This is a genomic window from Pseudomonas sp. (assembly GCF_035554175.1).
Taxonomy (GTDB): domain Bacteria; phylum Pseudomonadota; class Gammaproteobacteria; order Pseudomonadales; family Pseudomonadaceae; genus Aquipseudomonas.
The window spans coordinates 1-57,671 of the sequence record NZ_DATMIV010000019.1 but is presented as its reverse complement, the minus strand read 5'-3'; the positions used below and the strand labels follow the sequence as shown (position 1 = coordinate 57,671).

Sequence of the window (57,671 nt, the reverse complement as noted above, 5' to 3'; positions counted from 1 at the left end):
TCGGCGACGTCGAGGGAGTTCAGTGCAGCCTTGGCGCGGGCCACGGCGGCCGAGTCGTCGGCGGTCACGGCGCGGGCTTCGAGCGCTGCGGCGCCGCCGGCGTTGTCGAGGCGGTCCATGTTGGCTTCGCTTGCGTGGCCGGCGTTGGCGCCTTTCACGGTTGCGACTTCACTGTCTTCTTTATCGAATTCGTCCCAGCTCAGCATGACGTGTCGTCTCCTGCGTGAGGGCTTGTGCCCGTGTGAAACCTGATGGGTTGGTTTTTCACACGGCCAAACAAGCCGCGTTGGATGTCGTTTTTTGCAGCGCTGCACGCAGGCAAATAAACAGAAATTTTGACGGGTTCCGAGAGCCTCTGATGGGCGCAATCAGCGTCTGACGCTGTTGCGGGGCTTCAGAATGGCTTTTGCTCCCTGTAAGGGAATATTGCTGACCCGTATGGGGCGGCATTATAGGGAAATTTTTACCGGCGTGGTGCGGCGAATCGGCTCATGGCGAGGCCGAGGAGGGGGTGGATTTCGATCCGACCGAGGGATTACAGGGCTTTGCGCGGATTCGGCCGCTGCAGATTTTTTTTCGTTAATTTTTTGGCGGGTGATTTTTTGTTTAAAAAATAGCCAGAAAAGCGCTTTTTTCACTATATCTAGTGTTTTGCAAGCCTTTTTCGCGCCTCCAGACACAACTGAGCCCGACCGAAGCCGGGCTGGAATCGAGCCTCAATGTCGCGCTGAGGGAGCCGATTCGGTGCAGTCTGATTCAGTTCGTGCAGCCGTTGCCCATGATGCTGTAGCGCAGGATGTGGCGTTGGCCTTTGGAGTCGTCATATTCCATCTTTGCCGGTACTACTTCACAGACATTCGGAACTTCGCTCATCGATACAACTTTGGCGATGTCCAGGTGAGTCGAGTAAGTGTATTCCTCGATGACCGGTTGTTGCTGTGTGGCATCAGCCGGACCCTCGTTCGCCATGGCGGTTGCGCACAGACTGCTGAGGGCCAGAACCAATAAAGCTTTCATTTCTAATTCACCTTTTTGAGGTCGAGTGGGGTCACGCAACCTTTTTAGGGTTGCGTGTGGAGCTTGGGTATTTGATGCGTTACCTGGAGAGCTGGATTAACGGCCTTCGTGGGGGCTGTAACGTTGTTAATCGCGTTTGCCTTGTTGGCGAGGTGAATTTTAGGGCGCTGGGGTGAGGGTAAACAGAGGCGGTTTTGATAAACACTTTTGATGGTTTTGGTAACAATCCCCCAAGCACCCCCATTCCGTGTAGGAGCTGCCGAAGGCTGCGATCTTTTGACTTTGATTTTAAAAACAGATCAAAAGATCGCAGCCTTCGGCAGCTCCTACAGGGGCGCGCGAGCAGGGGAGGGGTTGTTACTACCATCGTCGAATGGTTCTATGAAGCCCGCCCGGCTACAACGGGGTCATACAAAAACAACTATTACACCGAGGTAGGAAAGATGAGTGCGGCTTCTCTGTATCCCGTTCGTCCCGAGGTACTGGCTAACACGCTGACTGACGAGGCGACCTACAAGGCCATGTACCAGCAGTCGGTCGTCAACCCTGACGGCTTCTGGCGCGAGCAAGCCAAACGTCTGGACTGGATCAAGCCTTTCACCACGGTGAAACAGACCTCGTTCGACGATCACCATGTCGATATCAAGTGGTTTGCCGACGGCACCCTGAACGTTTCCTACAACTGCCTCGACCGTCATCTGGCCGAGCGCGGCGATCAAGTCGCGATCATTTGGGAAGGCGACGATCCTTCCGAAAGCCGCAACATCACCTACCGCGAACTGCACGAGCAAGTGTGCAAGCTGGCCAACGCCCTGCGCGGTCAGGACGTGCACCGTGGCGACGTGGTGACCATTTACATGCCGATGATCCCCGAAGCCGTGGTCGCCATGCTGGCCTGCACCCGGATCGGTGCGATTCACTCGGTGGTGTTCGGCGGCTTCTCGCCGGAAGCCCTGGCCGGTCGCATCATCGACTGCCGTTCGAAAGTAGTGATCACCGCTGACGAAGGCATTCGTGCCGGCAAGAAGATTTCCCTCAAGGCCAACGTCGACGACGCCCTGACCAACCCGGAAACCAGCAGCATCCAGAAGGTCATCGTGTGCAAGCGCACCGGTGGCGACATCAAGTGGAATCAGCACCGCGACATCTGGTACGAAGACCTGATGAAAGTCGCGGGCACCGTGTGCGCGCCGAAAGAGATGGGCGCTGAGGAAGCGCTGTTCATCCTTTATACCTCCGGCTCCACCGGCAAGCCGAAGGGCGTTCAGCACACCACCGGCGGTTATCTGCTCTATGCAGCGATGACCCACGAGCGCGTGTTCGACTACCGCCCCGGCGAAATCTACTGGTGCACCGCCGACGTCGGCTGGGTCACCGGCCACAGTTACATCGTTTACGGGCCGCTGGCCAACGGCGCGACCACCGTACTTTTCGAAGGCGTGCCGAACTACCCGGACATCACCCGGGTGGCGAAGATCATCGACAAGCACAAGGTCAACATCCTCTACACCGCGCCGACCGCGATCCGCGCGATGATGGCTTCGGGTCAGGCCGCCGTCGAGGGTGCCGATGGCAGCAGCCTGCGCCTGCTCGGTTCGGTCGGCGAGCCGATCAACCCGGAAGCCTGGGACTGGTACTACAAGAATGTCGGCAAATCACGCTGCCCGATCGTCGATACCTGGTGGCAGACCGAAACCGGCGGCAACATGATGAGCCCGCTGCCGGGTGCACATGCGCTGAAGCCGGGTTCGGCGGCACGTCCGTTCTTCGGCGTGGTGCCGGCGCTGGTCGACAACCTCGGCAACATCATCGAGGGCGAGGCCGAAGGCAATCTGGTGATTCTCGATTCGTGGCCGGGTCAGGCGCGCACGCTGTATGGCGATCACGACCGCTTCGTCGATACCTACTTCAAGACCTTCCGCGGCATGTACTTCACCGGTGACGGCGCGCGCCGTGACGCCGATGGTTACTACTGGATCACTGGTCGCGTGGACGACGTGCTCAACGTTTCCGGGCACCGCATGGGCACAGCCGAGATCGAGAGTGCGATGGTCGCACATCCGAAGGTTGCCGAGGCTGCTGTGGTAGGCGTGCCGCATGACATCAAGGGGCAGGGCATTTATGTCTATGTCACGTTGAAGAATGGCGAGGAACCGACCGAGCAATTGCGTCTGGAACTGAAGAACTGGGTGCGCAAGGAGATCGGCCCGATCGCTTCGCCGGACGTGATCCAGTGGGCGCCGGGGTTGCCGAAGACCCGTTCGGGCAAGATCATGCGGCGGATTCTGCGCAAGATTGCCACGGCGGAATATGACGGCCTGGGCGATATCTCGACCCTGGCGGATCCGGGCGTGGTGCAGCATTTGATTGATACGCACAAGACGATGAATGTGGCGTAAGCCTAAGCCATAGTTGTAGCGAAGCCCTGTCCGGCGATGCTGGATGGGGCTTTTTTATGTCTGAGGATTTCGTGGGGCGCGCGCCTGCCTCTTCGCGAGCAGGCTCGCTCCCACAGTTGACTGCATTCCAACTGAAGGAACCCGATCCCCTGTGGGAGCGAGCCTGCTCGCGAAAGCGATCTGTCAGGCGCTGCTGTAGCCACCTGTAGGAAACCGCAACAACCCAGCCAATAATTATCGATCTGCGCCGCGAGACCTTTCCTTCTGTTACCCGGTACAAGCCAATGTGTAACCGCGCGCTCCAAACCGGGGTGAAGGGAAACGCCATGCCCCGTTTTAGAGCCGCAAAATCCTCGGTGAAGAATAAGACACAACGCTGCGCTTGCCGGATTAGAAGGGTTTGCGAATAATGGGCCCGCAACTTGCAATATGTATCGGTTCACTGTCTTTCGCTCTTGCATGAAATTGCGAGGCTGTCAATGAGCTCAAACCGCTTTCTCGGTGCATCTGTAATTAGTTGTCGCATTGAAGAAATATCGGCTTCGGGCCTGTCGTTAGAATGCCGATCACTCGCTCATCGTGGCTGACGTTGAAATCGCCAGCGGTTTCATTGGGAAATTTCCCCGCCGATGCGCAACCGATTTCCGATTCACCCATTCGCATATTGGGCTGTCGCTCACTCTGCCGTTTTTGCCCTTTACCGATGGAGTCCCAAGATGAAGAAACTTGTGCTGCTTGGCGCCCTGGCACTGTCCGTGCTGTCGCTGAATGCCGTCGCTGACGAAAAACCTGTGAAGATCGGCATCGAAGCGGCTTACCCTCCATTCGCCTCGAAAGCGCCGGACGGCAGCATCGTTGGTTTCGACTACGACATCGGCAACGCGCTGTGCGAAGAAATGAAGGTCAAGTGCGTGTGGGTCGAGCAAGAGTTCGACGGGCTGATCCCGGCACTGAAAGTGCGCAAGATCGACGCGATCCTGTCGTCGATGTCGATCACCGAAGATCGCAAGAAGTCGGTCGACTTCACCAACAAGTACTACAACACCCCGGCACGTCTGGTCATGAAGGCCGGCACTCAGGTCAGCGAAAATCTGGCTGAGCTCAAAGGCAAGAACATCGGCGTGCAGCGCGGTTCGATCCATGAGCGTTTTGCCCGTGAAGTTCTGGCTCCACTGGGCGCCGAGATCAAACCGTACGGCTCGCAGAACGAAATCTACCTCGACGTGGCTGCCGGTCGCCTCGACGGCACCGTGGCTGATGCGACCCTGCTCGATGACGGCTTCCTGAAAACCGACGCCGGCAAAGGTTTCGCGTTCGTCGGCCCGGCGTTCACCGACGTCAAATACTTCGGCGACGGCGTAGGTATCGCAGTACGCAAGGGCGATGCCCTGAAAGACAAGATCAACACGGCCATCGCGGCCCTGCGCGAGAACGGCAAATACAAAGCAATCCAGGACAAGTACTTCGCCTTCGATATCTACGGCAAGTAACACGTCTCTGCGACAAGTCCGAAATGGCGCAAGCAACAGAATCTCTGCGGTTTGCGCCATTTTTTCATCCCAACTTTCGAGGACCTGAATCATGTTGAAAGGCTACGGGGCTGTCATCCTCGATGGCGCATGGCTGACGCTTCAGCTCGCCTTGTCGTCCATGGCTCTGGCCATCGTTCTCGGGCTGATCGGTGTCGCGTTGCGCCTGTCGCCGGTGCGCTGGCTGGCTTGGCTGGGCGACCTGTATTCGACGGTGATCCGCGGGATTCCCGACCTGGTGCTGATCCTGCTGATCTTCTACGGCGGTCAGGACTTGCTCAACCGCGTTGCGCCGATGCTCGGCTATGACGAGTACATCGATCTCAATCCATTGGCCGCCGGTATCGGCACCCTCGGTTTCATTTTCGGTGCGTACCTGTCGGAGACCTTCCGTGGCGCGTTCATGGCGATTCCCAAGGGCCAGGCCGAAGCGGGCATGGCGTACGGCATGAACAGTTTTCAGGTGTTCTTCCGGGTGATGGTGCCGCAGATGATTCGTCTGGCCATCCCGGGCTTTACCAACAACTGGCTGGTACTGACCAAGGCCACCGCGCTGATTTCCGTGGTCGGTCTGCAAGACATGATGTTCAAGGCCAAGCAGGCGGCGGATGCCACGCGTGAGCCTTTCACCTTCTTCCTCGCAGTGGCGGCGATGTACCTGGTGATCACCAGTGTTTCGTTGCTGGCATTGCGTCACCTTGAGAAGCGCTACTCGGTAGGCGTAAGGGCGGCTGATCTATGATCTTCGACTACAACGTCATTTGGGAGGCGCTGCCACTGTACTTCGGCGGCCTGCTGACCACCCTCAAACTGCTCGCGCTGTCGCTGTTCTTCGGCTTGCTCGCGGCGTTGCCGCTGGGGCTGATGCGCGTCTCGAAAAACCCGATCGTCAACGGCGCGGCGTGGCTGTACACCTACGTGATTCGCGGTACGCCGATGCTGGTTCAGCTGTTCCTGATCTATTACGGTCTGGCCCAGTTCGAAGCGGTGCGCGACAGCTTCCTGTGGCCGTGGCTGTCGAGCGCGACGTTCTGTGCGTGCCTGGCGTTTGCGATCAACACCAGCGCCTACACCGCCGAAATCATCGCCGGCAGCCTGAAGGCGACGCCGAACGGTGAGATCGAAGCGGCCAAGGCCATGGGCATGTCACGCTTCAAACTGTACAAGCGCATCCTGCTGCCGTCGGCTCTGCGCCGGGCACTGCCGCAGTACAGCAACGAAGTGATCATGATGCTGCAGACCACCAGTCTGGCGTCCATCGTGACCCTGATCGACATTACTGGCGCGGCGCGTACCGTCAATGCGCAGTTCTATCTGCCGTTCGAGGCGTACATCACCGCCGGCGTGTTCTACCTGTGCCTGACCTTCATTCTGGTCAAGCTGTTCAAGCTGGCCGAGCGCCGCTGGTTGAGCTACCTCGCGCCGCGGAAGCACTGATATGGAACGCATCGACCACGTGTTGCCGTGGAGTCACCTGGGCAGCGAGCGCAAGGTTTCGGTATTTCGCTTCGGCCAGGGCGAGCGCAAGGCCTACATTCAGGCCAGCCTGCACGCCGATGAACTGCCGGGCATGCGCACCGCCTGGGAGCTGAAAAAGCGCCTCGGCGAACTGGAAAGCCAAGGTCTGCTCAACGGTGTGATCGAGCTGGTGCCGGTGGCCAATCCGATTGGCCTGGGACAGTTGCTGCAAGGCAATTTCCAGGGCCGTTTCGAGGCGGGCAGCGGGAAGAATTTCAACCGTGATTTCGTCGAGCTCAGCGCCCCGGTCGCGGCGGCGCTGGCCGAACGGCTCGGTGACGATCCGCATGCCAACGTGCGGCTGATCCGTCAGGCCATGGCCGATCATCTGGCCGCATTGCCGGAGGCGAGCAGCCAGTTACAGGGCATGCAGCGCGTGTTGCTCAGCCATGCCTGCACCGCCGATGTCGTGCTCGATCTGCACTGCGATACCGACGCCGCGCTGCACATGTACACGTTGCCGCAACACTGGCCGCAGTGGCGCTCGCTGTCGGCGCATCTGAACGTGAAGGTCGGCTTGCTGGCCGAAGATTCCGGCGGCAGCTCGTTCGATGAAGCGTGCTCGTTGCCGTGGCTGCGGCTGTCGCGGTTGTTCCCGGATGCGCAGATTCCGCTGGCGTGTCTGGCGACCACGATCGAGCTGGGCGGGCAGGCCGACACCGGTCGCGTCGAAGCCGAGGCCTATGCTGAAGGCATTCTGGCGTTCCTTGCCGAGCAAGGCCTGATCACCGGCGAGTGGCCGGCCCCGGCACACGACGCGTGTGAAGGCATGCCCTTCGAAGGCACCGAATTGTTGTTTGCACCGCACCCCGGTGTGGTGAGTTTTTCCCGCAGGCCCGGTGAATGGGTCGAGGCGGGCGACGAGATTTTTCAAGTGATCGACCCTGTGTCCGATCGGGTCAGCACGGTGTGTGCTGGTACGTCCGGGGTGCTGTTTGCCATTGAACGGCTGCGCTATGCCCAACCCGGTTTCTGGCTGGCCAAGGTGGCGGGGCGCGAAGCGCTGCGTCACGGGCGCTTGCTCAACGACTGACTGACTGTTTTTGTGAGAACCGACCGCATGTACAAACTTGAAGTCCAAGACCTGCATAAACGCTATGGCAGTCACGAAGTGCTCAAGGGCGTGTCCCTGAAAGCGGCCGCCGGCGATGTGATCAGCATCATCGGCTCCAGTGGCTCCGGCAAAAGTACTTTCCTGCGCTGCATCAACCTGCTTGAGCAGCCGCACGCCGGCAGGATTCTGCTCAACAACGAAGAGCTGAAACTGGTAGCGAACAAGGACGGCGCACTGAAAGCCGCTGACCCGAAGCAGCTGCAACGCATGCGTTCGCGCCTGTCGATGGTGTTCCAGCATTTCAACCTGTGGTCGCACATGACTGCGCTGGAAAACATCATGGAAGCGCCGGTTCACGTACTCGGTGTGTCCAAGGCCGAAGCCCGCGAGAAAGCCGAGCACTACTTGAACAAGGTAGGCGTGGCGCACCGCAAGGACGCCTTCCCGGGGCACATGTCCGGTGGCGAGCAGCAGCGGGTGGCGATTGCCCGTGCGCTGGCGATGGAGCCTGAGGTGATGCTGTTCGACGAACCGACCTCGGCGCTCGACCCGGAATTGGTCGGCGACGTGCTGAAAGTCATGCAGGCGCTGGCCCAGGAAGGTCGCACCATGGTCGTCGTGACCCACGAAATGGGCTTCGCCCGTGAGGTGTCGAACCAGTTGGTGTTCCTGCACAAAGGCGTCGTCGAAGAAAGCGGCAACCCGCGCGAAGTGCTGGTCAACCCGCAGTCGGAGCGCTTGCAGCAGTTTCTGTCGGGTAGCCTGAAGTAATCAGGGCTGCCGTTGTGCACCCAATCAGGTCATGCTTCGCGACTGCAGGAGCTGACGAGTGCAACGAGGCTGCGATCTTTTGATCTTGTTCTGGAAGATCAAAAGATCGCAGCCTTCGGCAGCTCCTACAGGGATCTGCATCGGACTCAGGATTTGTGTTCATTTCCGGGCTAGCATTGGCCCATGCCTTCATCACCGTTGTTCGTTTCGGATTGCCCGCCCATGACTGCCCATCGAATAGGTTTCCTGATTTGGCCCAGCACTAAAGCGTTGACGCTGGCGCTGGCGGAGGAGGCCTTGCGAGTTGCGCAGCGGGTGCACCCGGACGTGGTGTACGAATTGTCGTTCCTGCAGGCCGAGCCTCCAGCCGAGGGTGCCTGGCAATTGCCCGGCGAGCCGTGGGCCGGCAAGCTGGAGAACTTCCAGAAGCTGTTTCTGCTCGCCGACGAGCCGCCGACCACACTGGCCCCGGCGCTGAGCAGTGCGCTCAAGCAAGTGGTACGGGCCGGTTGTGTGATCGGTGGTCTGTCAGCCGGTGTTTATCCGTTGGCGCAACTCGGTTTGCTCGATGGTTATCGTGCGGCGGTGCACTGGCGCTGGCAGGACGATTTCGCTGAGCGTTTCCCCAAGGTCATCGCCACCAGCCACCTGTTTGATTGGGATCGCGATCGCCTGACCGCGTGCGGCGGCCTGTCGGTACTTGACCTGTTGCTGGCGGTGCTGGCCCGTGATCACGGCGCGGAACTGGCCGGTGCCGTTTCCGAAGAACTGGTGGTCGAGCGCATCCGTGAGGGCGGTGAGCGTCAGCGCATTCCGTTGCAGAACCGCCTCGGCTCCAGCCATCCGAAGCTGACTCAAGCGGTGTTGCTGATGGAAGCCAACATCGAAGAACCGCTGACCACCGACGAAATCGCCCAGCACGTGTGCGTCTCCCGCCGGCAACTGGAGCGGATCTTCAAGCAGTATCTCAACCGCGTGCCGAGCCAGTACTACCTGGAATTGCGCCTGAACAAGGCCCGGCAGATGTTGATGCAGACCAGCAAGTCGATCATCCAGATCGGCCTGTCCTGTGGCTTCTCTTCGGGGCCGCATTTCTCCAGCGCCTATCGCAACTTCTTCGGTGCCACGCCGCGGGAAGATCGCAACCAGCGGCGCAGCAGCAGTCCGTTCGAGTTGTCGTCAGTGCCGCCGGAGCGCGGCTAGTCGCCCGTCAGCGATCGCTGTCGGGCCGCGGTTCGCCATCGGAAAAATCCGAGTCTTCGAAATCATCCAAAGCCTGGTGAAGATTGACCGTTCTGACTCGCTCTTGCATCAGGCGAATCTCGTTGGCAGCCTGGTAGGCCTGCAGGCGCTGCTGGCTCTCGGGGTTCAGCAGATTGCCACTGAAGTCCAACGACGCATTCCTGCCGATCGGCTCAAGGTGCAACTGCGGTGGCAGCTCGGTAATTGCGTTGTTCGACAGGTCGGCATACCCCAGATGGGGGAGGTCGAGTAATCCTGGCGGTACTTCACGCAATCCGGTATTGCGCAAGTGCAGTGAGCGGCATTCACGCAAGTTCCTCAGATCCGGCATCATCCTCAACGGGTTGTTGCTCAGATCAAGCAAGTTCAGCTTGCTCATCGCGCCCAGGTCATGGGCGGTTTGCCGAGTCAGCGCGATGCGGCAGGCAGGCAGTTCGAGTGTCTCCAGGCCGTTCAAAGCAAAAACCGCAGCGGGTATCTCGTTCAAGTGGTAGTCGCGGATGGTCAGGTTCTGCAGCTTCGGGAATATCTGCAGCAGCCTGTCAACTTTCGGGGGCACCGTCGCCGTGCTCGTCAGTTGCAATGCCTTAACGTAGTCGAAACGTCCGTTCAAAACCGGCAACTCCCCAGAGAAGGACAGATCGCAGTCCAGTTCGCTGCGCATGAGCTCTGTGGGCATTTCGCGCAGCCTTTGCAACAGGTGCTCTTTGAAAGCGTTTCTGTTGGTGATTTCGTGTTCCAGTGCATCGTCTGTCCGGCCATCCTGCGCAGCCCCGCTTACCCAGTTGTCGAGCTCGTTCTTCAGCGTGGTGAACTCTGTGTGTCGACGCAGCAGTTCGCTTCGCCCTTCGGCGAATGTACCGGGCAGACGGTAGAGCAGGTCATTGGCCTGGAAGGCAGTCAACTGCGGATATAGCGTCTGGACGATCTCGATGTCAGCTGGTTCTGCCGAGACATTGAAATGGTCCGCCTTCAACTGAAAGCACGCCTTGACGCGTTCTCTGGAAACGTCTGATAACGGATTGGCGCTCATATCCACGCCACGACCGGCATACAGCGTCAGGTCGTCGGGCAATTCGCGAATATTGTTGTCGCTCAGCAAGGCGGTTTTCAGCTGAGGCAGTTGTTCCAGCCCCGGGGGCAGGCTGTCGATCTGCGTGCCGGTAAAGTCCAGGAACGTCAGTTCCTTCAGCGCCGAGACATCGGGTGCGGTGCGCAACGGGTTGTTGAAGAGATCCAGCGCATGCAATCGGGTCAGCCCGGACAAGGTGGTCTGTCCCGCTGCATCGAGTGTGATCTGGCAACCGCTCATCATCAGTGTTTTTAGCGAACGCATGCCGTTCAGCGGTCGGGGGATCCGGCCGAGGGTGAATCCTTCCAGTTCCAGTCCCTGCAATCCGCTGAAACTGCTTAAAAAGCTGTCGGGCACACTCAGCCCCGAGTTGCCCTGGAGATTGAGGTGCGTGATGTGGCTGAAGTCGGCGCTCAGTTCCGGTAATTCACCGGCAAAAGTCGCATCGGCTTCGAACGTGTTGAGGCGTAACGCCGAGTCCTTGGCGCTTCTGCTGCGCCAGAGCTTTTCGAGTTGCTCACCGAAGTGCTCTCGGGTGACGAGTTGTGCGGCTCTTTGCTCGCCAGTCCAGAGTTGGCCGGTCGCAGGATTGTTGACAGGGATCTGTTCGCGCCATGTGCTGAGGTCGCTGAGCATTTGGCTGATTTCCGCGTCCCATCGCAGCAGTTGTACTTTGCCGTCGTGCAACGTACCGGGGAGGCGATAAATCATGTTGGTGGCCGAATAGTCATTCAGGCGCGGAAACAGGCTGCGGGCCTTGGCGATATCAGCCGGGTCGGGCATGACCTGAAAGTGATGACCGTGGGCGGCATAGTATGTCTTGATACGCTCGCGGACCTTCGGCGACAGCGGATTGCCGGTCAGCTGTACACCTTTGGCGCGCTGTGGATCGAGGCTGAAAAAGTCGTCCGGCAGATCGTTGATGGCGTTGTTGTTGAGGTAGATGCTTTCGAGCGGGGGGTGTTCGGCAAGCCCCTCGGGCAGGGCGGTGAGCCCGGTATTGATGAGGAAAACATCGCGGATCGCCGGCAGGGTCCGAAGATCGGGTGCCACTTGCAATGGGTTGGCGCTCAGATCGAGAAGCGTGAGCGCGGGCAACGAGTTGAGTACATCCTGTCCGGCGGGCGTGAGGGTCACGGCGCAATGACTGAGCTGAAGTTCGTTGAGTTGTTGCAGACGGCCGACGAAGGCTGGAACTTCATTCAGCGCGAAGGCTTTCAGTTTCAGGGCTTGCAGGTTGGAGAATCGTTCCACGAACGGTCCCGGATCACTGATCGCGGCGTTACCGGTCAGCTTCAGGGTAGCAACATGGCTGAAGTCCGCGGTCAACCGGGGCATCTCGCCGAAGAACCTCAGGTCAGTTGCAAAAAAAACGCCGCGCGTGGCGGTCTCTCTCGTGCGCAGTCGCCACAGCGCCTCCAGAGCGCGCTTGAACTCGGTTCGCGCCCGGGTTTGTGCCTGCAATTCATCGGCAGACAGCACTTGCCCGGTTACCGGGTGCGTGGTCGGGGTTTCCCCTGCCCACCGGGTGAGATCACGCAGCATTTTCTCCAGATCCTCACGCCACCTGACAAGGTGCCTGCGACCCTCCGCCAGGTTGCCGGGCAGGCTGTAGATCAAGTCGCTGGCTTCTTGCTGGTCCAGTGCGGGAAACAACTGTCGGGCCAGGGCAATGTCCTGATTGTCGGCCCTCACCTCGAAATCATTTCCATGGGTGCGGAAGTAGTCTTTGATCTTGTTGCGGGAAGTGGGTGATAGCGGATTGTCGGAAAGGTAAATGCCGTCACTGCGTTCAGCAGGAAGGTCGAACAGGGCGTCGGGCAGGTTTTCGATGCGGTTGCCCGTCAGCACCGCAGTGCGCAGCTTCGGGTGGCTGATCAAGCCTTCGGGGGCGACCGTCAGCCCGTTGTTGGACAGATCGATGTACGTCAGTTCGGGCAACAGGTTGAGGTCGGGAAACGTACCCAACTGGTTGTCGCTCAGATCCAGTGTGCGCAGGTTGTTCAGGGAAAGCAGCGCAGCCTGGTTTTCCGGAGTGAGGGTCACGCCGCAATTTTTCAGTTCCAGCTCGTTCAGCGCTGGCAGCGTCGTCTCGGCCAGCGCAAGCGGTTCCAGATCAAAGTTGCGCAATCGCAATGTCGTCAGATTGGGGAAGCTCTGGACGAAGGCCAGGGTCCCCGAAATGTTCGGATTGCCACTCACGTTGATCCGCGAAACGTGCTCGAAGTTGGCGCTGAGTACGGGCATGTCACCGCTGAACCCGGCCGTCGCATTGAATCCTTCAGCGCGGTTGACCCCGGTCCGGAGACTCCAGAAGTCGCGCATTTGTTGCGCGAAGGATCGCCTGGCCTCCAGCTCGCGTTCTTGTGCCTTGAGCGACAGGGCTTCTCCTGTTGCAGGATCGGTGGACAAAGCCTGATTGGTCCATTGATTCAGTTCCAGGTCCAGGCGATCGAGCTCGGTTTCCCAGCGTGACAGCTGGCCGCGACCTTCTGCCAATGTTCCGGGCAACCGGTACAGCACCTGGGTGGCTTGCTCGTCATCGAGGGCTGGAAACAGCCGGGTGGTGCGTTGCAGGTCCTGCGGATCGGGCCGGACGCCGTAGTGTGTGCCGGTACTCTGGAAAAAGCTTTTGACGCGCTCGCGAGAGGTGGCGGACAACGGGTTGTCGGCAAAGGTGTAACCATCGCTGAGGGAGGCGGCCAGGTTGAAAAAACTGTCGGGAATATGGGTGATGTTGTTGCCGTTGAATTGCCCCGAGATCAGGCTCGGATGTTCAAGTACGCCGTCCGGCACTGTGTGGATGCCGGTTTTGGACAGATTGACATAACGCAGCGAAGGCAGCGTATGCAGGTCCGGCGGCAGGCCCAACGCGTTGCCTTGCAGATCGAGCAGTGTGAGCTGCGGCATTGACGCCAGAACCGACTCGCTGGCTGGCGTCATGCCCACCGCGCAGTTGCGCATTCTCAGTTCGCGAAGCGCCGGCATGGAGGTCAGTGCCTGGGGCAGGTTCGGGACGTTGAGGTTGCGCGCGTCGAGGTTTTTCAATTGCCGGAAAGACTGCAGAAAACCGTCCAGAGAATCGCTCGTGGTAATGCCGTCAATGGTCAGTTCGGTGATGTGGCCGAAGTCGGCCGACAGCACCGGCAAGTCGCCCATGATGCGCTGCGTCAGGCACAAGGCGTGGCCTGAGGCAACGCCTCGGTGATCCAATGCCCTGGCGTTCTCCCGTCGCCAGCCGCTGAGCAGCTCTTGGCGCAGCAGTCTTCGGTTTTGAATCTCTGCGCGTTTCTCTATCGATGTCAGTGGCAGGCCGGTTTCGGGGTGCACTGCGGGCGGGTTGTTGGCCCACACATGCAGTTCGTTTTGCAACTGCAGGTGATCGTTTTGCAAGCGGACCATCTCTGCGCGCCAGCCAGAAGGGCTGGCGAGCATGTTGTGTGCGAGGCTTTGAACGTTCGGGTCCGACATCCTTGGGTACAGGATCCGTATTTCTTCAGTGGCGCGCATGAGTGCATCGTCCGGGGGCGGCGTACCAAGGCGAGGATAACCGTCGGCTCCCAGCAGCCGTAGTGTGTCGACGGCCGGTGGTTGAATGGGGGGCTCGGCAATTACGGTGCGCACTTCGTGGCGCTCCGGTGTGCGTTCGCGGATGGCCGTTTTCAGCGCCTGGTCCTGGCCGATCTGCAGGTTGAGGCTCTGGCGCTCACTGTCGGGCAAGGCCTGTAACAGGCTGGAATAGAAATCACCAAGTGAATGCAGCTCCTGGCCACGGTCATCGTAGGGTTGATAACGACCGTCATCATGGCGGACCAGCACTTTTTGTGCGGGCGCCTCTTCGCTTCCGACGCTGGCAAGTACCGGGCCTTCATAGCGCCCATCGCGGATTTCGATCCGTACGTCACCGCTCCAGCCCGGCAACAATTTCAGGCTGTGCAGCGCCAGGACGTCGGAGTCGGGGTTGTTTATTGAGTCGAGATGCAGTCCTTCGTAGGCGCGGGTCACGCGTACTTCCTGACTGGCCAGTTGCAACAGCTCCTGCTGGCGCGGCGGCAGCCGGCCTTCGTTGATCTGCAGCAGTTCGCTGCCGGTGGCGGTGTCGAGCAGTTCGCGGGTCAGGGTGGCGGGTAGCGCGGGGGCCTGTGCCTGGAGCTGCGCGGCGAGCGGATCGTCGTTGTGCTGAAGGGCCTGATAGCGTGATTCGAAGAGCGTGCTTCTGTGCGCTTTTGCCAGACCGGCCACTTGCTGGCGCAAGGTCTGGCTACGGGCGTCCAGCGACGGTGTCACCGCGAAGGGCTCATCGAGCAACAGCTTGATCTGCGCTTCGTCAAGGGAATTGAGCAGGGTTTTGAGCAGGTCGCCATTGATCAGGCTGTCCTGCCGCAGCTGCGTGACGGGCAGGCTTTCGTCGGCGGAAGATTGCCAGAGCAGTTTGCCCTGGCGATCGAGCAGGCGCAGGCGTTGAGTGCTCGGCCAGCGACCGTGTTCGCTGAGCAATTGCAGTTGTGTCACCGGATCGGCGCGTAAAAACCTGTCGGCGACGTCGCTGTCGAGCTGATCGATAAAGCGCTGCAGCTGTTGATCGATCTTGAAGCGCTGGATGCTGTCGGCGAGCAGCGGCGGAATTTTTTCCTGGTTGACATGCATTTTGCGCAGCGCGTCTTCGCTGCTGCCGCTGATCTGCAGGATGGTTTCACGCACGGCCGGGGAGAAGGTCTCGACCGCAGGGCCGAGGCGGCGAAGTGCAGTTTCGCCATCCCATTGCAGCGGTTGTTCCAGTTCGGTGTGCCAGGCACCTTCGCCGTTGTGGCGCACCACCGGCTGATAAGCGTCGGGGCGGCTCGGATGTTCGATGCGGTACTGGCCCGGCGTTGTGCTTTGCTTGACCGAGTAATGGGCGTCTTCCAGGGGCAGCAGTCGTTTGTCCTGATGGCTGTGCAAACCGAGTGCATCGGGTTGCGACTCGGCATCCGGGCGCAACGGGTGTTGGTAGCGTTGGAGATCGGGCTCCCAGTAGCGAGTCTCGCCGGTGGGCATTTTCACTGGTTTGAAACGGTCGATGAACGCCACGACTTCCTTGGGCAGCACCTTGCGAAACTCTGCCGCGCCAATCGCACCGCCCACCGCGAACATACCCAGCTGAATCATTGACTCCACGGTTCCCATCAGGTGTTCCATGGCTTCGGTGGTACGGCCCTGTGCCCATTCGACGATGCCTTCGAAGGTTTCGTCGAGCATTTGATAGGCCATGTACGCCATCATCGCTTCGCCCAGCACCGGCACGAACGGTGCGACGATCAGCGCGGCAGTCTGCGCGATGGTGGAAAGAATATTGACCACCGAATCCCAGAACGCCCAACGCGCGCGTTGATCGACCCAGGCGGTAGGCACGGCGATGACCCGGGCATCGTTGAAGATCTTGTTCAGTTTCGCCTGGTGCAGGTGCTGCCACAGATCGTCGTGAAACGGTGTCAGCGCGGTCTGCAGGTCGGGCCGTTCAACCGGCGCTTCACGCCACGCTGGCAGGCTGCTGCCGGGCTCGTGCGGGTGCCACTTGATCTCACTCAGGCGACTGTTGAGAGTGTTGAAGAAATGCCCGCGTTGCTCGTGATTGACGAAGCGGGCGAAGAACCCTTGATAGTCTTTGGAGCGCAACTGGCGTGTCAGTTCAACAATCATTTCCAGGGGCGAGGTGTATTCCTTGAAGGGGTGCTCAGGATCATCCGGCACATACGCGACCACCCGCGCAATGCTGCGCGTCATGTACAGATCGGGGGCGAATACCACGATGCCGGTGAGCGGTGCGCACAGCATCGTTACGTCATGACACAGCACGGGCGCGCCGTTGATGTGAATGCCTTTGATGCCATCGAGCAAAGCCTCGACCAGGCGTGCGGCACTCTCTGACACATCGCGGTTCATCCGTGCCCATTGCAGCGCGGCTTTCATCGCCGCTTTCTCGCTGGCGTCCAGCTTGCTGCGCAATACCGACGCGACCATCGGGTCGGAGTAACCCAGATTGTCTTCAAGACTGGCTTTGTATTTCGCGCCGATATCCAGCCGGCGGCACAGTTGAGTGAAGGCGGGAATGCTCAGTCTGGCCTTGATGTCGGGCAGGGGCTCGAACTGCCCGTTGGCGGTCGGCGCGGTGGTGTAGGTCGAGTCGGATTCGAAAGCGTTGTCCCGGGTTTCACTCTCTTCAAAGTTGTGCAGCGCCGCGTCCAGCAGTGAAATGCTCCAGACGCGTGCGCCGGTTCTGATCGAAAACCAGGGGGTGGTGGCGGGGATGTACAGACGCACGAAGGTGTTTCTGACGTCCAGATCGAGATTGAAGCAGCTCTTCAATTCTGCCTTGAGCAAGGGCTCGGCGAAGGCGGCGGCGTCCTGCAGGTGTTCCAGGCTCTTGTCCACCTGGCTTTGCGCGGCGATATGCGCAGCGCCCAGGCTTTTCATCAGCTCGTGCTGGCCCAGGGGCACAGCCTTGAACGACGCCGGCAGCGTCACTCTGGCGCCTTTCAGAGCCTCGCGTCGGGACGATGAGGCACTGCCCAGCCAGGCCGGAATCGCATTTTTCAGCGGCAGATAATGATCGTCGGCGTGCTGCGCGGCGTTGGTGTCGGTCGGGGTTGCAGGTGGGTGTCTTTCTGACAAATGCATGGCCATTCCTTGGCATTGGGAAGATTGCCCAGCAAATCAGCAACAAGCGATCGCCGTGCGGTACATATTTGTGTCTTCGCCGCCAGGCTGACTTGGTATTCTGCGCAGCTGCCGCAAATCGGCTGCGCCCGGTAGACTGCGCCTTTGCGACGCTATATGTCGCATTGCCGTAAACCCGGGAAAATCAGGGTTTTGCGCTATAAGAAGTTGTCGCTTGGCGACAAGGCCGGGCACCCAACTGTCCTTACAATCCCCTCATCGCTCGCCAGTTCCAGGCGGGTGTTCGTCTTCAGGAGACTCCGATGTCCGTTGAGCACGCTGCGGTACAACGCGCCGATTTCGACCAGGTAATGGTTCCCAACTACGCGCCTGCCGCTTTCATTCCGGTGCGTGGCGCCGGTTCCCGGGTCTGGGATCAGGCCGGCCGCGAGCTGATCGACTTTGCTGGCGGCATCGCCGTCAACGTATTGGGCCACGCGCATCCGGCGCTGGTCGGTGCCTTGACCGAACAGGCGAACAAGCTGTGGCATGTGTCCAACGTGTTCACCAACGAACCGGCGCTGCGCCTGGCGCATAAGCTGATCGACGCCACGTTCGCCGAGCGGGTGTTCTTTTGCAACTCCGGCGCCGAAGCCAACGAGGCCGCGTTCAAGCTGGCCCGTCGCGTCGCGTTCGACCGCTTTGGCGGCGAGAAGTACGAAATCATCGCCGCGCTGAACAGCTTTCACGGTCGTACCCTGTTCACCGTCAACGTCGGTGGCCAGTCGAAATACTCCGACGGTTTCGGCCCGAAAATCACCGGTATCACCCACGTTCCCTACAACGATCTGGCTGCGCTGAAAGCCGCGGTTTCCGAGAAGACCTGCGCGGTCGTGCTCGAGCCGATCCAGGGCGAGGGCGGCGTGTTGCCGGCCGAGCTTGAGTACCTGCAAGGTGCCCGCGAACTGTGCGACGCGAACAACGCGCTGCTGGTGTTCGACGAAGTGCAGACCGGCATGGGCCGCAGCGGCAAGCTGTTCGCCTACCAGCATTACGGCGTGACCCCGGACATCCTCACCAGCGCCAAGAGCCTGGGCGGTGGTTTCCCGATCGCGGCGATGCTGACCACCGAAGCGCTGGCCAAACATCTGGTCGTCGGCACCCACGGCACCACGTACGGTGGCAACCCGTTGGCCTGCGCCGTGGCCGAAGCGGTCATCGACGTGATCAACACCCCTGAAGTGCTGAACGGCGTAAATGCCAAGCACGACAAGTTCAAGACCCGCCTGCAGCAGATTGGCGAGAAATACGGCCTGTTCACCCAGGTGCGTGGCTTGGGTCTGCTGATCGGCTGCGTGCTGAGCGAGGCCTGGAAAGGCAAGGCCAAGGACATCTTCAATGCCGCCGAACAGGAAGGCCTGATGATCCTCCAGGCGGGCCCCGACGTGATCCGTTTCGCTCCGAGCCTGGTGGTGGAAGATGCCGATATCGATGCCGGCCTGGACCGCTTCGAACGTGCCGCTGCGAAGTTGACGCAAGCCTGATGGACCCTTCGGCGCCTGAATATTTCAGGCGTCGATCAAATTTTTGATACCGGGCTGGTTTCCAATGTGGGAGCGAGCCTGCTCGCGAAGAGGCCGTGTCAGTCGCCAACTATTCTGACTGATACGCCGCTTTCGCGAGCAGGCTCGCTCCCACAGTGTCCGGTTTTTTTTCTGTGATTTTTATAAGAGAAAGGAGTGACACCATGCTGGTGATGCGCCCCGCGCAAATGGCTGATCTGGGCGAGGTACAGCGTCTGGCTGCGGACAGCCCGATTGGTGTCACTTCCTTGCCGGATGACGTGGAACGTCTGAGCGACAAGATCGCTGCCAGCGAAGCCTCGTTCGCCGCCGAAGTAAGCTTCAACGGTGAGGAAAGCTATTTCTTCGTCCTGGAAGACACCACCACCGGCAAGCTGGTGGGATGCTCGGCCATTGTTGCTTCGGCCGGGTATTCGGAGCCGTTCTACAGCTTTCGTAACGAGACCTTCGTCCACGCTTCCCGCGAGCTGAAGATCCACAACAAGATTCACGTGCTCTCGCAGTGCCACGACCTCACCGGCAACAGCTTGCTGACCAGTTTCTACGTGCAGCGCGAGCTGGTCGGCTCGCCATGGGCCGAGCTCAATTCCCGTGGCCGTCTGCTGTTCGTCGCCAGTCACCCGGAACGCTTCGCCGATTCGGTGGTGACCGAGATCGTCGGCTACAGCGACGAGAATGGCGACTCGCCGTTCTGGGATGCCATCGGGCGCAACTTCTTCGACCTCAACTACGCCGAAGCCGAGCGCCTGTGCGGGCTGAAAAGCCGCACGTTCCTCGCCGAGCTGATGCCGCATTACCCGATCTACGTGCCGCTGCTGCCGGACTCCGCACAAGAAGCGATGGGCCAGGTGCACCCGCGGGCGCAGATCACCTTCGACATCCTGATGCGCGAAGGCTTCGAGACCGATCACTACATCGATATCTTCGACGGTGGCCCGACTCTGCACGCGCGCGTTTCCGGGATCCGCTCGATCGCGCAGAGCCGCGTGGTGCCGGTGAAGATCGGCGAGCCGGTCAAAGGCGCCGGGCGTCAATATCTGGTGGCCAACGCGCAGTTGCAGGATTACCGCGCGGTGTTGCTGGAGCTGGATTACGCGCCGGGCAAACCGGTGACTCTGGATCTGGAAGCGGCCGAAGCCCTGGGCGTCGGTGAAGGTGCCAGCGTGCGCCTGGTGGCGGTTTAACGCCTTAGCGAGTTTCACGGGTGGCGAGAGCGGCCCGTTTGAGGAGATAGCATGATTGTTCGTCCCGTACGCAGCAGCGATTTATCCGCGCTGATCGACCTGGCCCGCAGCACCGGCACCGGTCTGACCACCTTGCCGGCCAATGAAGAGCGCCTGACCCACCGGGTCGGCTGGGCCGAGAAGACCTTTCGCGGCGAGGCCGGGCGAGGCGACGCGGACTACCTGTTCGTGCTCGAAGACGATGACGGCCGCGTGGTGGGGATTTCCGCCATCGCCGGCGCAGTCGGTCTGCGTGAGCCGTGGTACAACTTCCGCGTCGGCCTGACTGTCAGTGCTTCGCAGGAACTGAACATCTACCGCGAGATCCCGACGCTGTTTCTGGCCAACGACCTGACCGGCAATTCCGAGCTGTGCTCGCTGTTCCTGCATGCCGATTACCGCAACGGTCTCAACGGTCGCATGCTGTCCAAGGCGCGCATGCTGTTCATCGCCGAGTTCCCGGAGCTGTTCGGCAACAAGATCATCGCCGAGATGCGTGGTGTGTCCGATGACGCCGGGCGCTCGCCGTTCTGGGAAAGCCTCGGCCGGCACTTCTTCAAGATGGAATTCAGCCAGGCCGACTACCTGACCGGCGTTGGCAACAAGGCGTTCATCGCCGAACTGATGCCGAAATTTCCGCTGTACACCTGCTTCCTGTCTCCGGACGCACGCAATGTCATCGGCCAGGTGCACCCGGACACCGAGCCGGCGCTGGCGATGCTCAAGAGCGAAGGATTCAGCTATCAGGGTTACGTCGACATCTTCGACGCCGGCCCGGCCATCGAATGCGAAACCGCCAGGATCCGCGCAGTACGTGACAGCGAAGCGCTGGTGCTGGCCGTGGGCACGCCGGGCGATGACGCCACGCCGTTCATCATCCACAACCGCAAGCGCGAGGATTGCCGCATCACTGCTGCGCCGGCGCGTCTGGCCGCCGGCACGCTGGTGGTCGATCCGCAAACCGCCAAACGTCTTCAACTCAGCGCCGGCGATCAGGTTCGCGCCGTGGCGTTGTCCGCAGCACGGGAGTCGAAATAATGAATTCGCTATACATCGCAGGTGAGTGGCTGGCCGGTCAGGGCGAAGCGTTTCAATCGCTGAACCCGGTGACTCAGCAAGTGCTGTGGTCGGGCGAGGGCGCCACGACCGCGCAGGTCGAGTCGGCGGTGCAGGCTGCGCGTCAGGCTTTTCCGGGCTGGGCGCGGCGCACCCTGGAAGAGCGCATCAGCGTGCTCGAAGCCTTCGCCGCTGCGTTGAAAAATCACGCTGACGAACTGGCGCGCACCATCGGCGAGGAAACCGGCAAACCGCTGTGGGAAGCTGCGACCGAAGTCACCAGCATGGTCAACAAGATTGCGATCTCGGTGCAGAGCTACCGCGAGCGTACCGGTGAGAAGAGCGGCCCGCTGGGCGACGCCACCGCCGTATTGCGCCACAAGCCGCATGGCGTGGTGGCGGTATTCGGCCCATACAACTTCCCCGGCCACCTGCCCAACGGCCACATCGTGCCGGCGCTGCTGGCGGGTAACAGCGTACTGTTCAAGCCTAGCGAGCTGACCCCGAAAGTCGCTGAGCTGACGGTCAAGTGCTGGATCGAAGCCGGTCTGCCGGCAGGCGTGTTGAACCTGCTGCAAGGCGCGCGGGAAACCGGTATCGCTCTGGCGGCGAACCCGGGCATCGACGGTCTGTTCTTCACCGGTTCCAGCCGCACCGGCAACCATCTGCATCAGCAATTTGCCGGGCGTCCGGACAAGATCCTTGCTCTGGAAATGGGCGGCAACAACCCGCTGGTGGTCGATCAGGTCGCCGATCTGGACGCTGCGGTGTACACGATCATTCAGTCGGCATTTATTTCCGCCGGCCAGCGTTGCACCTGCGCCCGGCGTCTGCTGGTGCCGCAAGGCGCGTGGGGCGACAGCCTGCTCAAGCGTCTGGTGGAAGTCAGTTCGACCATTGAGGTCGGCGCGTTCGACCAGCAACCGGCACCGTTCATGGGTTCGGTGATTTCCCTTGGCGCGGCGAAAGCGCTGATGGATGCGCAGGAACAACTGCTGGCCAACGGCGCAGTGTCGCTGCTGGCAATGACTCAGCCGCAGGCGCAGTCGGCCTTGCTGACGCCGGGCATCGTTGATGTAACGGCAGTCGCTGAGCGTCCGGACGAAGAACTGTTCGGGCCGTTGCTGCAAGTGATCCGCTACGCCGATTTCGCCGCGGCGATCAACGAAGCCAATAACACCGCCTATGGGCTGGCGGCCGGTTTGCTGTCCGATTCCGAAGCGCGTTATCAGCAGTTCTGGCTGGAAAGCCGTGCCGGCATCGTCAACTGGAACAAACAACTGACCGGTGCCGCGAGCAGCGCGCCGTTCGGCGGCGTCGGCGCCTCGGGCAACCACCGCGCCAGCGCCTATTACGCGGCGGATTATTGCGCGTACCCGGTGGCGTCGCTGGAAACGCCGAGCCTGGTGTTGCCAGCCTCGCTGACACCCGGCGTGAAAATGGCGTGATGTCCATTCGCGAGCAGGCTCGCTCCCACAGGGAAACGCATTCCACTGTGGGAGCGAGCCTGCTCGCGAAGGCCGCGCCGCGGTCTGACTGAATTGTTACCTGAAGCCTATAACAACAGATTCTCGTGGAGCCTCGCTGATGAAATCCTATGAAGTCAATTTTGACGGTCTAGTGGGGCCGACCCATAACTACGGTGGTCTGTCCTACGGCAACGTCGCCTCGCAGAGCAATAGTCAGCAATCCTCGAATCCGAAGGAAGCGGCGCTGCAAGGTCTGGCAAAAATGAAAGCGCTGATGGACATGGGCTTTCAGCAAGGCGTGCTGGCGCCGCAGGAGCGTCCCGACGTGGCCGCGCTGCGTCGTCTGGGCTTCAGCGGCACCGACGCGCAAGTGATCGAGCGCGCTGCGAAAGACGCGATGCCGCTGCTGGTCGCCAGTTGCTCGGCGTCGAGCATGTGGGTGGCCAACGCCGCCACGGTCAGCCCGAGCGCTGACACCGCTGACGGCCGCGTGCACTTCACCGCCGCCAACCTCAACTGCAAGTACCACCGCAGCATCGAGCACCCGACCACCAGCCGCGTGCTCGGCGCGATGTTCGCCAATCAGCAGCATTTCGCCCACCACGCCGCATTGCCGGCGGTGGCGCAATTCGGCGACGAAGGCGCGGCCAACCACACGCGCTTCTGCCGTGAGTACGGCGAAGCGGGTGTCGAGTTTTTCGTGTTCGGTCGCAGTGCGTTCGACAACCGTTTCCCGGCGCCGCAGAAATACCCGGCGCGCCAGACCCTCGAAGCCTCGCAAGCCGTCGCACGTCTGCATGGGCTGCGCGACGACGGCGTGGTCTATGCGCAGCAGAACCCCAACGTCATCGATCAGGGCGTGTTCCACAATGACGTGATTGCCGTGGGCAATGGTGAAGTGCTGTTCTATCACGAGGACGCGTTCCTCGAGACCGACCAGCTGCTCGCCGAACTGCAAGGCAAACTCGCCAAAGTCGGTGGCAACTTCCAGTCGGTGTGTGTACCGCGTTCGGCGGTCAGCGTCGATGACGCTGTGCGTTCCTACCTGTTCAACAGCCAGTTGCTGTCGCGCCCTGATGGCTCGATGCTGCTGATCGTGCCGCAGGAATGCCAGGCCAACGAGCGCGTCTGGGCTTACCTGCAAAGCCTGACCAGTTCCGGCGGTCTGATCCGCGAAGTGAAAGTCTTCGACCTCAAGCAAAGCATGCAGAACGGCGGTGGCCCGGCGTGCCTTCGTCTGCGCGTGGCCTTGAATGAAACCGAACTGGCGGCCGTCAACCCAGGGGTTATCATGACGGCCCCGTTGTACGGTTCGTTGACTGCATGGGTTGAAAAGCACTACCGCGACCGTTTGAGCGAAACCGACCTGACGGACCCGCAGTTGCTGCTTGAATGCCGGACGGCACTGGATGAACTGACGCAAATCCTTAAACTGGGCGCGGTTTATCCCTTCCAGATCAATTGATCGCCGGCGTGCCGTCTGAACGCGGCGCGCGGCGTGTCACCCCAAGAGAGTAAAAACATGAGCGATTCCCTGCAGCTGATCCTTGAAGACACCGACGGCACGCAATTGCAAACCTCGTGCACCCGCGTCGCGGTCATGTGGCAAGGCAAAGAGCTGTGGATCCAGCAGGACGGCCGTGGCCAGCTGCTGATCGGCGTCGATGTCGAGGAAGGTGACGAAGAGTACGCCAACCTGCTGCTGCGCCCATTGGCGACTAATCTGGTAAGTCTGCAACTGGAAATGGAACCGGCTGACCTCGGCGCTGACGAGGATCACGTACACGGCCCGGATTGCAACCACGACCACTAAGGAAACCGCTCTATGCTCGCCCTCGGCAAACTGCTTGAACTGACCCTCGCCGGCCGCGAACCGGCGCAGAAGACTCAACTGACTGTCGAAGGCGTGCGCATGCGCTGGTTGAGCGAAGGGGCGCTGGAAGTACGGCCCCCGGAAGCGCGCGACAATGGCCTGGACCTGCTGCTCTCGGCTGGTATCCACGGCAATGAAACCGCACCGATCGAGTTGCTCGATCGGCTGCTGCACGACATCGCACGCGGCGATCTGAAGCCGCGCGCGCGCATTCTGTTTCTGTTCGGCAACCCGGAAGCGATTCGCAAGGGCGAGCGTTTCATCGAGCAGGACGTCAATCGGCTGTTCAATGGCCGGCACGAACAAAGCAGCGGCTCGGAAGCGCTGCGTGCCTGCGAGCTTGAACGTCTGGCGGCGAGCTTCTTCAGCAAACCCGAGCGTCAGCGTCTGCACTACGACCTGCACACGGCGATTCGCGGCTCGAAGATCGAGCAGTTCGCCTTGTACCCGTGGAAGGAAGGGCGCCAGCATTCCCGTCGCGAACTGGCGCGGCTGCGCGCCGCCGGCATGGAGGCGGTGCTGTTGCAGAACAAGCCGTCGATCGTGTTCAGCTCCTACACCTACGACAAGCTCGACGCCGAGGCTTTCACCCTCGAACTGGGCAAGGCGCGGCCGTTCGGGCAGAACGACGGCGTCAACGTTTCACTGCTGGAAACCCGCCTGAAGCAGATCATCGAAGGCACTGAGCCGGAGACAGAAGCAGGGCTGGATGGCTTGCAACTGTTCAGCGTGGCGCGCGAAATCATCAAGCACAGCGACGCGTTCCGCCTGAATCTGCCGGCGGACATCGAGAATTTTTCCGAGCTGGAACCGGGTTATGTGCTGGCTGAGGATCTGGCCAATACCCGCTGGGTGATCGAAGAGCAGGGCGCACGGATCATCTTTCCCAATCCCAAGGTCAAGAACGGTTTGCGCGCAGGCATCCTGATCGTCCCGACCACCGACGAAAACCTCGCCTGATTTCACTCGTCAGCTCCTACAGGTTTTTGCCGTGCCTTAAACCGCTACCGCCCGCGGCTCGGTACGGCGCAGTGTGCGAATTTTCTGCAGCGTATCCGCGCAAGTCCGCGCCGCTTCCTGACCCTTGTGCACAAAGTGCTCGAAGAAGAATTTCTGATGCTCTTCGCCTGAATGGAAATGATGCGGGGTCAGCGACACCGAGAACACCGGCACTTCGGTTTCCAGCTGCACCTGCATCAGGCCACTGACCACTGACTGGGCGACGAACTCATGACGGTAGATCCCGCCATCAACGACCAGGGCGGCGGCGACGATGCCGGCGTAACGACCGGACTTGGCCAGTAGCTTGGCGTGCAGCGGCATTTCAAAGGCGCCGCCGACTTCGAAGAAATCGATATCCGATTCCTGATAGCCCTGCACCAGCATTTCGGCGACGAAGCCTTTGCGGCTCTGGTCGACGATTTCCTTGTGCCAGCAGGCCTGGATGAACGCGACGCGCTCGCCCTGTGGGTGTTTGTTTTTGCTGTCGATAGCGGTGGGTTGCATGTTCTGACTCCTGTTTGTGTGAAAAACAGGGCGTTATGAATCGAAAGGGATTCAAGGGTACGCGCGCATGCACGAAGCCTGCGGACGGCCCTTTGGTGTCAATCCCGTTCTCTCTTCATCCGGACTGTGACCGTCGGCCCCGGGATCACACCGGGTCTGCTGACCTTGCCGGCGCACGCCGACCTCAGTCGTGTGCATCGCCAAGCGCTCGCGGGCTATGCGCGTTGCGCGCAATTACCGCCGGTGGGGAATTGCACCCCGCCCTGAGAACGTATTCGCCGCCCATAAGTGGGTGGCGGCAAGTTTGTAACACATATTTTCCAGTCCTGCACAGAACCTGTGGGAGAACCTGTGGGAGCGAGCCTGCTCGCGAAAGCGGTGTAACGCTCAGCCTCTGCGCTGAATCTGAAATTGCTTTCGCGAGCAGGCTCACTCGTGCATGGATTGTGCCTTTTGCGCGTTCAAGGGTTGATTAATCGGTGCGATGGCCGCAGTAATTCACCTTCACAAAGGGATTTCCCCTGCTGACCAGAGGCCAGGTTCATGAGCGTTATCGATCTTCGCAGCGACACCGTTACCCAACCGACTCCCGCCATGCTCGAGGCAATGACCGCAGCGGACACCGGTGACGACGTTTACGGCGAAGATCCGACGGTCAATCGCCTTGAGGCCGAGCTGGCCGGACGTCTGGGTTTTGCCGCCGCGCTGTTCGTGCCGACCGGGACCATGAGCAACCTGCTCGGCCTGATGGCGCACTGCGAGCGCGGCGACGAATACATCGTCGGACAGCAGGCGCACACCTACAAGTACGAAGGTGGCGGGGCGGCAGTGCTCGGTTCGATCCAGCCGCAGCCGCTGGACGTGCAGGCCGATGGTTCGCTGGATCTGGATCAGGTCGCCGCGGCCATCAAGCCTGACGATTTCCATTTCGCTCGCACACGACTGCTGGCCCTGGAAAACACCATGCAGGGCAAGGTGTTGCCGCTGGATTATCTGGCGCGCGCCCGACGCTTCACCGAGGATCATGGTCTGCAACTGCACCTCGACGGCGCGCGCCTGTACAACGCGGCGGTCAAGCTGGGGGTCGACGCGCGGGAGATCACCCGGTATTTCGATTCGGTGTCGGTTTGCCTGTCCAAAGGCCTCGGCGCGCCGGTCGGCTCGGTGCTGTGCGGCTCTGAGCAACTGATCGACAAAGCACGGCGTCTGCGCAAAATGGTCGGCGGCGGTATGCGTCAGGCCGGGTTGCTCGCGGCGGCGGGGTTGTACGCGCTGGATAACAACGTGGAGCGGCTGGCCGACGATCACGCCAATGCGCAACTGCTGGCCGAAGGTCTGCGTGAGGCCGGTTTCGTCGTCGAACCCGTGCAAACCAATATGGTTTATGTGCAAATGGGCGACAAAGCCGAAGCGCTCAAGGCCTATGCCGGCGAACGCGGGATCCGGCTCAGCGCCGCTGCACGTTTGCGCATGGTCACGCACATGGACGTCAGCCGCGCGCAAATCGAGCAAGTGATCGCGACATTCGTCGAGTTTTTGCGCAAGTGACAGCGTTAGCCGTCCAATTGACCGTTTCTATCGTATAAACACGCTGTACCCCGCGCGCAGGGCCGATATAATGCGGCCCTTTGCCGTCGCTTCGTCTATCGACGTTTCGAACAGGCCTTTGGCCGCAGCCTCCGTGGAAGAACCTAATGAAAAGCGCAGAAATCCGTGAAGCCTTCCTTCGCTTCTTCGAAGAGCAAGGCCACACCCGTGTAGCCTCCAGCTCTTTGATTCCGGGCAACGACCCAACCCTGCTGTTCACCAACGCGGGGATGAACCAGTTCAAGGACTGCTTCCTGGGCCAGGAAAAACGTGCGTACACCCGTGCCACCAGCAGCCAGAAATGCGTGCGCGCCGGCGGCAAGAACAGTGACCTGGAAAACGTCGGTTACACCGCGCGTCACCACACGTTCTTCGAAATGCTCGGTAACTTCAGCTTCGGCGACTACTTCAAGCAGGACGCGATCACCTTCGCCTGGACCTTCCTCACCGGTGTGCTGAAGTTGCCGAAGGAAAAACTCTGGGTCACTGTCTACGCCACCGACGACGAAGCGTATGACATCTGGACACAAAAAATCGGTGTGCCGGCCGAGCGCATGATTCGCATCGGCGACAACAAGGGCGCGCCTTACGCTTCCGACAACTTCTGGACCATGGGCGATACCGGCCCTTGCGGCCCGTGCACCGAGATTTTCTACGATCACGGCGAGCACATCTGGGGTGGCCCGCCGGGTTCGCCGGAAGAAGATGGCGACCGTTACATCGAGATCTGGAACAACGTGTTCATGCAGTTCAACCGCACCGCCGATGGCGTGTTGCATCCGTTGCCGGCGCCGTCGGTGGACACCGGCATGGGCCTGGAGCGGATCAGTGCGGTGATGCAGCACGTCAATTCCAACTACGACATCGACCTGTTCAAGAACCTGCTGAAGGCTTCGGCCGAAGCGATCGGCTGCGAAAACGGCGATCAATCGTCGCTTAAGGTCGTATCCGACCACATTCGCTCCTGCGGTTTCCTGATCGCTGACGGCGTGCTGCCGTCCAACGAAGGTCGCGGTTACGTGCTGCGCCGGATCATTCGTCGCGCCTGCCGTCACGGCAACAAGCTCGGCGCCACCGGCAGCTTCTTCTACAAGATCGTTGCGGCACTGGTTGCCGAAATGGGCGAAGCCTTCCCGGAACTGAAAACGCAGCAAAGCAACATCGAGCGCGTGCTCAAGGCCGAAGAAGAACAGTTCTCCAAGACCCTGGAGCACGGCCTGAAAATCCTCGAGCAGGATCTGGCCGAGCTCAAAGGCACCGTGGTACCGGGCGACGTGGTGTTCAAACTCTACGACACCTACGGTTTCCCGATGGACCTGACCGCCGACATCGCCCGCGAGCGCGGCCTGACTGTCGACGAAGCCGGTTTTGAGCGCGAGATGGAAGTCCAGCGTGTTCGCGCACGGTCGGCCAGCTCTTTCGGTCTGGACTACAACACTTTGGTCAAAGTTGATGTGGCCACCGAGTTCACCGGTTACGCCGCCACCAGCGGTTCGGCAAAAATCGTCGCTATCTATAAGGACGGCCAATCGGTCGACGTGCTGAGCGAAGGCCAGGAAGGCGTGATCGTGCTCAACCAGACGCCGTTCTACGCGGAGTCCGGTGGCCAGATCGGCGACTGCGGTTTCATTCAGGCCGGCAACAGCCGTTTCGATGTGCGCGACACCACCAAGACCGGCGGCGCTTTCCTGCACCACGGCGTGCTGGCGTCGGGCAGCCTGACCATTGGCGCGCCGGTTGAGACACACGTCGATGCCCAAGTGCGCCACGCCACGGCGCTCAACCACTCGGCCACCCACTTGCTCCACGCCGCTTTGCGTAAAGTGCTGGGCGAGCATGTTCAGCAGAAAGGTTCGTTGGTCGACAGCCAGCGTCTGCGTTTCGACTTCAGCCACTTCGAAGCGATCAAGCCGGAACAGATCAAGCAACTGGAAGACATCGTCAACGCCGAGATCCGCAAGAACTCCGCCGTTGAAACCGAAGAAACCGACATCGAAACCGCGAAGAACAAGGGCGCCATGGCGCTGTTCGGCGAGAAGTACGGCGACAGCGTGCGCGTGCTGAGCATGGGCGACTTCTCTGTCGAACTGTGCGGCGGTATCCACGCCAACCGTACCGGCGACATCGGCCTGTTGAAAATCATCAGTGAAGGGGGTGTGGCATCGGGCGTACGTCGTATCGAGGCCATCACCGGTGCGGCGGCCCTGGCGTATCTGAACGCTGCGGAAGAACAACTCAAGGAAGCGGCCAGCCTGGTCAAGGGCAGCCGCGACAACCTGATCGACAAGCTCTCGGCCGTGCTGGAGCGCAACCGTCTGCTGGAGAAACAGCTCGAGCAGTTGCAAGCCAAGGCGGCCAGTGCTGCGGGCGACGATCTGTCCGCCTCGGCGGTGGACGTCAAGGATGTGAAGGTGCTGGCCGCCCGTCTGGACGGTCAGGATGGCAGGGCGCTGCTGGCGCTGGTCGATCAGCTGAAAAACAAACTCGGTCGCGCAGTGATCCTGCTCGGCGGTGTCCATGAGGAAAAGGTCGTACTGGTTGCAGGCGTAACCAAGGACCTGACTGGCCAACTCAAAGCCGGTGATTTGATGAAGCAGGCTGCTGCGGCAGTGGGCGGGAAGGGCGGTGGTCGTCCGGACATGGCGCAGGGCGGCGGTGTCGATGCCGGCGCGCTGGATGGCGCACTGGCGCTGACCGTTCCATTCGTCGAGCAGGGTTTATAAGACGGCTCGTCAGGCCCGCAGTCCAGTGGCGGGCCTGACGACTGTTCGAATGATTATTGGGCGCCCTTCATGGGCAGAGGCGGCTTTGAAATGGCTTTGATCGTACAGAAATTTGGAGGCACCTCGGTCGGCAGTGTCGAGAGAATCGAGCAGGTCGCCGACAAGGTTAAGAAATTCCGCGATGCCGGCGATGACCTGGTGGTTGTGCTGTCTGCAATGAGCGGCGAAACCAACCGTCTGATCGATCTGGCCAAGCAAATCAGTGGCGACGCTCAACCGGTTCCGCGCGAGCTGGACGTGATCGTTTCCACCGGTGAGCAGGTGACCATTGCCCTGTTGGCCATGGCACTGATCAAGCGCGGTGTGCCAGCGGTGTCGTACACCGGCAATCAGGTGCGGATCCTGACTGACAGTGCGCACAATAAAGCGCGTATCTTGCAGATTGATGACCAGAAGATTCGCGGTGATCTGAAGGCCGGTCGCGTAGTGGTTGTCGCCGGTTTCCAGGGCGTCGACGAGCACGGCAATATCACCACCCTCGGTCGTGGCGGTTCCGATACCACGGGCGTGGCCCTGGCGGCGGCGCTGAAGGCGGACGAATGCCAGATCTACACCGACGTCGATGGGGTCTATACCACCGACCCGCGTGTGGTGCCGGTCGCTCAGCGTCTGGACAAGATCACCTTCGAAGAGATGCTGGAAATGGCCAGCCTCGGTTCCAAGGTGCTGCAGATCCGTGCGGTGGAGTTCGCCGGCAAGTACAACGTTCCGCTGCGCGTACTGCACAGCTTCAAGGAGGGTCCGGGCACCCTCATTACTATTGATGAAGAGGAAACCATGGAACAGCCGATCATTTCCGGCATCGCTTTCAACCGCGATGAAGCCAAGCTGACCATCCGTGGCGTGCCAGACACCCCGGGCGTGGCGTTCAAGATTCTCGGTCCGATCAGTGCCGCGAACATCGAAGTCGACATGATCGTGCAGAACGTCGCGCACGATAACACCACCGACTTCACCTTCACTGTGCACCGCAATGACTACCAGGCCGCACAGACCGTGCTGGAAAACACCGCTCGCGAGATCGGTGCCCGTGAAGTGGTCGGTGACACCAAAATTGCCAAGGTCTCGATCGTCGGCGTCGGCATGCGTTCCCACGCAGGTGTCGCCAGCCGGATGTTCGAATCCCTGGCCAAGGAAAGCATCAACATCCAGATGATCTCGACTTCGGAAATCAAGGTTTCCGTGGTGATCGAAGAGAAGTATCTGGAACTGGCCGTGCGCGCGCTGCACACGGCTTTCGAACTGGATGCTCCGGCCCGTCAGGGCGAGTAATTCCAATTCTGTGGAGGGCGCGGTCTGACCGCGCCCTTTATTTTTGAATGGCGCGGGCCCCTGAACTGTTCTTTTGCTCGCGCTGGTCAATACTCAGGCATGTAGGGCTACGATCGCTGCGGTTGTAGGTCGGGTGCCTTTTTTTTGCAGACTGTTGTCCCTGAAATGAATGGCGTAAGGAGAAAGGTATGCTGATTCTGACCCGTCGGTGCGCAGAAAGCCTGATTATCGGTGATGGCGAAATCACCGTGACCGTGCTCGGCGTTAAAGGAAACCAGGTGCGTATCGGCGTCAACGCCCCGAAAGAGGTTGCGGTGCACCGTGAAGAAATTTACCTGCGTATAAAGAAAGAGAAGGACGAAGAACCAAGCCATTAATTTTTATCGATTTTTATGTTTGCAAACGGGGAAGAAGCTGGTTAATATACGCCCCGTGTTGCGGAGAGCTGGCCGAGTGGCCGAAGGCGCTCCCCTGCTAAGGGAGTACACCTCAAAAGGGTGTCGGGGGTTCGAATCCCCCGTTCTCCGCCATTATTTATTTAGTGCGACGTGATCTGGCTTCTTCCGTAAGTTGTTGAAATTACTGGAAAAAAGCGCTTTACAAAAAGATTCGGCGACCTATAATGCGCGGCAACAAATGCACTCGTAGCTCAGCTGGATAGAGTACTCGGCTACGAACCGAGCGGTCACAGGTTCGAATCCTGTCGAGTGCACCATTTAAGCGTTGTTTGTAGTGATACGAATAACAGTCTTAAGTTAGAAAGAGCCTGGCTTCAACAGGTCTTCGGAAGCTCCACTCACTTCCAGAAGTAAAATGCGATGCCCAGAGGTGATCTGGTTTAAAAAGCGCCATCTGCACTCGTAGCTCAGCTGGATAGAGTACTCGGCTACGAACCGAGCGGTCACAGGTTCGAATCCTGTCGAGTGCACCATATACCAAAAAGCCCGCGTTTAACGCGGGCTTTTTGCTGTCCGGGATTTGGCTTTTCCCTTCACGCAGCCTCTTTCATCAAAATCAATTTGAGCACTGCGGCCTCGTTTGAGGTCGTAACGATAGCTCGTGGTCGACGTGCGGGTGTTGATCTTGTCCGGCTTGCCCAGGGCGCTTTCGACGTCCCGCTGACTCATGCCGGCAATCACTCGGCGGTTGATGATCGCTTCGCGCCGCTGTCTGTTGTCGATCAGGTTTCCACATTTATGTTCAGTGCTGCCGATGATTCCCGGTTCGCGTCCGCTGTCTTTCATGCCGGTCACAGCTTCGTGATTGAACTCCGGCATGATTGCGACCCAGCCGGGTGAATACGGGTGGACCTCCTGAATTGAGAGTTGCTCGCCAGTTGCGCAGCTCATCGACGTAAACGTGACGCTGCCGTCAGCAGCCTGGCAGCGATGAAGTGTGGTGGCGTGGGCAGGCGTGATGTGGAGCAGAGCGGTCAGTAGAATAAGCACTGGTTTTGCTGGCATTCGATGTCCTCCTTGACGATCTACGCTCAAGGGTAGTCGCTGCTTTTTGCATTGCCGGTGTGTTTTCTTTTCAAGATGAGTCGTCGCATTTGCACGGATCAGGAAGGCGCTCAGGTGTGTTTCGCAAGCGCTTGTTTCAGCCGTGATTTTTTCAACGTTTTAAACCGTCAGGCGTGTATCATTGCGCCCGTCAGCCCCGCCGGGGCTTATGGAAAACCTCCATGGACTTACCCAGTAGTTGTTTAGTACCCCGTTTCACCAATCATGAATTGACTGATTGATACTTCCGGCGTGCCCCGCTGCTGGGAGTGGAGTTCGCCTATGTCCGAAATCGAAGTAAAGAAAACACAGGAAAGCCTGCAGGATCGTCTGGCTCAGGTCGTTGAGCTGCTGCAGCGCCAACGTGTCGTTGAAGACCTGACTCATCGCCAGGAAGGTCCGCATCATGACCGGGTAGAAAACCTGGTTCACCGGCAAAACCTCGTCGAGCTGCAGCGCAAGCTCGATGATTTGCACTCCGCCGACGTCGCCTACATTCTCGAAGCCTTGCCGCTGGACGATCGTCTGACGCTCTGGCAATTGGTAAAGGCTGATCGCGACGGCGATATTCTTCTCGAAGTATCCGATTCCGTCCGTGAGACGCTGATCGCCGACATGGACGATCACGAGCTCCTGGCTGCGGCCAAGGACATGGACGCCGACGAACTCGCTGACCTGGCTTCCGAGCTGCCGCGGGACGTTGTCCATGAGCTGATGGAGAGTCTGGACAACCAGCAGCGCGAACGTGTGCGCTCGGCCCTGTCCTACGATGAGGACCAGGTCGGTGCGCTGATGGACTTCGAGATGGTGACGATCCGTGAGGACGTCAGTCTCGAAGTGGTTCTGCGTTACCTGCGTCGTCTCAAAGAGCTTCCCGGTCATACCGACAAGCTGTTCGTGGTCGACTACGACGGCGTGCTCAAGGGTGTGCTGCCGATCAAACGGCTGCTGGTCAACGACCCGGAAAAACAGGTTGCCGAAGTCATGGCCAGCGATCCGGTGAGCTTCCATCCGGACGAAGATGCCTACGACGCGGCTCAGGCGTTCGAGCGTTATGACTTGATCTCGGCCCCGGTGGTCGACAAGAACGGCAAGTTGATCGGTCGTTTGACTATTGACGAAATGGTCGACCTGATCCGTGAGGAAAGCGAAAGCGAAGTCCTCAATATGGCCGGTCTGCGCGAAGAAGAAGACATTTTCGCTTCGGTGTGGAAATCCCTGCGTAACCGTTGGGCGTGGCTGGCGGTGAACCTGATCACCGCATTTGTGGCATCGCGGGTGATTGGCCTGTTCGAGGGCTCGATTGAAAAACTGGTGGCGCTGGCGGCGTTGATGCCGATCGTCGCGGGTATCGGTGGCAACTCGGGCAACCAGACTATCACCATGATTGTCCGCGCCATGGCGCTGGATCAGGTCAGCACTGGCAACACGTCGCGCCTGATGCGCAAAGAGCTGGCGGTTGGTTTGATCAATGGTCTGGTCTGGGGCGGGGTGATCGGTGTGGTCGCTTATTTACTGTACGGCAGCTGGTCGTTGGGCGTCGTCATGACGGCGGCGATGACGCTCAATCTGTTGCTTGCGGCGTTGATGGGCGTATTGATCCCGATGACGTTGGCCAAGATGGGTCGAGATCCGGCCATGGGCGCCAGCGTGATGATCACTGCGATGACCGATAGCGGTGGCTTCTTCATCTTCCTTGGGTTGGCGACAATCTTCCTGCTCTGATCTGCTGCAATGAACAGCCCGTCAAATTGACGGGCTTTTTCATGTCTGTAAAAACGCAAAATCAGCGCAAAAAAAAGCCAGCAATCATGCTGGCTTTAATATGTTCGGTGTTGCTCAGGACGCGTCTGCGGCCATCTCGGCGTCGTGAGCAATCAGCGACACCAAGGCATTTTGTTGACGGTGCGACAGCTGACGGAAGCGTTGCAACAGCTCGCGCTCGTGCAGCGACAGCTCCGGGCTGTCCAGGCGCATGCTCAGCTCTTCGCCCAGTGCGCCTTCCTGAATAAGACTCTGCTCAAGGCGCGCAATGATCTCGGAGTTCATGCTGCGATGATGATTGCGAGCCACCTCGGCAATGCGTTCACGCATTCCGTCTGGCAGACGTACGACAAACTTGTCAGCCGTACGGCTGGAATAAATTGCCTGTTTCAATGGGCGCATATATTTAACCGGTTAGTTCAGGGGAGCGGTTCTCGGGATTGGCCGCAGGATGTGTGGTAGGACAAGCATCCGGACCAATTGGTTCAACCTGAATTGTTAAGAGGCCGGCATCATGCCTCAAAATTGCCAGATCATTGGCGCCAATTCTGTGACAAATATTGAGCCGGGTAAAGGCGTAATGCCAGCACCAGTTGTCAGAAATGCGGACTGGTTGGAAAACTTTCCCTCCATCCGTATCACCGACCGCTTTCGCATGTACATCCGTTGATGCCCGAAGACCTCAGAACGTGCATGCTATGCGGCCCGCTATCTTGATCCCTATGTCTACAGGATAGTGGCAATTTGCCGATTTACTAGAGGCAGGACCCGTCGGAGGGCGTTTACAGGATGGATGGCAAGCTTTTTTACCTGATGGGGCCGTCCGGTTCAGGCAAAGACAGCCTGATTGAAGCATCGCGTGAGCCGTTAAGTGCGCTGAATTGCGAAGTTATGCGCCGGGTAATCACCCGATCGGCAGAGTCCATCGGTGAAGATGCCATCGGCGTCACGCCCCAGGAGTTCGAGCGACAGCTTCAGGCCGGCGCGTTTTCCTTGGCCTGGCAGGCCAACGGTCTCTCGTATGGCATCCCCAATGAAATGGATGAATGGTTGCAGGGCGGCCGGCATGTGCTGGTCAACGGCTCTCGAGCAAACCTGCGTCAGGCAGTGGAGAAGTATCCGCACCTGATCCCCATCCTGTTGACCGTCAACGATGCAGTGCTGCGTCAGCGCCTGCTCAGGCGGGGCCGGGAAACCCCTGAGCAGATCGACTCAAGGCTGGCGCGCAACGCGTTGTTCAAAGACAGGCGATCAAGCGACAACCCGGTTCATCAAATAGATAATTCCGGCGACCTGGCTAACGCCGTCACCGCATTGCTCGAATTGATTCGGATCAACGCAGAACCGGGTCGAACTTGATCTTGCGACCTGCGATAAGCGCCAGTACGAACAGCACCGCAAACACGCCACAGCCAACCAGAGGCAAGGTGACTTCAGTCTCCTCGAACAGCGCCAGATGGGTAACGCCACTCAGTAAAGCGAGGATCAGAAATCCCGTCGCTGATTTGGACATGTTGTACTCCTGAAGATATTTCAAAAAACCAGACGTTCGGTGGTTTGCGCCGAGGCTTGCTCAGGCTCGCTGACCGTTTGCGTAGCGGCCTGGTTGCGATCACTCAAAACCGCCCACTGCGGCGCTTTTTGCACTTGCAAATAGTGCGGCATGCGTTGCGTCACGGACTGCTCGACCTCAGCCTTGGGAAAAAAATGCGATCCGAGCAAAAAAGCCAAAGCCGCTGCGTTTGCAAGCAAGAGGGTGCTGTTCATGGCACAACGCTCCAAATTGTTCTTTTTGATAGAACAGACAAAGCAGCCGCCGTGCCAACAGTGTAACGGTTGATAAGTCCTTTAAAAACAAGGGTTTGATAGGGTTTTTCGGGCGCCGGTGATTGCAATCTGCAATGACCGCATTTTCGCGCAGTGCAATTTGCCCGGTAAAAGTTCCCGCAATATTTCAGGCCGCTTGCCTACACTTAAAAAGCCTTACGGACGACATGACAAACCAGGGGCCGGCCGTTAACATGCACGCCGTCCGTCGCGCCGCGCAAAACCGGCGCAAATTCGTGTCTCAGTAGCTCAATTGGATAGAGCATCCCCCTCCTAAGGGGAAGGTTGCAGGTTCGAACCCCGCCTGGGACACCACCTCTTCAAACTCGAAAAGCCCCGTCGCATTTGTTTGTGCGACGGGGCTTTTTGCATGGCATGAATGGGGCAGCCATGATCCGGTCAATTCAACAGCGCTCGCGAAATGCCTTAACGAAGAATCTTCAAACCCCACCCTCAGGCGTCGGCACTTTTGGCCGATAACCCGAACGGTGAGTTCAGACTCGCGTGAAATCGCTTGATGGCACGTAGCCACCCGTTATCATCTGCGCGCCTGAATTCGCGTCTTTTTCAATTGCCTGGAAATCTTCGATGTCGTCGTATCACCAAAAGAGCTTTCTGATCGTCGATGATTTTTCGGATTTCCGCAGTTCCGTGCGTTCAATGCTGCGCGAGCTCGGGGTAAAGGATGTCGATACCGCCGACACCGGCGAGCAGGCGCTGAAGATGTGCTCGCAGAAGTCCTACGATTTCATCCTCCAGGATTTTCACCTTGGCGACGGCAAGAAGAACGGTCAGCAAGTGCTCGAAGACTTGATGTCGGAAAAGCTCATCAGCCACGAAGCCGTTTTCGTCATGGTCACCGCCGAGACCAGTCAGGCGATGGTACTCAGTGCGCTGGAGCACGAGCCGGATGCGTACCTGACCAAGCCGTTCAACCGTTCCGGGCTGGCCCAGCGCCTCGAGCGTCTGGAGCAACGCAAAACGCTGCTCAAGCCGATTCTGCAAGCCCTTGATCGCGGTAAACCGGTCGAGGTGCTCAACGCCTGCATCGCCCTGTGCAAACAGGACATCCGCTATTCACCACTGTGTCTGCGTTACCGCGCCGATGCGCTGCGCGACATGAACCAGAACGAAGCGCTGGAGCGACTCTACGATGGCATTATTGCCGACCGGCCGTTGCCGTGGGCATTCGCCGGATTGGGCAAGTTGCTGTTCAAGCGCGGGCAGGTCTCGCAGGCCAAAGAGGTCTATGAAAAAGCCCTGAAAGTCTTCCCGATGATGCCGGCGCTGTACGACGGCATGGCTGATGTGCTGGTGGCCGAAGGCGACAGCAAAGGCGCGCAGCGGGTGCTCGAAGAAGCGATTCGCCTGTCGCCGCTGGCGGTGCGCCGTCAGGCGCTGCTCGGCAAACTGGCGATGGCCAACGAAGATTTCGAAACCGCCTCACGTGCTTATCGCCAAGCGGTAGCGCAGGGCGCGCAGTCGCGTTTCAAGGACCCGGAAAGCAATCTCGGCCTGGCGCACGCGCTGATCAGCAAGGGCAGCGATCGCGGGCTCGACACGCGCACGAGGCTGGAGATCAATACCACCCTCAGCGCCGTGGCCAAAGAGAACCCGAGCGATCCGGGCCTGCAGATTCGCGCGCGGCTGATGAAGGCCACCAGCCTGTTGCTCAACGACGCCGAAACCGCTGACAAGCTCACCGAGCAGGCGCTGATGCGCCTCGATGGCATGGAGCAATTCATGAGCCCCGAGGCGGCGTTGCTGGTGGCCAAGCAGTTGCAGATGCTCGGTCAGGCCGAGGCGGGCACTTCGATGCTCAAGAGCTGCGCGGAGATCTACGGTGATGACCCTGCGGTGATGAAAGACATCGCCAAGCTCACCGACGATCCGACGATTCTCAGTTCGAGTAACGCTGCGGCCGATCTCAACCGCCAGGGCGTTCGCGTGTACAAGACCGGCAATCTGGTCGAGGCCCGCGAAGTGTTCCGCAAGGCGCTCAAGCTGCAACCGAAAAACATCAGTATCGCGCTGAACCTGGCCCAGTCGCTGCTGCACGGCACCGACGCCAGTGTGCCGTCGGCGGAGCTGGAAGAATGTCGGGCCTGCCTGAAACTGGTTGGCCTGATGCCCGACACCGACGCGCGGTTTGCGCGTTATCAGAAGCTGAAAAGCAAGGCGTTTGGCGAATGAACTCAATAGATCCGGCGCTGGATTTTTCCACGGTGATTGCCTCCACCGTTCACGACATGAAGAACTCCCTGGCCATGCTGATGCAGGCGCACAGCCAATGGCTGGCACGTCTGCCGAAAGAGCTGCGCGATGGCTCGGAGCAGGGCGTGATCGATTTCGAATTCGCCCACCTCAACGGCATGCTCGTGCAGTTGCTGGGGCTGTACAAACTTGGCGTGAATCAGTTGCCGCTGCAGCCGGCGTATCACGAACTCGACGATTTCATCGAGGCGCAACTGGCCGCGCATCAGGAAGTGTTTGCCAGTCGCGGCATCATCGCCACTTATGAAGTCGACCCGTTGAGCCCGCTGGGTTTCTTCGATCGCGAGCTGATCGCCTCGGTGCTCGGCAACTGCATCAACAATGCGATCCGTTACGCCCGCGAGTCGCTGCTGATTACCGTCAGCGACGAGGCCGGGCAGCTGGTGTTGTGTATCAACGATGATGGCGACGGCTATCCGGCGGATATGCTCGAACGTCAGGCCGATTACGTGCAAGGCATCAATCACAGCAGCGGCAGCACCGGCCTGGGACTGTATTTCGCCAATCGCATTGCCGCACTGCATCAGCGCAACGGCGTAGAAGGGCGCACCGAAATCAGCAATGGCGGCCCGTTGGGCGGTGGGGTGTTCAGCCTCTACCTGCCCTGAGTTCTCGTGTAGGAGCTGTAGGAGCTGTAGGAGCTGTAGGAGCTGACGAGTGCAACGAGGCTGCGATCTTTTGATTTTAAAAAAACAAGATCAAAAGATCGCAGCCTCGTTGCACTCGTCAGCTCCTACACGGGATCCGGGTTTTTGGTTGACGCTGCTTGATATTCCGAACAGCCGCAGCCTATTTTGTCCGGGTCGCCGTTCGCGGCTCGCACAATAACAAGGATTGCGTCATGACAACCGATGGCCAGGGTTCACTCGCGCAGCGACTGACCGGCATTGATGAGATTGAATGTGTCACCCCGGATCTGAACGGGGTACCACGGGGCAAGGTGATGACCGCCGAGGGTTTCCTCGAAGGGCGGCGTTTGCAGCTGGCGCGGGGTGTGCTGCTGCAATGCATCATGGGCGGTTATCCGCCTGCGCGGTTTTACGGCAGCGACGATGGCGATCTGGCGCTGGTCGCCGACCCCATGCAGATTCATCGTCTGCCCTGGAGCGACGAGCCCCGCGCCATGGCAATTTGCGACGCCGACGAACTGAGCGGAGAAAGCTCCAGTCTTTCGACCCGAGGCCAGCTCAAAGCGGTCATCGCCCGTTACGCAGCACATGGCCTGGCGCCGGTAGTGGCGACCGAGCTGGAGTTTTTTGTCTTCGCGCCGAATACCGATCCGACTCAGCCGTTCCGTCCGCCGGTTGGCCTCGATGGCCGCCGCGAGGATGGCCAGTCAGCGTTCAGCGTCAGTTCCAATAACGGCCTGCGGCCTTTCTTCAGTGAAGTCTATAAGTGCATGGCGGCCCTCGGCCTGCCGCGCGACACCTTCATGCATGAAATGGGCGTCAGCCAGTTCGAAATCAATCTGCTGCACGGCGATCCGCTGCTGCTGGCCGATCAGACGTTCCTGTTCAAGCACCTGCTCAAGGAGGTCGCGCTCAAGCATGGCCTGAGCGTGGTGTGCATGGCCAAGCCGCTGGCGCATACGCCGGGCAGTTCGATGCACATCCACCAGAGCATTGTCGAAATCGGCAGTGGCAAGAATGTCTTCACCGACTCGAAAGGCGAGCCGACGGCAATATTCCGCCACTTCATCGGTGGGCTGCAGGCGGGCCTTGCCGATTTCACCGCACTGTTTGCGCCCAATGTGAATTCCTATCAGCGCCTGTGTCATCCATATGCATCGCCGAACAATGCCTGCTGGTCACACGACAATCGCGCCGCCGGCTTGCGTATTCCCGCCAGCTCGCCGGTCGCACGTCGGGTCGAAAACCGTTTGCCGGGCGCCGACGCCAACCCTTATCTGGCGATCGCTGCCAGTCTGGCGGCGGGTCTGCATGGTATCGAGCAAGAGCTGGAGCCGAGTGCGGCGATCCAGGGTGAATTCGCCGTGCCGGATCATCTCGCCTTGCCGTGTACCTTGCATGCGGCGCTTGAACGTCTGAAACGTAGCCAGTTGGCCAGGGAACTGTTCGGGTCGGAGTTCATCGAAGGCTACATCGCTTCGAAGACCATGGAGTTGACCAGTTTCTTTGACGAAATCACTCCCTGGGAGCGCCGTGTGCTGGCCGCCCAGGCCTGACGTATCGCCGCCGCCGGGCTATCGTTGCGATAGTCCGGTACTTACTGCAAGGAGCCGCTCGGAACGCCGATGCGCCAAATCTGGAAATCCTTTCGAGCGCTGTATTTTGCCTCGCTGATGATGTTGATCGGCTCAGGCCTTCTCTCTACTTATCTGGCTCTGCGTCTGGCTGCCGACAATGTCGACGGACTGTGGGTCGGTGCGCTGATGGCGGCCAACTATTTCGGCCTGGTACTGGGCGGAAAGATCGGCCACCGCCTGATCGCCCGGGTCGGGCATATCCGTGCGTATTCGGCATGTGCCGGGATCGTCGGCGCGGCAGTGCTTGGCCATGGGCTGGTGGATTGGCTGCCAGCGTGGCTGGTGCTGCGGACGATCGTCGGTCTGGGCATGATGTGCCAGTACATGGTGATCGAAAGCTGGCTCAACGAGCAGGCCGACGCCAACCAGCGCGGTCTGGTGTTCAGCGGCTACATGATCGCTTCGTATCTGGGCCTGGTGCTCGGTCAGCTGATTCTGGTCATGCACCCCGGCCTGGGGCTGGAGCTGCTGATGCTGGTCGCGCTGTGCTTTGCGCTGTGCCTGGTGCCGGTGGCGCTGACGCGACGGATTCACCCGGCGCCCTTGCACCCGGCGCCGATGGAGCCGCGTTTCTTTATCAAGCGCGTTCCGCAGTCGCTGAGCACGGTGCTCGGCGCGGGTCTGATCATTGGCTCGTTCTACGGTCTGGCGCCGCTGTATGCCTCGCAACAGGGCTTGTCGACCGAGCAGGTCGGTCTGTTCATGGGTAGCTGCATTTTTGCAGGCTTGCTGGTGCAGTGGCCGTTGGGCTGGTTGTCCGACCGTTACGACCGCGCGCTGCTGATTCGCTGTTTTGCCGGTTTTCTCGCGGTGGCGGCGTTGCCCCTGGCGATCCTGCCGCAGGTGCCGCTGGAGGTGCTGTTCGTTGTCGGCTTCTTCTGTTCGCTGGTGCAGTTCTGCCTGTATCCACTGGCGGTGGCGTTCTCCAATGACCATGTCGAAGGTGATCGCCGGGTGTCGCTGACCGCCATGCTGCTGGTGACCTATGGCGTCGGCGCGAGCATCGGGCCGCTGCTCGCCGGTGTGCTGATGAAACTGTTCGGCAGTCAGAGTCTGTATGCGTTCTTCAGCTTCTTCGCACTGGTGCTGGTCTGGCGGATTCGCCCGAAAGCGGTCACCAACCTGCATCAGGTCGACGACGCACCGCTGCATCACGTAGCAATGCCCGACAGCATGTCGAGCTCGCCGCTGGTGGCGGCACTGGACCCGCGTGTCGATGAACAGGTGGTGCAGGAGCAGATGGTCCAGGATCCGACGCCGGCCAGTCCTGAGCCGGAAGTCGAGCCTGAACCCGCCGCGCAGCCGGACGCCTTGGCCGAAGCCGATCTGGACGATGGCGACGACAAACCTGCACCGGATATCAGTGGCGGCAGGCCCTGAGCCGAACATGAGCAGCGGTACATAAAAAAAGGGCAGTCCTGTGCGGGACTGCCCTTTTTGTTGATGGCCGCGACTCAGAAATCGTCTTTGTCGAACCGCCGCGCTTCACGCTGCAGCTGGTAAACGAAACGCTCGACATTGCGTGCAGCCTGGCCACTGATGTTGTGAAAGCGCAGACCGGCAAAGGTGATGTTGAGTTTGTCTTCGAAGTGCAGATAGCGCAGCTCGACCGATATCGGTTGGTTGCCGAACAGCGGCGGGGCGATCAGGCGATCGTAGACCTGGCCCAATTGCAGGCGGCCAGTGATGTCGCCTTCGAAGCGAAACTTGCAACCGGTGGCGGAAATATCCAGCAGTTTGCCGTGGATAGGCGACTTGAGCTTTTCGCCGCCCAGTTCAACGCTGACCAGATCGGTGAGTTTCAGTGCTGCGCGGAAGGCGTTGCGACGCTGGTGGTAAACCACTTCGGTTGGCAGTTCACCGGTGTAGAAGCGGTCGCCGTCGGATTCTTCGATGTTCAGCGTGCCGTTGCATTCCCAGGCGATACGCACGCCATCGTGAAACCCCTCGACCTTGAACGGCTCGCCAGCCAGCAGGAAGCGCTCGCCATCGCGTGGGATCATTTCGTCCAGAGCGATCGTCGCGGTTTCCCGGTCGACCTTGATCAGGTAGCTCTGAAAGCGCTGGCTGCGTTCATGGAAAGTGATAATCAGCGGATCGTGGCTGTCTTGCAGCTGGCGCAGGTTGCTGGAGATTTCCAGTGGCGTGGTGAGCACCTTCGGAGGCTGCGGAGCATCATCCGCGCTTAGGGTGTTGGACACGGTTCTTCAATCTCCAGACAAAATAAGACTACGACTGGCCAGTATTTTGCCAGTATGTTTCGCAGGTGGATAGTGCAGGGCCACCGAACGGCTCATGCCTGGCTGAGCGTGCGCGGCTTGACCGGTTTGGCAAATGTCCCGCTGGCGTCGTAAAGCGCTGGCGGCTCGCCGCCGGTGAGGATTTTCAGCTGATTGGCCGTGGTCGCCTGCTGGATCTGGATCGACCGGCCGTTCTTGATGTTGGCTTCTTGGCATTGCGCAATCAGCGCGGTCAGGGCATCGCCCTGGGCCAGCAACTGCGCGCCGATGCTGGATTGGCTGGCCAGTTGTTCCAGACCGCTGCGATCAGTCGGCAGATTGAGGCTGGCGAGAATTTCGCTGCGCTTGCGGCCATGCTGCTCGAGCTGAATGATCAATGCCTGTTTGGTTGCCAGAATTTCTTCCAGCAGCGGCATGTCGCGACCATGCAAAGCGATGGATTCGGTTTGCAATAACTCCAGCAATTGTTGCGCTGGAGCAAAGTCGTCGTTGATCAGTTGCAGTAAGTTAGTGTCGTGCATGGCTGGCCTTGGGGTTTAAGCGTCCAAAAGCCTGGCGCCGGCAAAAGCCTAGCGCTGGGCTTCGAAGTTGAGCAGTTTGCTGGCTACACGGTTGCTGTCGACTTTATAGCTGCCATCGGCAATCGCGGCTTTCAACTCGGCCACGCGGGCTTTGTCGACAGCAGGTTGATCGCGCAGCTTGTCAGTGACCTTCTGCAACTGTTGAGCCTCATTGCTGAGGTGTACCGATTCCCCGCTTTTGGCGGCATTGGCCTGTTCGGCCTGGGTATTCAGCGGCGCGGAGGGGCTGTTTTCAGCGCTTTCCTTGGCGTTGCTGGTACGTGTATTGCCTGTCAGAGACGAGGAACTGTTCAAACGGCTGAAATCGATAACCATGATAAAAACCTCTGGGAATTTGGACGCTTGCCATGTTTTCGGCTATCCCCTGAAAAACTTTAGGCCCAATTGACCATAAGCTTGCATGCGCCGTTGCGAGACCTGCTGCGGCACAGTTTAGGGAAGCGACGGGATCGGCGCCAGTTTTCTCCATTGGTGTTTACATGGCCACTTCCACCTGTCCCGGCGCGGTCACCTGCGCCTTGATAACTCGTTGAGAATTAAGGTTTTTTACTCGAATCTGTTCTTTCATGCCGCCATTCGACAGCGCTTCGCCCGGCATGCGCACGGCGAGCGTACCGCTGCGCGCGGTGATGACCACCTGGTCGCCCTTGCGCACCACTTCCGCCTGTTCCAGATGCACCAGGGTGATGACTTGGTCAGCGACCGTTGGTCGGGTAAGTTTCTGCCCGATCGCTTCATCGACCGAGGTCAGGAAACCCTGATTGATCGTGCTGACGTCGCGTTCACGCAAGGTCACGTCCTGCGGCTCGATAATGCCCGCGCGCTTTAGCGGACGAGTGGTCGTGACGATCTCGCGAAACAGGCGGACTTGAGCGGGTACGAACACCGTCCAGGGCGAGCTGCCTTCGCAACGAACCTTCACCGTGACGCGGCCCAATGGCCGTGCCGGGCTCTCCAGACTGGCTGTCAATTCCTTGTCGCACATGGGCATGCGCATGCGTGGGTCAAGCTGGTTGACTTCGATTTCGTAGCGGCCTTCGGTTTGACTGGAAGCCAGATAGTCTTCTACGGTGAATTCAAGAAAGCCCTGAGTCACGCCGATAAGCATATCAGGCAAGGTAACCGCATCTGCATTGGCAGGACTGCCAGCAAGCAAGCAGCAAACGGCGGACACCGCGCAAAGCCCTTTGCGAAGGGAAGAGGTCAGGCGTCGGGAAAATGTCGTTTGAGCGTTCATACGAGTTAAAAAGCAAGCGCCGTGCCGTTTAGCAATGAATGTGCGTCGCAACAACACTTGGCGTTGATGTAGGAGTCTGGGCATGGCTGGTGTAATGGATTCGGTGAACCAGCGCACGCAACTGGTAGGGCAGAATCGCCTCGAGCTGCTGTTGTTCCGTCTCGACGGCCAGCAGCTCTACGGGATCAACGTGTTCAAGGTTCGGGAAGTGCTGCAATGCCCGTCACTGACGTTGATGCCCAAATCCAGTCCTGTCGTGTGCGGGGTAGCGAATATACGGGGAGCGACCATTCCGATCCTGGATCTGGCAATGGCAACGGGTTCCGGCGCGTTGAAAGACAAGAACAGTCCGTTCGTGATCATCACGGAGTACAACACCAAGACCCAGGGTTTCCTGGTCCGCTCGGTGGAGCGCATCGTCAACATGAACTGGGAGGAGATCCATCCGCCACCCAAGGGTACCGGTCGCGATCACTACCTGACCGCTGTGACTCGGGTGGACAACCAGTTAGTCGAAATCATCGACGTCGAGAAGGTATTGGCCGAAGTGGCGCCGACGCCGGAGGCGATCTCGGTGGGCGTGGTCGATGTCGAGACGCAGACGAAAGCGTTGTCGCTGCGGGTGCTCACGGTCGATGACTCGTCGGTGGCGCGCAAGCAGGTTACGCGCTGTCTGCAAACCATCGGTGTCGAAGTCGTGGCGCTGAACGACGGCAAGCAGGCGCTGGATTACCTGCGCAAGCTGGTCGACGAGGGCAAGAAGCCGGAAGAAGAGTTCCTGATGATGATTTCCGACATCGAGATGCCGGAGATGGACGGGTACACCCTGACGGCGGAAATCCGCGGCGACGCACGCATGCAAAAGCTTCATATCATCCTGCATACTTCGTTGTCCGGGGTATTCAATCAGGCGATGGTCAAGAAAGTCGGTGCCGATGACTTCCTGGCCAAATTCCGTCCTGATGACCTGGCATCCCGGGTAGTCGACCGGATCAAAGCAGCAGATATCAGCTAGGGGCCTTCTGCCCCTGGCGGTCAACACGATTTAAGAGGCGGCATCTTTGTCTACGGGTAATTTGGATTTCGAACAGTTCCGGGTCTTCCTGGAAAAAGCCTGTGGCATTCTGCTCGGTGAAAACAAGCAGTATCTGGTCTCGAGCCGTCTCAACAAACTGATGGAGCAGCAGGGCATCAAGTCTTTGGGTGAGCTGGTTCAGCGCATCCAGACCCAGCCGCGCAGCGGTTTGCGCGAGCAGGTGGTAGATGCCATGACGACCAACGAAACCCTGTGGTTTCGTGACACCTATCCGTTTGAAGTCTTGAAGAACAAGGTATTGCCGGAAGCGATCAAGGCCAGCCCCAACCAGCGTCTGCGGATCTGGTCGGCGGCCTGCTCGTCGGGTCAGGAACCGTACTCGCTGTCGATGTCGATCGACGAGTTCGAGCGCAGTAACCTGGGCCAGTTGAAGATGGGTGTGCAGATCGTTGCCACTGATCTGTCGGGCAGCATGCTCAACAACTGCAAGACCGGCGAGTATGACAGCCTGGCGATCGGTCGCGGTTTGTCGCCGGAACGTCTGCAACGTTACTTCGACCCGAAAGGGCCGGGCCGCTGGGTGGTCAAGGCGCCGATCAAGAGCCGGGTGGAATTCCGCTCATTCAACCTGCTCGACAGCTACGCAGCGCTGGGCAAGTTCGACATCGTGTTCTGCCGCAACGTGTTGATCTACTTCTCTGCCGAAGTGAAGAAAGACATCCTGTTGCGCATTCACAGCACGTTGAAGCCGGGCGGGTATCTGTTCCTTGGCGCATCCGAAGCGCTGAACGGTTTGCCGGATCATTACCAGATGGTGCAGTGCAGCCCGGGGATTATTTACAAGGCGAAGTAACCGGTTAGCGGCAATACAAAAACGGGAGGCCCTCAAGGTCTCCCGTTTTTTTGTGCCTGACACCGCACTCCCCGTGTAGGAGCTGCCGAAGGCTGCGATCTTTTGATCTTGATCTTTAAAAGCAACATCAAAAGATCGCAGCCTTCGGCAGCTCCTACAGGTTCGGTGTTGGCAGGCGGCAGCGGCAGAAAAGCGGCATCCGGCGGTAACCGGTTGCCGCTTTTCTGGCATTGCCGCTTTGCCTGTTCGGCGCAAAGCCCCGGAATACGGGGGTTCTTCCATTTGGCACGGCGCTTGCTAAAGCTCAGTTACGAAAAACCGGTCACCTGAAGGTTCCCGACATGAGCATCAGCTTCGACAAAGCGCTGGGCATTCACGAAAAGGCATTGGGCTTCCGCGCCCAGCGTGCCGAAGTGCTGGCCAACAACATCGCCAACGCCGACACCCCGAACTACAAGGCGCGGGATCTGGATTTCTCCAAAGTGCTCGAAGCGCAGACCGAGAAAACCAAGACCGGCGGCCACTTCGCCCTGAACATGACCCACAGCCGCCACATCGAGGCTGAAGGGCTGGGCAATGGCGATGAGTCGCTGATGTATCGCACGCCGATGCAGCCTTCGATCGATCAGAACACCGTGGACGCTCAACTGGAGCAGTCGAACTACGCGGAAAACGCCGTCGGCTTCCAGGCCAGCTTCACCTTGCTCAACAGCAAATTCAAAGGGCTGGTATCAGCCCTGCGCGGAGAATAATCCATGTCCCTGTCCAGCGTTTTCAACATTGCCGGCAGCGGCATGAGCGCCCAGACCACACGTCTGAACACCGTGGCCTCGAACATCGCCAACGCCGAAACCGTTTCGTCGAGCATCGACCAGACCTACCGCGCCCGTCACCCGGTGTTCGCCACCATGTTCCAGGGCGGTCAGGCCGGCGGCAGCAACTCGCTGTTCCAGAACCAGGACGCGGCCGGTCAGGGCGTGCAGGTACTGGGCGTCGTCGAAGACGACAGTAACCTCGAAGCGCGCTACGAGCCGAACCATCCGGCGGCCGACGCCAAGGGCTACGTCTACTACCCGAACGTCAACGTGGTGGAAGAAATGGCTGACATGATTTCCGCGAGCCGTTCGTTCCAGACCAACGCTGAAATGATGAACACCGCCAAAACCATGATGCAGAAGGTACTGACCCTCGGTCAGTAATAAGGGGCGACTGCCATGAGCGTTACGGATTCCACCAGCACCCTGAGCATGAAAGACATTCTGGCCAACTCGTCGAAGCCAGCCAGCAGCACGACCCCGGGCGGCATCGCTTCGGCGACCAACAGTGCCACCGGCGGTCAAGCGCTGGGCAAGGATGCTTTCCTGCAGTTGCTGGTCACCCAGCTGAAAAACCAGAACCCGCTCGATCCGCAGGACAACAGTGCCTTCGTCGCGCAACTGGCGCAGTTCAGCAGCCTTGAAGGCATCACCACGCTGAACTCCACCGTGAGTGGCCTTGCCGGCAACTACAACTCTTCGCAAGCGTTGCAGGCTTCTTCGCTGGTCGGTCGCAACGTGATTGTACAGACCAACACCGCACAGCTCGATGATCCGACCAAAGGCCTGACCGGGTCGGTCACCGTGCCATCGTCCATCGCCGGCGGCACCGTGACCATCACCGACAAGGACGGCAAGACTGTGCGCACCATCGACCTGGGCAGCCGCGCCGCCGGCGCTGCCAGCTTCACTTGGGATGGCAAGGACACCGCCGGCACCGTGGTGCCCGTCGGCACTTACACGTTCAAGGCCAACGCACCGATCAACGGCGCCGCGACCGACCTGGCGACCTACCTGCCAGCGACCGTCAACAGCGTGACGATCAGCCAGACCGGTGGCGAGCTGATGCTCAACCTGGCCGGCAAGGGCACCGTTGCCCTGTCCAAAGTACAAACCATTGGTATATAGAGCCGACTAACCCGGCACGAAGGAGTGGAACATGTCTTTTAACATCGGCCTTAGCGGTCTCTATGCCGCCAACAAACAACTGGACGTGACCGGTAACAACATCGCCAACGTGGCGACCGCCGGCTTCAAGTCCTCGCGCGCAGAATTCGAAGACGTCTACTCGGCGACTCGTCTGGGCAGCGGTAGCAAAGTGATCGGTAACGGTGTGCGTCTGGCCAACGTTTCCCAGCAGTTCACCCAGGGTGACATCAACAACACTGGCAACGTGCTGGACATGGGCATCAATGGCTCCGGTTTCTTCACCATGAATAACAGCGGTTCGGTGTCCTACACCCGTGCCGGTACGTTCAAGGTTGATAACGCCGGTTACATCACCAACACTGACTACACCTCGCGCCTGCAGGGTTACGGTGTGGATGCCAATGGCAAGATCATCAACGGCGTGTTGACCGACCTGAAGATCGACACTTCGAACCTGGCTCCGAAGTCGACCTCGGCGGTGGCTTCGAGCATCAACCTGAACTCGACCGCTGCAGTGATCGACGACACGGTTCCTGCAGGCAAGTTTGATCCGACCAACACCGCGACCTACACCAAGTCGTTCAGCACCCCGATCTATGACAGTCAGGGCAACCAGCACACCATGGATCAGTACATGGTGAAAACCGGCGCCAACACCTGGAAGGTCTACACCCTGGTGGACGGTCGTAACCCGGATGCGACCGGCAGCGATCCGAAAATCACAGCCCCTGTGGCTTCGACGCTGTCCTTTGATGCAACCGGCAAGCTGACCCAGGTCAGCACGCCAGACCCGGCGGGTGGCGCGCCTGTCATCAGCAGCGATTTGACGCTCAAAGGTTGGGTGCCAGGCACTGTGACCGATGGTGTCTGGAAGGCTAACGGTGCGGCGGCAAACCCGGCGGGTGTAACCATCTCGATGGCCAAGACCACCCAATACAACGCTGATACCTCGCGTACGATTCCGACTCAGGATGGTTACGCCACTGGGCAGATCACCAACCTGACTATTGACGGTACCGGTACGCTGTTCGCCAACTTCAGCAACAACCAGAGCAAGGCTATCGGTCAGGTTGCACTGGCCAGCTTCACCAATGAACAGGGCCTGCAGGCGATCGGTGGCACCAGTTGGAAAGAGACGTTCGCTTCGGGTATTCCGGGCTACGATGCGCCCGAGACCGGTACGCTGGGTTCGGTGGTGTCCAACTCGCTGGAAGAGTCGAACGTCAACCTGACCAACGAGCTGGTTGATCTGATCAAGGGTCAGAGCAACTATCAGGCGAACGCCAAGACCATTTCGACCCAGAGCACGATTATGCAGACCATTATTCAGATGACCTGATTCGGTTTCTGCGTGGTTTGATTGGGCCCCTCGTTTTGAGGGGCTTTTTTTTGGGGCCTTGGCGGCCTTTGGGCCGACCAGGCTGTTGGGGTTTTGGGTGAATATCCGTTGCTTCGGTAGCGGCTGCTGGCGGTTTCGCCTGACGGCGACTTACTTTTTTACAAGCGCCAAAAAAAGTAAGCAAAAAACGCTTGCTCCTGCGTTCGGCCCTCGCAGGCTCGGGTTCCTTCGCTGCGGGACTGATCCGGGCGCAGCGGCTCCGGTTTGCTTCGCTGCACCTACACTCGCTGTGTACGACTGCGTCGTACGGTCGCTGCGCTCCCACCCCCGGATCAATCCCTCCACTCAGCCTTCCGAAGTCGCCCGTGGATCAAGATCAAAAGCGATACTCGAGCTAACGCTCATCGTGTAGGAGCTGCCGAAGGCTGCGATCTTTTGCTTTTGCTTTTGCTTTTCTGTGGGGGCGAGCCTGCTCGCGAAGGCGGCCTGACAGCCGACCTGTTTCTTGCGGTTGTACCCATCCAACTGTAGGAGCTGCCGAAGGCTGCGATCTTTGATCTGGCTTCTGCTTCTGCTTCTGCTTCTGCTTTTGCTCTGGCTTTTGATCTTTTGCCCCTTCGGCAGGCTTCGTTACGGGATTGATCCGGGCGTGGGAGCGCAGCGACCGTACGACGCAGTCGTACACAGCGGGAGGAGGTGCAGCGAAGCAAACCGGAGACGCTGCGCCCGGATCGATCCCGTAACGAAGAACCCCGAGCCCCAGCGAGCGGGCCGTACGCCGGGGCAAAGCCTTTTGGGTTACCTTTTTGGCGTCTGAAAAAGGTGACTCGCTGTAAGAGCGAAACCATAAGAAGCCGTTACCGCAGCAACGGATATTCACCCAAACCCAAACCCAAACCCAAACCCAAACCCAAACCCCAAAAAACAAAACCCCCAACAAACCAGAAGTCTGTCGAGGGTTTTCTTTTATCTGGTGATATCAGGCGTCGCGCAACGCCTGATATCAGCTCAGCTTATTGGCAAGCTTCGCAATCCGGCTCGTCAATCGCGCAAGCCTTTGGCACTGGCGCCGGACCTGCCGGAGCGGCCAGAACCGAATCGTCACCATGGTTGCCTCCGCTGGAAACAGCGTTCAGCTTGCCGGTGTTGATAGTCGACTTCTCGGTGCTGGTCGCGGCCAGGGCACGGAGGTAGTAAGTGGTTTTCAGACCACGGTACCAGGCCATGCGGTAGGTCACGTCGAGCTTCTTGCCCGATGCGCCGGCGATGTACAGGTTCAGCGACTGAGCCTGGTCGATCCACTTCTGACGACGGCTGGCGGCGTCAACGATCCACTTGGTGTCCACTTCGAACGCGGTCGCGTAGAGCTCTTTGAGTTCTTGCGGGATGCGCTCGATCTGCTGCACCGAACCGTCGTAGTACTTCAGGTCGTTGATCATGACCGAGTCCCACAGGCCGCGTGCTTTCAGGTCGCGAACCAGGTACGGGTTGATCACGGTGAATTCGCCCGACAGGTTCGATTTCACATACAGGTTCTGGTAGGTCGGTTCGATCGACTGCGAGACGCCAGTGATGTTGGCGATGGTCGCGGTCGGTGCGATGGCCATGATGTTCGAGTTACGGATGCCTTTCTGTACACGGGCGCGAACCGGTGCCCAGTCGAGGGTTTCCTTCAGGTCGACATCGATGTATTTCTGGCCACGCTGTTCGATCAGGATCTGTTGCGAATCCAGCGGCAGGATGCCCTTGGACCACAGCGAACCGTTGAACGTCTCGTAGGCGCCGCGCTCGTCAGCCAGGTCGCAGGAAGCCTGGATCGCGTAGTAGCTGACCGCTTCCATCGACTTGTCGGCGAACTCGACGGCCGCGTCGGAACCGTAGGCGATGTGTTGCAGGTACAGCGCGTCCTGGAAGCCCATGATGCCCAGGCCGACCGGACGGTGGCGGAAGTTGGAGTTCTTCGCTTGCGGCACCGAGTAGTAGTTGATGTCGATCACGTTATCGAGCATGCGCACAGCGGTGTTCACGGTGCGTTGCAGCTTGGCGGTGTCCAGCTTGCCATCGACGATGTGATTCGGCAGGTTGATCGAGCCCAGGTTGCAAACGGCGATCTCGTCCTTGTTGGTATTCAAGGTGATCTCGGTGCACAGGTTCGAACTGTGTACCACGCCAACGTGCTGCTGCGGGCTGCGCAGGTTGCACGGGTCCTTGAAGGTCAGCCATGGGTGGCCGGTTTCGAACAGCATGGACAGCATCTTGCGCCACAGGTCTTTGGCCTGGATGGTCTTGAACAGCTTGATCTTGCCCGGGTACTCGGTCAGCGCTTCGTAATATTCGTAGCGCTCTTCGAAAGCCTTACCGGTCAGGTCGTGCAGGTCCGGTACTTCGGATGGCGAGAACAGGGTCCACTTGCCGTCATCGAAGACACGCTTCATGAACAGGTCAGGAATCCAGTTGGCAGTGTTCATGTCGTGGGTACGACGACGATCGTCACCGGTGTTCTTGCGCAGCTCGATGAACTCTTCGATGTCCATGTGCCAGGTTTCCAGGTAGGCACACACAGCGCCTTTGCGCTTGCCACCCTGGTTCACGGCCACGGCGGTGTCGTTCACCACCTTGAGGAACGGCACCACGCCTTGCGACTTGCCGTTGGTGCCCTTGATGTACGAGCCCAGTGCACGAACAGGTGTCCAGTCATTGCCCAGACCGCCGGCGAATTTCGACAACATGGCATTGTCGTGGATCGCGTGATAGATGCCCGACAGATCATCCGGCACGGTGGTCAGGTAGCAGCTCGACAGCTGTGGACGCAGGGTACCGGCGTTGAACAGGGTCGGGGTCGAAGCCATGTAGTCGAACGAGGACAGCAGGTTGTAGAACTCGATCGCACGGTCTTCTTTTTGCTTCTCTTCGATCGCCAGGCCCATGGCCACGCGCATGAAGAAGATCTGCGGCAGTTCGAAACGCACGCCATCCTTGTGGATGAAGTAACGGTCGTACAGGGTCTGCAGGCCGAGGTAGGTGAATTGCTGATCGCGTTCGTGGTTGATCGCCTTGCCCAGTTTTTCCAGGTCGAAGGTGGCCAGCACAGGGTTCAGCAGTTCGAACTCGATACCTTTGGCGATGTAGGCCGGCAGTGCCTTGGCGTACAGGTCGGCCATTTCGTGATGGGTGGCGCTTTCGGCGACTTCGAGGAAGTTCAGGCCTTCGGCACGCAGGGTGTCCATCAGCAGGCGGGCGGTGACGAACGAGTAGTTCGGCTCGCGCTCGACGAGGGTACGGGCGGTCATCACCAGGGCGGTGTTGACGTCGGTCAGGGCCACGCCGTCGTACAGGTTCTTCAGGGTTTCGCGCTGGATCAGGTCGCCGTCGACTTCTTCCAGACCTTCGCAGGCCTCGGTGACGATGGTGTTCAGGCGGCCCATGTCCAGCGGCGCGAGGCTGCCGTCGGCGCGGGTGATGCGGATCGACGGGTGGGCGTCGACGGCGGCTTCGGCCGGCGCGTGGGCAGCCCGTTCTTTCGAACGGCCGTCACGGTAGATCACGTAGTCACGCGCGACTTTCTGCTCGCCGGCACGCATCAGGGCCAGTTCGACCTGGTCCTGGATTTCTTCGATATGGATGGTGCCGCCCGATGGCATGCGACGCTTGAAGGTCGCGGTGACCTGTTCGGTCAGGCGCGCAACAGTGTCGTGGATTCGCGACGAAGCGGCAGCGGTGCCGCCCTCAACTGCGAGAAACGCTTTGGTGATAGCGACGGTGATCTTGTCATCGGTGTAAGGAACGACAGTGCCATTACGCTTGATCACGCGCAGCTGGCCAGGCGCGGTGGCTGCCAGATCCGAAGTCGAATCGGCGGCCTGCGGCAAGGTGCCCTGCGGGTTCTCGCGAGTTGTGTCGGTTTGCATGGGGGGTGGTCTCCACATTCTCTATGTTTGTTTGGCACCGTCATGGTGCTCACCGTTCTGTACCGAAGCACTGCAACCGACGGGCGTCGGCATTACAAACTTCGGAACAGTAGGAAAAAGGCTGCAACGCCGCATCCTTGCCGAAGTTTTGGTCGCAAGCACAAGCTCGCTACCGGATTCCTTCGCGGGTGACAGTCATGACTGCAACACCCATACCGTTTCGTCCGTTTCGGACCAAATAAAACGGTGCCATCCGCCAGTGCGGTTTGGGCTTGAAAAAACTCGCTTGTTCAACCTGAAACTCACCATAAAGCACTTGAGTTTCAGGTCTGAAATGTGGTTGGGCGTTTTAGGCGAAAACCCTATATGTAGGGTCTCCGTTTTCGCCGTGCTACAAGATAATGCGTTTCAGGGGGGGATTGCAACGTACTACCTGTGGATAAGCCTGTGCGTAATTTGTGTAAGAAACAGGGAAAACGCGTGTAGGCCGCGAACCTGCTGAGCCAGACCGTTTGTCACTGTTTTTTCGCTCGGAAAAACGCTTCAGCGGTTTTTCAAGGGCGCGAACCCTATCACAGAATTCTGCCTTGTCCGAACGCATTTACCGACTTGTTTTCCGGGTGATCGGCGTTTATACAATCGCTGCATCCATAAGCATTTTTATCCTCCTTGAACATGACAAATGAACGGGAGGAATCGTGTAGGAGCTGTGTTCATTCAGCCAAACCTTCATATACCAATAAAAACAGCAAGCAGAGGTCACCGGTGGAGCAACAAGCCTTTCAGATATTGATCGTCGAGGATGACCAGCGACTGGCCGAGCTCACCCGCGATTACCTGCAAGCCAATGGCCTGCGTGTGCAGATCGAGGGTAACGGTGCGCTCGCGGCGGCGCGGATCATCAGGGAGCAGCCGGATCTGGTGATTCTCGACCTGATGCTGCCCGGCGAGGATGGTTTGAGCATTTGCCGCAAGGTGCGCAACCAGTACGACGGGCCGATCCTGATGCTCACCGCGCGTACCGACGATGTCGATCAGATTCACGGCCTCGATCTGGGGGCCGACGATTACGTGTGCAAACCGGTGCGTCCGCGCTTGTTGCTGGCGCGGATCCAGGCGCTGCTGCGACGCAGCGACACAGCAGAGCCGACCGCGGAAAAATCTCGCCGTCTGCAATTCGGCCCTTTGGTGGTCGATAACGCATTGCGCGAAGCCTGGCTGAGCGACAGCGGTATCGAGCTGACCAGCGCCGAGTTCGATCTGCTCTGGCTGCTGGTCTCCAACGCCGGGCGGATTCTGTCCCGCGAGGAAATCTTCACTGCCCTGCGCGGCATCGGCTACGACGGCCAGGATCGCTCGATCGATGTGCGCATCTCGCGCATCCGCCCGAAGATCGGTGACGATCCCGATCATCCACGTCTGATCAAGACCATCCGCAGCAAGGGCTATCTGTTCGTCCCCGAGGCCTGCGTAGATCTGGCCCTGTGAATTCGATCTTCCTGCGTATCTACGGTGGCATGTGCGCCGCGCTGATTCTGGTGGCGGTGCTTGGGGTGCTGGCGCTGCACCTGCTCAATCAGGTGCGCAGCGAGCAATATCGCGAGCGCCTGGCGCATGGCACGTTCTCGCTGATGGCCGACAACCTGCAACCGATGAACCAGACCGAACGCCATCGCGCGCTGCTGGTGTGGGAACGCTTGCTCGGCATTCCGCTGACGCTGAAAAAGTTCGCCGAAACCGATCTCGATCTGACCCAGCGCACCCGCGTGGTGCGCGGTCAGGCGCTGGTCGAGCAGACCGGGCCGCACGCGGCCAAGGTCTATCGGCTGGTCAGCGAAAAGGAACAATTGATGCTGGTCGGTGAGGTGCAGCAGATCAGTGAGCAATTGGCCCGGGCGACCATTTATCTGCTCGCCGATGAGTTGGTGCGCGTGCCGGTCGGCGAACAGCCCAAACGTCTGGCGCAAATAAAGAGAGACAAGGGCTTTGGTTTCGACCTGCGTCTGGTCACGGTGAATGACGCCGACATGGACGAAGACCAGAGCCGTCGCGTGGCCGAGGGCGACACGGTAATGGCGCTGGGCAAGGGCGGCGATTCGATCCGCGTGTTTGCCGGCATGGTCGGCACGCCGTGGGTGCTGGAAATCGGCCCGCTGTACCAGATGAATCCGTACCCGCCGGAGTGGCTGGTGCTGATTGCCGCGCTCGGCCTGACGCTGATCGGGTTGATCGTTTATCTGCTGGTGCGGCAACTGGAGCGGCGTTTGCGGGGGCTGGAGGCGGCTGCCACGCGCATCGCCAAGGGCAGCCTGGAAACCCGTGTGCCGGCGCGCGGGGCCGACTCGGTCGGGCGTCTGGCGTCTGCGTTCAATGGCATGGCCGAGCACTTGCAGCAGTTGCTGGCGATCCAGCGTGAACTGGTGCGTGCAGTGTCCCACGAGTTACGCACGCCAGTGGCGCGGCTGCGTTTCGGTCTGGAAATGATCGGCACGGCAACCACCCCGCAAGCGCTGGAAAAATACCGCGAAGGCATGGATCACGACATCGAAGACCTCGATAAGCTGGTCGATGAAATGCTCACCTATGCCCGACTGGAGCAGGGCTCACCCGCGTTGACCTTCCAGCGCATCGATCTGGATGCGCTGGTCAATCAGGTGATCGAGGAACTGGCGCCGCTGCGCGCCGAGGTCAGGGTGCAGCGCGGGTTGTGTCTGTCATCCGCCGACAACGACGGCGCCTGGGTTGAGGCCGAGCCGCGTTATCTGCATCGGGCGTTGCAGAATCTGGTGGGCAATGCGATGCGCCATGCGCATTCACAGGTGACGGTGAGTTATCAGGTCGGCCAGTTGCGCTGTCGGATCGATGTCGAGGATGACGGGCCGGGTGTGCCGGAGGTGGCGTGGGAGCGGATCTTCACCCCGTTCCTGCGGCTGGATGACAGCCGCACGCGAGCGTCGGGCGGGCATGGCCTGGGGCTGTCGATTGTGCGGCGGATCATTCACTGGCATGACGGCCGGGCGATCATTGGCAAGAGCAAGAGTCTGGGTGGAGCGTGTTTCAGTCTGAGCTGGCCGCGGAATCAGGAGCGTCGCTGAGATTCGGGATACCGCTTTCGCGAGCAGGCTCGCTCCCACATTTGCAATGCAATCCCCTGTGGGAGATTCTATGTTGCGTAGCAACCCCGCAATTTCAGGTTAAGCGATATTCGCTCTGGTTCTTCATCAGGGCGAACGCCACTCGACAGAGCTTGCGAGCAAGAGCTACCAACGCCTGTGTTTTCGAGAAGCCTC

45 protein-coding genes, 4 tRNA genes, 1 pseudogene and 1 riboswitch (1 of these 51 running past the window's edge) are annotated in these 57,671 nt (G+C 59.5%); of the genes and pseudogenes, 36 read left to right on the top strand and 14 right to left on the bottom strand.

The features are described 5' to 3' along the window. Together VNV36_RS08590 and VNV36_RS08585 are read right to left on the bottom strand one after the other, a co-directional pair. Nucleotides 1-206, bottom strand: partial view of a ribonucleotide-diphosphate reductase subunit beta gene (locus tag VNV36_RS08590; protein WP_016773579.1) — the start only. Its footprint begins 1,045 nt before the window's first position; 206 of the gene's 1,251 nt are visible here — the first part of the coding sequence; it begins with the start codon at nt 204-206; the stop codon falls past the left edge of the window. A 550-nt stretch (nt 207-756) separates the two neighbouring features. After that, complete coding sequence (locus tag VNV36_RS08585) at nt 757-1,017, bottom strand: DUF2790 domain-containing protein (protein WP_325717385.1); 261 nt, start codon at nt 1,015-1,017, stop codon at nt 757-759. Between the two features lie 443 nt (nt 1,018-1,460). Here VNV36_RS08585 and acs point away from each other — a divergent pair, with 443 nt between their 5' ends. From acs to argR, 7 genes are all read left to right on the top strand, one after another. Beyond that, nucleotides 1,461-3,416 carry an acetate--CoA ligase gene (acs, locus tag VNV36_RS08580; RefSeq protein ID WP_016773581.1) on the top strand — a complete coding sequence of 652 codons (1,956 nt, stop codon included), beginning with the start codon at nt 1,461-1,463 and terminating at the stop codon, nt 3,414-3,416. A gap of 716 nt (nt 3,417-4,132) precedes the next feature. Then, nucleotides 4,133-4,906 carry an L-arginine-binding protein AotJ gene (gene aotJ, locus VNV36_RS08575; RefSeq protein ID WP_325717384.1) on the top strand — a complete coding sequence of 258 codons (774 nt, stop codon included), beginning with the start codon at nt 4,133-4,135 and terminating at the stop codon, nt 4,904-4,906. Nucleotides 4,907-4,997: 91 nt separating this feature from the next. Then, entirely contained in the window at nt 4,998-5,687 is a 690-nt protein-coding gene (locus VNV36_RS08570; protein WP_325717383.1) for an ABC transporter permease, read from the top strand. After that, nucleotides 5,684-6,382 carry an ABC transporter permease gene (locus VNV36_RS08565; protein WP_325717382.1) on the top strand — a complete coding sequence of 233 codons (699 nt, stop codon included), beginning with the start codon at nt 5,684-5,686 and terminating at the stop codon, nt 6,380-6,382. The genes VNV36_RS08570 and VNV36_RS08565 overlap by 4 nt, the downstream gene beginning before the upstream one ends. Before the next feature lies 1 nt (nt 6,383). After that, entirely contained in the window at nt 6,384-7,496 is a 1,113-nt protein-coding gene (locus VNV36_RS08560; protein WP_325717381.1) for a succinylglutamate desuccinylase/aspartoacylase family protein, read from the top strand. 27 nt (nt 7,497-7,523) lie between these two features. After that, nucleotides 7,524-8,288 (top strand): ABC transporter ATP-binding protein, encoded by a 765-nt coding sequence (locus VNV36_RS08555; RefSeq protein ID WP_042607206.1) that lies wholly within the window; start codon nt 7,524-7,526, stop codon nt 8,286-8,288. Nucleotides 8,289-8,510: 222 nt separating this feature from the next. Further along, nucleotides 8,511-9,491 carry a transcriptional regulator ArgR gene (gene argR / locus VNV36_RS08550; RefSeq protein ID WP_186529826.1) on the top strand — a complete coding sequence of 327 codons (981 nt, stop codon included), beginning with the start codon at nt 8,511-8,513 and terminating at the stop codon, nt 9,489-9,491. Between the two features lie 7 nt (nt 9,492-9,498). Here the strand turns inward: argR and VNV36_RS08545 are convergent, their stop codons facing one another. After that, the gene (locus VNV36_RS08545) at nt 9,499-17,259 is read right to left on the bottom strand and encodes a dermonecrotic toxin domain-containing protein (protein ID WP_325717380.1); all 7,761 of its coding nucleotides are present in this window, start codon (nt 17,257-17,259) and stop codon (nt 9,499-9,501) included. Between the two features lie 302 nt (nt 17,260-17,561). On the opposite strand from VNV36_RS08545, the gene VNV36_RS08540 reads away from it, so the two are divergent. From VNV36_RS08540 to astE, 7 genes are all read left to right on the top strand, one after another. Further along, nucleotides 17,562-18,782: an aspartate aminotransferase family protein gene (locus VNV36_RS08540; protein ID WP_325717379.1), complete on the top strand. Its 1,221-nt coding sequence runs from the start codon at nt 17,562-17,564 to the stop codon at nt 18,780-18,782. A gap of 203 nt (nt 18,783-18,985) precedes the next feature. Further along, nucleotides 18,986-20,005 carry an arginine/ornithine succinyltransferase subunit alpha gene (aruF, locus tag VNV36_RS08535; RefSeq protein WP_223491061.1) on the top strand — a complete coding sequence of 340 codons (1,020 nt, stop codon included), beginning with the start codon at nt 18,986-18,988 and terminating at the stop codon, nt 20,003-20,005. A gap of 51 nt (nt 20,006-20,056) precedes the next feature. Further along, a complete protein-coding gene (gene aruG, locus VNV36_RS08530) occupies nt 20,057-21,082 on the top strand; it encodes an arginine N-succinyltransferase subunit beta (RefSeq protein WP_325717378.1) in 1,026 nt (341 codons plus the stop codon). After that, nucleotides 21,079-22,548 carry a succinylglutamate-semialdehyde dehydrogenase gene (gene astD / locus VNV36_RS08525; protein WP_325717707.1) on the top strand — a complete coding sequence of 490 codons (1,470 nt, stop codon included), beginning with the start codon at nt 21,079-21,081 and terminating at the stop codon, nt 22,546-22,548. Before aruG ends, astD begins: the two co-directional genes overlap by 4 nt. A 139-nt stretch (nt 22,549-22,687) precedes the next feature. Further along, complete coding sequence (gene astB, locus VNV36_RS08520; RefSeq protein ID WP_325717377.1) at nt 22,688-24,034, top strand: N-succinylarginine dihydrolase; 1,347 nt, start codon at nt 22,688-22,690, stop codon at nt 24,032-24,034. A 57-nt stretch (nt 24,035-24,091) separates the two neighbouring features. After that, nucleotides 24,092-24,382, top strand: a complete 291-nt coding sequence (locus tag VNV36_RS08515) for a hypothetical protein (RefSeq protein WP_016773591.1) — start codon at nt 24,092-24,094, stop codon at nt 24,380-24,382. 12 nt (nt 24,383-24,394) lie between these two features. After that, on the top strand, nt 24,395-25,402 hold the full coding sequence (gene astE, locus VNV36_RS08510) for a succinylglutamate desuccinylase (RefSeq protein WP_325717376.1): 1,008 nt from the start codon (nt 24,395-24,397) through the stop codon (nt 25,400-25,402). Nucleotides 25,403-25,438: 36 nt separating this feature from the next. Here astE and VNV36_RS08505 read toward each other — a convergent pair whose 3' ends face one another. Next, the gene (locus tag VNV36_RS08505; RefSeq protein WP_325717375.1) at nt 25,439-25,948 is read right to left on the bottom strand and encodes a 6,7-dimethyl-8-ribityllumazine synthase; all 510 of its coding nucleotides are present in this window, start codon (nt 25,946-25,948) and stop codon (nt 25,439-25,441) included. 102 nt (nt 25,949-26,050) lie between these two features. Beyond that, nucleotides 26,051-26,223, bottom strand: a riboswitch (FMN riboswitch). Between the two features lie 268 nt (nt 26,224-26,491). On the opposite strand from VNV36_RS08505, the gene ltaE reads away from it, so the two are divergent. From ltaE to VNV36_RS08470, 7 genes are all read left to right on the top strand, one after another. After that, nucleotides 26,492-27,496, top strand: coding sequence for a low-specificity L-threonine aldolase (gene ltaE / locus VNV36_RS08500; RefSeq protein WP_325717374.1), 1,005 nt, complete (start codon nt 26,492-26,494; stop codon nt 27,494-27,496). A gap of 146 nt (nt 27,497-27,642) precedes the next feature. After that, nucleotides 27,643-30,258: an alanine--tRNA ligase gene (gene alaS, locus VNV36_RS08495; RefSeq protein WP_325717373.1), complete on the top strand. Its 2,616-nt coding sequence runs from the start codon at nt 27,643-27,645 to the stop codon at nt 30,256-30,258. Nucleotides 30,259-30,348: 90 nt separating this feature from the next. Then, the gene (locus VNV36_RS08490; RefSeq protein ID WP_325717372.1) at nt 30,349-31,590 is read left to right on the top strand and encodes an aspartate kinase; all 1,242 of its coding nucleotides are present in this window, start codon (nt 30,349-30,351) and stop codon (nt 31,588-31,590) included. Nucleotides 31,591-31,778: 188 nt separating this feature from the next. Next, nucleotides 31,779-31,967 (top strand): carbon storage regulator CsrA, encoded by a 189-nt coding sequence (gene csrA, locus VNV36_RS08485; protein WP_002554426.1) that lies wholly within the window; start codon nt 31,779-31,781, stop codon nt 31,965-31,967. A gap of 62 nt (nt 31,968-32,029) precedes the next feature. Next, nucleotides 32,030-32,120, top strand: a tRNA-Ser gene (locus VNV36_RS08480). A 108-nt stretch (nt 32,121-32,228) separates the two neighbouring features. Next, nucleotides 32,229-32,305 (top strand) — tRNA-Arg (locus VNV36_RS08475). A 139-nt stretch (nt 32,306-32,444) separates the two neighbouring features. Then, nucleotides 32,445-32,521 (top strand) — tRNA-Arg (locus tag VNV36_RS08470). A gap of 19 nt (nt 32,522-32,540) precedes the next feature. On the opposite strand, the gene VNV36_RS08465 is transcribed toward VNV36_RS08470, so the two are convergent. Further along, nucleotides 32,541-33,053, bottom strand: a complete 513-nt coding sequence (locus VNV36_RS08465) for a cell envelope protein SmpA (RefSeq protein ID WP_325717371.1) — start codon at nt 33,051-33,053, stop codon at nt 32,541-32,543. Between the two features lie 321 nt (nt 33,054-33,374). Here VNV36_RS08465 and mgtE point away from each other — a divergent pair, with 321 nt between their 5' ends. After that, nucleotides 33,375-34,817, top strand: coding sequence for a magnesium transporter (mgtE, locus tag VNV36_RS08460; protein WP_090285386.1), 1,443 nt, complete (start codon nt 33,375-33,377; stop codon nt 34,815-34,817). A 114-nt stretch (nt 34,818-34,931) separates the two neighbouring features. Here mgtE and VNV36_RS08455 read toward each other — a convergent pair whose 3' ends face one another. Continuing rightward, on the bottom strand, nt 34,932-35,258 hold the full coding sequence (locus VNV36_RS08455; RefSeq protein WP_003178899.1) for an Arc family DNA-binding protein: 327 nt from the start codon (nt 35,256-35,258) through the stop codon (nt 34,932-34,934). Between the two features lie 387 nt (nt 35,259-35,645). Between VNV36_RS08455 and phnN the strand changes: the two genes are divergently transcribed. Beyond that, complete coding sequence (gene phnN / locus VNV36_RS08450) at nt 35,646-36,215, top strand: phosphonate metabolism protein/1,5-bisphosphokinase (PRPP-forming) PhnN (RefSeq protein ID WP_325717370.1); 570 nt, start codon at nt 35,646-35,648, stop codon at nt 36,213-36,215. Here the strand turns inward: phnN and VNV36_RS08445 are convergent. Together VNV36_RS08445 and VNV36_RS08440 are read right to left on the bottom strand one after the other, a co-directional pair. Continuing rightward, the gene (locus VNV36_RS08445) at nt 36,190-36,369 is read right to left on the bottom strand and encodes a PA3371 family protein (protein WP_016773599.1); all 180 of its coding nucleotides are present in this window, start codon (nt 36,367-36,369) and stop codon (nt 36,190-36,192) included. The two genes, phnN and VNV36_RS08445, sit on opposite strands and share 26 nt — an antisense overlap. A gap of 20 nt (nt 36,370-36,389) precedes the next feature. Further along, on the bottom strand, nt 36,390-36,623 hold the full coding sequence (locus VNV36_RS08440) for a hypothetical protein (RefSeq protein ID WP_325717369.1): 234 nt from the start codon (nt 36,621-36,623) through the stop codon (nt 36,390-36,392). A 298-nt stretch (nt 36,624-36,921) separates the two neighbouring features. Here VNV36_RS08440 and VNV36_RS08435 point away from each other — a divergent pair. From VNV36_RS08435 to VNV36_RS08415, 5 genes are all read left to right on the top strand, one after another. After that, nucleotides 36,922-36,998 (top strand) — tRNA-Arg (locus VNV36_RS08435). A 273-nt stretch (nt 36,999-37,271) separates the two neighbouring features. Beyond that, a complete protein-coding gene (locus VNV36_RS08430) occupies nt 37,272-38,876 on the top strand; it encodes a response regulator (RefSeq protein ID WP_325717368.1) in 1,605 nt (534 codons plus the stop codon). Then, on the top strand, nt 38,873-39,565 hold the full coding sequence (locus tag VNV36_RS08425; protein WP_325717367.1) for a sensor histidine kinase: 693 nt from the start codon (nt 38,873-38,875) through the stop codon (nt 39,563-39,565). Before VNV36_RS08430 ends, VNV36_RS08425 begins: the two co-directional genes overlap by 4 nt. A 335-nt stretch (nt 39,566-39,900) precedes the next feature. Beyond that, on the top strand, nt 39,901-41,142 hold the full coding sequence (locus VNV36_RS08420) for a glutamine synthetase family protein (protein ID WP_325717706.1): 1,242 nt from the start codon (nt 39,901-39,903) through the stop codon (nt 41,140-41,142). A gap of 69 nt (nt 41,143-41,211) precedes the next feature. Next, nucleotides 41,212-42,603, top strand: coding sequence for an MFS transporter (locus tag VNV36_RS08415; RefSeq protein ID WP_325717366.1), 1,392 nt, complete (start codon nt 41,212-41,214; stop codon nt 42,601-42,603). A 74-nt stretch (nt 42,604-42,677) separates the two neighbouring features. Here the strand turns inward: VNV36_RS08415 and VNV36_RS08410 are convergent, their stop codons facing one another. The 4 genes from VNV36_RS08410 to flgA all read right to left on the bottom strand — a co-directional run bounded on the left by VNV36_RS08410 (nt 42,678) and on the right by flgA (nt 45,281). After that, complete coding sequence (locus tag VNV36_RS08410) at nt 42,678-43,424, bottom strand: flagellar brake protein (RefSeq protein WP_325717365.1); 747 nt, start codon at nt 43,422-43,424, stop codon at nt 42,678-42,680. A 92-nt stretch (nt 43,425-43,516) separates the two neighbouring features. Then, entirely contained in the window at nt 43,517-43,984 is a 468-nt protein-coding gene (locus tag VNV36_RS08405) for a flagellar protein FlgN (RefSeq protein ID WP_325717364.1), read from the bottom strand. 48 nt (nt 43,985-44,032) lie between these two features. Then, complete coding sequence (flgM, locus tag VNV36_RS08400; RefSeq protein ID WP_325717363.1) at nt 44,033-44,359, bottom strand: flagellar biosynthesis anti-sigma factor FlgM; 327 nt, start codon at nt 44,357-44,359, stop codon at nt 44,033-44,035. Between the two features lie 160 nt (nt 44,360-44,519). Further along, on the bottom strand, nt 44,520-45,281 hold the full coding sequence (flgA, locus tag VNV36_RS08395) for a flagellar basal body P-ring formation chaperone FlgA (protein ID WP_325717705.1): 762 nt from the start codon (nt 45,279-45,281) through the stop codon (nt 44,520-44,522). A gap of 82 nt (nt 45,282-45,363) precedes the next feature. Here flgA and VNV36_RS08390 point away from each other — a divergent pair, with 82 nt between their 5' ends. From VNV36_RS08390 to flgE, 6 genes are all read left to right on the top strand, one after another. Next, nucleotides 45,364-46,296: a chemotaxis protein CheV gene (locus VNV36_RS08390; protein WP_090285360.1), complete on the top strand. Its 933-nt coding sequence runs from the start codon at nt 45,364-45,366 to the stop codon at nt 46,294-46,296. Nucleotides 46,297-46,342: 46 nt separating this feature from the next. After that, on the top strand, nt 46,343-47,170 hold the full coding sequence (gene cheR, locus VNV36_RS08385) for a protein-glutamate O-methyltransferase CheR (protein WP_325717362.1): 828 nt from the start codon (nt 46,343-46,345) through the stop codon (nt 47,168-47,170). Nucleotides 47,171-47,511: 341 nt separating this feature from the next. Next, nucleotides 47,512-47,922 (top strand): flagellar basal body rod protein FlgB, encoded by a 411-nt coding sequence (gene flgB / locus VNV36_RS08380; protein ID WP_325717361.1) that lies wholly within the window; start codon nt 47,512-47,514, stop codon nt 47,920-47,922. Between the two features lie 3 nt (nt 47,923-47,925). Next, entirely contained in the window at nt 47,926-48,369 is a 444-nt protein-coding gene (flgC, locus tag VNV36_RS08375; RefSeq protein ID WP_186552329.1) for a flagellar basal body rod protein FlgC, read from the top strand. A gap of 15 nt (nt 48,370-48,384) precedes the next feature. Then, a complete protein-coding gene (gene flgD / locus VNV36_RS08370; protein WP_325717360.1) occupies nt 48,385-49,113 on the top strand; it encodes a flagellar hook assembly protein FlgD in 729 nt (242 codons plus the stop codon). A gap of 31 nt (nt 49,114-49,144) precedes the next feature. Beyond that, nucleotides 49,145-50,473, top strand: coding sequence for a flagellar hook protein FlgE (gene flgE / locus VNV36_RS08365; protein ID WP_325717359.1), 1,329 nt, complete (start codon nt 49,145-49,147; stop codon nt 50,471-50,473). A 1,013-nt stretch (nt 50,474-51,486) separates the two neighbouring features. Here the strand turns inward: flgE and VNV36_RS08360 are convergent. Further along, nucleotides 51,487-54,381 (bottom strand): ribonucleoside-diphosphate reductase subunit alpha, encoded by a 2,895-nt coding sequence (locus VNV36_RS08360; protein WP_325717358.1) that lies wholly within the window; start codon nt 54,379-54,381, stop codon nt 51,487-51,489. A gap of 765 nt (nt 54,382-55,146) precedes the next feature. Here VNV36_RS08360 and VNV36_RS08355 point away from each other — a divergent pair. Further along, nucleotides 55,147-55,869, top strand: coding sequence for a response regulator (locus VNV36_RS08355; protein WP_325717357.1), 723 nt, complete (start codon nt 55,147-55,149; stop codon nt 55,867-55,869). Continuing rightward, nucleotides 55,866-57,476, top strand: a complete 1,611-nt coding sequence (locus VNV36_RS08350) for an ATP-binding protein (RefSeq protein ID WP_325717356.1) — start codon at nt 55,866-55,868, stop codon at nt 57,474-57,476. The genes VNV36_RS08355 and VNV36_RS08350 overlap by 4 nt, the downstream gene beginning before the upstream one ends. Before the next feature lie 68 nt (nt 57,477-57,544). Here VNV36_RS08350 and VNV36_RS08345 read toward each other — a convergent pair. Continuing rightward, nucleotides 57,545-57,671 (bottom strand): annotated as a pseudogene (locus VNV36_RS08345) (IS110 family transposase); the annotation flags it as partial.

What these genes read in the sequence shown, in the direction of transcription:
- VNV36_RS08585 (WP_325717385.1), bottom strand. Translation starts at nt 1,017, where the DNA reads ATGAAAGCTTTATTGGTTCTGGCCCTCAGCAGTCTGTGCGCAACCGCC.
- acs (WP_016773581.1), top strand. Translation starts at nt 1,461, where the DNA reads ATGAGTGCGGCTTCTCTGTATCCCGTTCGTCCCGAGGTACTGGCTAAC.
- aotJ (WP_325717384.1), top strand. Translation starts at nt 4,133, where the DNA reads ATGAAGAAACTTGTGCTGCTTGGCGCCCTGGCACTGTCCGTGCTGTCG.
- VNV36_RS08570 (WP_325717383.1), top strand. Translation starts at nt 4,998, where the DNA reads ATGTTGAAAGGCTACGGGGCTGTCATCCTCGATGGCGCATGGCTGACG.
- VNV36_RS08565 (WP_325717382.1), top strand. Translation starts at nt 5,684, where the DNA reads ATGATCTTCGACTACAACGTCATTTGGGAGGCGCTGCCACTGTACTTC.
- VNV36_RS08560 (WP_325717381.1), top strand. Translation starts at nt 6,384, where the DNA reads ATGGAACGCATCGACCACGTGTTGCCGTGGAGTCACCTGGGCAGCGAG.
- VNV36_RS08555 (WP_042607206.1), top strand. Translation starts at nt 7,524, where the DNA reads ATGTACAAACTTGAAGTCCAAGACCTGCATAAACGCTATGGCAGTCAC.
- argR (WP_186529826.1), top strand. Translation starts at nt 8,511, where the DNA reads ATGACTGCCCATCGAATAGGTTTCCTGATTTGGCCCAGCACTAAAGCG.
- VNV36_RS08545 (WP_325717380.1), bottom strand. Translation starts at nt 17,259, where the DNA reads ATGCATTTGTCAGAAAGACACCCACCTGCAACCCCGACCGACACCAAC.
- VNV36_RS08540 (WP_325717379.1), top strand. Translation starts at nt 17,562, where the DNA reads ATGTCCGTTGAGCACGCTGCGGTACAACGCGCCGATTTCGACCAGGTA.
- aruF (WP_223491061.1), top strand. Translation starts at nt 18,986, where the DNA reads ATGCTGGTGATGCGCCCCGCGCAAATGGCTGATCTGGGCGAGGTACAG.
- aruG (WP_325717378.1), top strand. Translation starts at nt 20,057, where the DNA reads ATGATTGTTCGTCCCGTACGCAGCAGCGATTTATCCGCGCTGATCGAC.
- astB (WP_325717377.1), top strand. Translation starts at nt 22,688, where the DNA reads ATGAAATCCTATGAAGTCAATTTTGACGGTCTAGTGGGGCCGACCCAT.
- VNV36_RS08515 (WP_016773591.1), top strand. Translation starts at nt 24,092, where the DNA reads ATGAGCGATTCCCTGCAGCTGATCCTTGAAGACACCGACGGCACGCAA.
- astE (WP_325717376.1), top strand. Translation starts at nt 24,395, where the DNA reads ATGCTCGCCCTCGGCAAACTGCTTGAACTGACCCTCGCCGGCCGCGAA.
- VNV36_RS08505 (WP_325717375.1), bottom strand. Translation starts at nt 25,948, where the DNA reads ATGCAACCCACCGCTATCGACAGCAAAAACAAACACCCACAGGGCGAG.
- ltaE (WP_325717374.1), top strand. Translation starts at nt 26,492, where the DNA reads ATGAGCGTTATCGATCTTCGCAGCGACACCGTTACCCAACCGACTCCC.
- alaS (WP_325717373.1), top strand. Translation starts at nt 27,643, where the DNA reads ATGAAAAGCGCAGAAATCCGTGAAGCCTTCCTTCGCTTCTTCGAAGAG.
- VNV36_RS08490 (WP_325717372.1), top strand. Translation starts at nt 30,349, where the DNA reads ATGGCTTTGATCGTACAGAAATTTGGAGGCACCTCGGTCGGCAGTGTC.
- csrA (WP_002554426.1), top strand. Translation starts at nt 31,779, where the DNA reads ATGCTGATTCTGACCCGTCGGTGCGCAGAAAGCCTGATTATCGGTGAT.
- VNV36_RS08465 (WP_325717371.1), bottom strand. Translation starts at nt 33,053, where the DNA reads ATGCCAGCAAAACCAGTGCTTATTCTACTGACCGCTCTGCTCCACATC.
- mgtE (WP_090285386.1), top strand. Translation starts at nt 33,375, where the DNA reads ATGTCCGAAATCGAAGTAAAGAAAACACAGGAAAGCCTGCAGGATCGT.
- VNV36_RS08455 (WP_003178899.1), bottom strand. Translation starts at nt 35,258, where the DNA reads ATGCGCCCATTGAAACAGGCAATTTATTCCAGCCGTACGGCTGACAAG.
- phnN (WP_325717370.1), top strand. Translation starts at nt 35,646, where the DNA reads ATGGATGGCAAGCTTTTTTACCTGATGGGGCCGTCCGGTTCAGGCAAA.
- VNV36_RS08445 (WP_016773599.1), bottom strand. Translation starts at nt 36,369, where the DNA reads ATGTCCAAATCAGCGACGGGATTTCTGATCCTCGCTTTACTGAGTGGC.
- VNV36_RS08440 (WP_325717369.1), bottom strand. Translation starts at nt 36,623, where the DNA reads ATGAACAGCACCCTCTTGCTTGCAAACGCAGCGGCTTTGGCTTTTTTG.
- VNV36_RS08430 (WP_325717368.1), top strand. Translation starts at nt 37,272, where the DNA reads ATGTCGTCGTATCACCAAAAGAGCTTTCTGATCGTCGATGATTTTTCG.
- VNV36_RS08425 (WP_325717367.1), top strand. Translation starts at nt 38,873, where the DNA reads ATGAACTCAATAGATCCGGCGCTGGATTTTTCCACGGTGATTGCCTCC.
- VNV36_RS08420 (WP_325717706.1), top strand. Translation starts at nt 39,901, where the DNA reads ATGACCGCCGAGGGTTTCCTCGAAGGGCGGCGTTTGCAGCTGGCGCGG.
- VNV36_RS08415 (WP_325717366.1), top strand. Translation starts at nt 41,212, where the DNA reads ATGCGCCAAATCTGGAAATCCTTTCGAGCGCTGTATTTTGCCTCGCTG.
- VNV36_RS08405 (WP_325717364.1), bottom strand. Translation starts at nt 43,984, where the DNA reads ATGCACGACACTAACTTACTGCAACTGATCAACGACGACTTTGCTCCA.
- flgM (WP_325717363.1), bottom strand. Translation starts at nt 44,359, where the DNA reads ATGGTTATCGATTTCAGCCGTTTGAACAGTTCCTCGTCTCTGACAGGC.
- flgA (WP_325717705.1), bottom strand. Translation starts at nt 45,281, where the DNA reads ATGAACGCTCAAACGACATTTTCCCGACGCCTGACCTCTTCCCTTCGC.
- VNV36_RS08390 (WP_090285360.1), top strand. Translation starts at nt 45,364, where the DNA reads ATGGCTGGTGTAATGGATTCGGTGAACCAGCGCACGCAACTGGTAGGG.
- flgB (WP_325717361.1), top strand. Translation starts at nt 47,512, where the DNA reads ATGAGCATCAGCTTCGACAAAGCGCTGGGCATTCACGAAAAGGCATTG.
- flgC (WP_186552329.1), top strand. Translation starts at nt 47,926, where the DNA reads ATGTCCCTGTCCAGCGTTTTCAACATTGCCGGCAGCGGCATGAGCGCC.
- flgD (WP_325717360.1), top strand. Translation starts at nt 48,385, where the DNA reads ATGAGCGTTACGGATTCCACCAGCACCCTGAGCATGAAAGACATTCTG.
- flgE (WP_325717359.1), top strand. Translation starts at nt 49,145, where the DNA reads ATGTCTTTTAACATCGGCCTTAGCGGTCTCTATGCCGCCAACAAACAA.
- VNV36_RS08360 (WP_325717358.1), bottom strand. Translation starts at nt 54,381, where the DNA reads ATGCAAACCGACACAACTCGCGAGAACCCGCAGGGCACCTTGCCGCAG.